This is a genomic window from Oceanobacillus arenosus (assembly GCF_003369575.1).
GTDB lineage: Bacteria > Bacillota > Bacilli > Bacillales > Amphibacillaceae > Oceanobacillus > Oceanobacillus arenosus.
Genome location: NZ_PIOC01000014.1, coordinates 183,500 through 241,170 on the forward strand (window position 1 = coordinate 183,500; position 57,671 = coordinate 241,170).

At 36.2% G+C, this 57,671-nt stretch carries 57 protein-coding genes, 6 tRNA genes, 2 pseudogenes, 1 riboswitch and 1 other annotated feature (2 of these 67 running past the window's edge); of the genes and pseudogenes, 16 read left to right on the top strand and 49 right to left on the bottom strand.

All coding sequences use genetic code 11. From position 1 onward, the window contains the following. The 5 genes and pseudogenes from CWR48_RS09040 to CWR48_RS09060 form a co-directional block, all read right to left on the bottom strand. A protein-coding gene (locus CWR48_RS09040) for a Mu transposase C-terminal domain-containing protein (protein ID WP_115772912.1) crosses the window boundary here: on the bottom strand, window positions 1-1,857 show its 5' portion. It extends 300 nt beyond the left edge of the window; the window shows 1,857 of its 2,157 coding nt (coding positions 1-1,857); its start codon is at window positions 1,855-1,857; its stop codon lies beyond the left edge, outside the window. Next, complete coding sequence (locus CWR48_RS09045) at window positions 1,854-2,693, bottom strand: TnsA endonuclease N-terminal domain-containing protein (RefSeq protein WP_115772913.1); 840 nt, start codon at window positions 2,691-2,693, stop codon at window positions 1,854-1,856. Before CWR48_RS09045 ends, CWR48_RS09040 begins: the two co-directional genes overlap by 4 nt. Before the next feature lie 149 nt (window positions 2,694-2,842). Continuing rightward, window positions 2,843-4,609 (bottom strand): annotated as a pseudogene (locus CWR48_RS09050) (vitamin B12-dependent ribonucleotide reductase); the annotation flags it as partial. Window positions 4,610-5,129: 520 nt separating this feature from the next. Then, a complete protein-coding gene (locus tag CWR48_RS20215; protein ID WP_147294880.1) occupies window positions 5,130-5,327 on the bottom strand; it encodes a hypothetical protein in 198 nt (65 codons plus the stop codon). A 465-nt stretch (window positions 5,328-5,792) separates the two neighbouring features. Next, a pseudogene (locus CWR48_RS09060) lies at window positions 5,793-6,587 on the bottom strand (ribonucleotide reductase N-terminal alpha domain-containing protein); the annotation flags it as partial. Between the two features lie 350 nt (window positions 6,588-6,937). On the opposite strand from CWR48_RS09060, the gene CWR48_RS09065 reads away from it, so the two are divergent. Beyond that, the gene (locus tag CWR48_RS09065; RefSeq protein WP_115772916.1) at window positions 6,938-7,309 is read left to right on the top strand and encodes a rhodanese-like domain-containing protein; all 372 of its coding nucleotides are present in this window, start codon (window positions 6,938-6,940) and stop codon (window positions 7,307-7,309) included. Between the two features lie 89 nt (window positions 7,310-7,398). Here CWR48_RS09065 and gcvPB read toward each other — a convergent pair whose 3' ends face one another. Genes gcvPB through gcvT form a run of 3 tightly spaced genes read right to left on the bottom strand, consistent with a single transcriptional unit; the run spans window position 7,399 to window position 11,330 of the window. Next, complete coding sequence (gcvPB, locus tag CWR48_RS09070) at window positions 7,399-8,859, bottom strand: aminomethyl-transferring glycine dehydrogenase subunit GcvPB (protein WP_115772917.1); 1,461 nt, start codon at window positions 8,857-8,859, stop codon at window positions 7,399-7,401. After that, entirely contained in the window at window positions 8,852-10,201 is a 1,350-nt protein-coding gene (gcvPA, locus tag CWR48_RS09075; protein ID WP_115772918.1) for an aminomethyl-transferring glycine dehydrogenase subunit GcvPA, read from the bottom strand. The genes gcvPB and gcvPA overlap by 8 nt, the downstream gene beginning before the upstream one ends. Window positions 10,202-10,214: 13 nt before the next feature. Continuing rightward, the gene (gene gcvT, locus CWR48_RS09080) at window positions 10,215-11,330 is read right to left on the bottom strand and encodes a glycine cleavage system aminomethyltransferase GcvT (RefSeq protein WP_115772919.1); all 1,116 of its coding nucleotides are present in this window, start codon (window positions 11,328-11,330) and stop codon (window positions 10,215-10,217) included. A gap of 178 nt (window positions 11,331-11,508) precedes the next feature. Continuing rightward, a riboswitch (glycine riboswitch) is annotated at window positions 11,509-11,598 on the bottom strand. Window positions 11,599-11,735: 137 nt separating this feature from the next. Here gcvT and CWR48_RS09085 point away from each other — a divergent pair. Together CWR48_RS09085 and CWR48_RS09090 are read left to right on the top strand one after the other, a co-directional pair. Further along, window positions 11,736-13,394: a DEAD/DEAH box helicase gene (locus CWR48_RS09085; RefSeq protein ID WP_115772920.1), complete on the top strand. Its 1,659-nt coding sequence runs from the start codon at window positions 11,736-11,738 to the stop codon at window positions 13,392-13,394. Beyond that, window positions 13,381-14,151, top strand: a complete 771-nt coding sequence (locus CWR48_RS09090) for a YqhG family protein (RefSeq protein WP_115772921.1) — start codon at window positions 13,381-13,383, stop codon at window positions 14,149-14,151. Before CWR48_RS09085 ends, CWR48_RS09090 begins: the two co-directional genes overlap by 14 nt. 30 nt (window positions 14,152-14,181) lie before the next feature. Here CWR48_RS09090 and CWR48_RS09095 read toward each other — a convergent pair whose 3' ends face one another. Next, on the bottom strand, window positions 14,182-14,358 hold the full coding sequence (locus CWR48_RS09095; protein ID WP_115772922.1) for a YqzE family protein: 177 nt from the start codon (window positions 14,356-14,358) through the stop codon (window positions 14,182-14,184). Window positions 14,359-14,530: 172 nt separating this feature from the next. Here CWR48_RS09095 and comGA point away from each other — a divergent pair, with 172 nt between their 5' ends. From comGA to CWR48_RS09140, 9 genes are all read left to right on the top strand, one after another. After that, a complete protein-coding gene (comGA, locus tag CWR48_RS09100; RefSeq protein WP_115772923.1) occupies window positions 14,531-15,538 on the top strand; it encodes a competence type IV pilus ATPase ComGA in 1,008 nt (335 codons plus the stop codon). Further along, window positions 15,501-16,553 (top strand): competence type IV pilus assembly protein ComGB, encoded by a 1,053-nt coding sequence (gene comGB / locus CWR48_RS09105; RefSeq protein ID WP_115772924.1) that lies wholly within the window; start codon window positions 15,501-15,503, stop codon window positions 16,551-16,553. Before comGA ends, comGB begins: the two co-directional genes overlap by 38 nt. A gap of 13 nt (window positions 16,554-16,566) precedes the next feature. Next, complete coding sequence (comGC, locus tag CWR48_RS09110; protein ID WP_115772925.1) at window positions 16,567-16,869, top strand: competence type IV pilus major pilin ComGC; 303 nt, start codon at window positions 16,567-16,569, stop codon at window positions 16,867-16,869. Continuing rightward, on the top strand, window positions 16,847-17,302 hold the full coding sequence (gene comGD, locus CWR48_RS09115; RefSeq protein WP_115772926.1) for a competence type IV pilus minor pilin ComGD: 456 nt from the start codon (window positions 16,847-16,849) through the stop codon (window positions 17,300-17,302). Before comGC ends, comGD begins: the two co-directional genes overlap by 23 nt. After that, on the top strand, window positions 17,292-17,630 hold the full coding sequence (locus CWR48_RS09120; protein ID WP_115772927.1) for a type II secretion system protein: 339 nt from the start codon (window positions 17,292-17,294) through the stop codon (window positions 17,628-17,630). The genes comGD and CWR48_RS09120 overlap by 11 nt, the downstream gene beginning before the upstream one ends. Next, window positions 17,578-18,036, top strand: coding sequence for a competence type IV pilus minor pilin ComGF (comGF, locus tag CWR48_RS09125; protein ID WP_115773073.1), 459 nt, complete (start codon window positions 17,578-17,580; stop codon window positions 18,034-18,036). The genes CWR48_RS09120 and comGF overlap by 53 nt, the downstream gene beginning before the upstream one ends. Continuing rightward, window positions 18,008-18,403: a hypothetical protein gene (locus tag CWR48_RS09130; RefSeq protein ID WP_115772928.1), complete on the top strand. Its 396-nt coding sequence runs from the start codon at window positions 18,008-18,010 to the stop codon at window positions 18,401-18,403. The genes comGF and CWR48_RS09130 overlap by 29 nt, the downstream gene beginning before the upstream one ends. A gap of 211 nt (window positions 18,404-18,614) precedes the next feature. Continuing rightward, window positions 18,615-18,857, top strand: a complete 243-nt coding sequence (locus CWR48_RS09135; RefSeq protein WP_115772929.1) for a DUF2626 domain-containing protein — start codon at window positions 18,615-18,617, stop codon at window positions 18,855-18,857. Window positions 18,858-19,076: 219 nt separating this feature from the next. Continuing rightward, the gene (locus CWR48_RS09140) at window positions 19,077-19,247 is read left to right on the top strand and encodes a DUF2759 family protein (RefSeq protein ID WP_115772930.1); all 171 of its coding nucleotides are present in this window, start codon (window positions 19,077-19,079) and stop codon (window positions 19,245-19,247) included. A gap of 52 nt (window positions 19,248-19,299) precedes the next feature. Here the strand turns inward: CWR48_RS09140 and CWR48_RS09145 are convergent, their stop codons facing one another. From CWR48_RS09145 to rpmG, 5 genes are all read right to left on the bottom strand, one after another. Continuing rightward, entirely contained in the window at window positions 19,300-21,222 is a 1,923-nt protein-coding gene (locus CWR48_RS09145) for an LTA synthase family protein (protein ID WP_115772931.1), read from the bottom strand. 103 nt (window positions 21,223-21,325) lie between these two features. After that, the gene (locus CWR48_RS09150) at window positions 21,326-22,306 is read right to left on the bottom strand and encodes an ROK family glucokinase (protein ID WP_115772932.1); all 981 of its coding nucleotides are present in this window, start codon (window positions 22,304-22,306) and stop codon (window positions 21,326-21,328) included. Between the two features lie 2 nt (window positions 22,307-22,308). Beyond that, on the bottom strand, window positions 22,309-22,515 hold the full coding sequence (locus CWR48_RS09155) for a YqgQ family protein (protein ID WP_115772933.1): 207 nt from the start codon (window positions 22,513-22,515) through the stop codon (window positions 22,309-22,311). Window positions 22,516-22,616: 101 nt separating this feature from the next. Beyond that, window positions 22,617-24,167: a rhomboid family intramembrane serine protease gene (locus CWR48_RS09160; RefSeq protein ID WP_115772934.1), complete on the bottom strand. Its 1,551-nt coding sequence runs from the start codon at window positions 24,165-24,167 to the stop codon at window positions 22,617-22,619. A 426-nt stretch (window positions 24,168-24,593) separates the two neighbouring features. Further along, the gene (rpmG, locus tag CWR48_RS09165) at window positions 24,594-24,743 is read right to left on the bottom strand and encodes a 50S ribosomal protein L33 (RefSeq protein ID WP_114916753.1); all 150 of its coding nucleotides are present in this window, start codon (window positions 24,741-24,743) and stop codon (window positions 24,594-24,596) included. A gap of 182 nt (window positions 24,744-24,925) precedes the next feature. Here rpmG and CWR48_RS09170 point away from each other — a divergent pair, with 182 nt between their 5' ends. After that, window positions 24,926-25,138 carry a hypothetical protein gene (locus CWR48_RS09170; protein ID WP_115772935.1) on the top strand — a complete coding sequence of 71 codons (213 nt, stop codon included), beginning with the start codon at window positions 24,926-24,928 and terminating at the stop codon, window positions 25,136-25,138. Window positions 25,139-25,205: 67 nt separating this feature from the next. Beyond that, window positions 25,206-25,763 (top strand): hypothetical protein, encoded by a 558-nt coding sequence (locus CWR48_RS20815; RefSeq protein WP_245976773.1) that lies wholly within the window; start codon window positions 25,206-25,208, stop codon window positions 25,761-25,763. A gap of 44 nt (window positions 25,764-25,807) precedes the next feature. On the opposite strand, the gene phoU is transcribed toward CWR48_RS20815, so the two are convergent. From phoU to CWR48_RS09230, 11 genes are all read right to left on the bottom strand, one after another. After that, window positions 25,808-26,461 carry a phosphate signaling complex protein PhoU gene (gene phoU, locus CWR48_RS09180; protein ID WP_115772936.1) on the bottom strand — a complete coding sequence of 218 codons (654 nt, stop codon included), beginning with the start codon at window positions 26,459-26,461 and terminating at the stop codon, window positions 25,808-25,810. A gap of 174 nt (window positions 26,462-26,635) precedes the next feature. After that, entirely contained in the window at window positions 26,636-28,732 is a 2,097-nt protein-coding gene (locus CWR48_RS09185) for a peptidoglycan D,D-transpeptidase FtsI family protein (protein WP_115772937.1), read from the bottom strand. Between the two features lie 59 nt (window positions 28,733-28,791). After that, on the bottom strand, window positions 28,792-30,063 hold the full coding sequence (locus tag CWR48_RS09190) for an MFS transporter (RefSeq protein WP_115772938.1): 1,272 nt from the start codon (window positions 30,061-30,063) through the stop codon (window positions 28,792-28,794). Window positions 30,064-30,164: 101 nt separating this feature from the next. Continuing rightward, a complete protein-coding gene (gene sodA, locus CWR48_RS09195) occupies window positions 30,165-30,776 on the bottom strand; it encodes a superoxide dismutase SodA (protein ID WP_115772939.1) in 612 nt (203 codons plus the stop codon). Window positions 30,777-31,122: 346 nt separating this feature from the next. Further along, window positions 31,123-31,195: transfer RNA gene (locus CWR48_RS09200), tRNA-Phe, on the bottom strand. A 45-nt stretch (window positions 31,196-31,240) separates the two neighbouring features. After that, a tRNA-Ser gene (locus CWR48_RS09205) sits at window positions 31,241-31,333 on the bottom strand. 9 nt (window positions 31,334-31,342) lie between these two features. Continuing rightward, window positions 31,343-31,419 (bottom strand) — tRNA-Ile (locus CWR48_RS09210). 19 nt (window positions 31,420-31,438) lie between these two features. Next, window positions 31,439-31,514, bottom strand: a tRNA-His gene (locus CWR48_RS09215). Window positions 31,515-31,531: 17 nt separating this feature from the next. Continuing rightward, window positions 31,532-31,608: transfer RNA gene (locus tag CWR48_RS09220), tRNA-Met, on the bottom strand. A 4-nt stretch (window positions 31,609-31,612) separates the two neighbouring features. Next, a tRNA-Asn gene (locus tag CWR48_RS09225) sits at window positions 31,613-31,687 on the bottom strand. Between the two features lie 344 nt (window positions 31,688-32,031). Further along, window positions 32,032-32,691 (bottom strand): NfeD family protein, encoded by a 660-nt coding sequence (locus tag CWR48_RS09230; protein WP_115772940.1) that lies wholly within the window; start codon window positions 32,689-32,691, stop codon window positions 32,032-32,034. Window positions 32,692-32,768: 77 nt separating this feature from the next. Here CWR48_RS09230 and CWR48_RS09235 point away from each other — a divergent pair, with 77 nt between their 5' ends. Then, on the top strand, window positions 32,769-33,083 hold the full coding sequence (locus tag CWR48_RS09235) for a hypothetical protein (protein ID WP_115772941.1): 315 nt from the start codon (window positions 32,769-32,771) through the stop codon (window positions 33,081-33,083). A gap of 39 nt (window positions 33,084-33,122) precedes the next feature. Here the strand turns inward: CWR48_RS09235 and CWR48_RS09240 are convergent, their stop codons facing one another. Continuing rightward, window positions 33,123-33,488, bottom strand: coding sequence for a hypothetical protein (locus CWR48_RS09240; RefSeq protein ID WP_115772942.1), 366 nt, complete (start codon window positions 33,486-33,488; stop codon window positions 33,123-33,125). Between the two features lie 185 nt (window positions 33,489-33,673). Here CWR48_RS09240 and CWR48_RS09245 point away from each other — a divergent pair, with 185 nt between their 5' ends. Then, complete coding sequence (locus tag CWR48_RS09245) at window positions 33,674-33,958, top strand: DUF2624 domain-containing protein (protein WP_115772943.1); 285 nt, start codon at window positions 33,674-33,676, stop codon at window positions 33,956-33,958. Window positions 33,959-34,257: 299 nt separating this feature from the next. Here CWR48_RS09245 and CWR48_RS09250 read toward each other — a convergent pair whose 3' ends face one another. The 23 genes from CWR48_RS09250 to floA form a co-directional block, all read right to left on the bottom strand. Next, window positions 34,258-35,151 (bottom strand): deoxyribonuclease IV, encoded by an 894-nt coding sequence (locus tag CWR48_RS09250; RefSeq protein ID WP_115772944.1) that lies wholly within the window; start codon window positions 35,149-35,151, stop codon window positions 34,258-34,260. Window positions 35,152-35,180: 29 nt separating this feature from the next. Continuing rightward, entirely contained in the window at window positions 35,181-36,500 is a 1,320-nt protein-coding gene (locus tag CWR48_RS09255; protein WP_115772945.1) for a DEAD/DEAH box helicase, read from the bottom strand. A gap of 36 nt (window positions 36,501-36,536) precedes the next feature. Continuing rightward, complete coding sequence (locus tag CWR48_RS09260; protein WP_115772946.1) at window positions 36,537-37,652, bottom strand: Nif3-like dinuclear metal center hexameric protein; 1,116 nt, start codon at window positions 37,650-37,652, stop codon at window positions 36,537-36,539. Then, window positions 37,642-38,361, bottom strand: a complete 720-nt coding sequence (locus tag CWR48_RS09265) for a tRNA (adenine(22)-N(1))-methyltransferase (protein WP_115772947.1) — start codon at window positions 38,359-38,361, stop codon at window positions 37,642-37,644. Before CWR48_RS09265 ends, CWR48_RS09260 begins: the two co-directional genes overlap by 11 nt. Window positions 38,362-38,473: 112 nt before the next feature. Beyond that, window positions 38,474-38,851 (bottom strand): cytochrome c550, encoded by a 378-nt coding sequence (gene cccA, locus CWR48_RS09270; protein WP_115772948.1) that lies wholly within the window; start codon window positions 38,849-38,851, stop codon window positions 38,474-38,476. 104 nt (window positions 38,852-38,955) lie between these two features. Beyond that, the gene (locus tag CWR48_RS09275; protein WP_115772949.1) at window positions 38,956-39,504 is read right to left on the bottom strand and encodes a hypothetical protein; all 549 of its coding nucleotides are present in this window, start codon (window positions 39,502-39,504) and stop codon (window positions 38,956-38,958) included. A gap of 98 nt (window positions 39,505-39,602) precedes the next feature. Continuing rightward, window positions 39,603-40,718 carry an RNA polymerase sigma factor RpoD gene (rpoD, locus tag CWR48_RS09280; RefSeq protein ID WP_115772950.1) on the bottom strand — a complete coding sequence of 372 codons (1,116 nt, stop codon included), beginning with the start codon at window positions 40,716-40,718 and terminating at the stop codon, window positions 39,603-39,605. Window positions 40,719-40,749: 31 nt separating this feature from the next. Beyond that, window positions 40,750-42,564, bottom strand: a complete 1,815-nt coding sequence (gene dnaG / locus CWR48_RS09285; RefSeq protein WP_115772951.1) for a DNA primase — start codon at window positions 42,562-42,564, stop codon at window positions 40,750-40,752. Window positions 42,565-42,978: 414 nt separating this feature from the next. Further along, window positions 42,979-43,788 (bottom strand): pyruvate, water dikinase regulatory protein, encoded by an 810-nt coding sequence (locus CWR48_RS09290; protein ID WP_115772952.1) that lies wholly within the window; start codon window positions 43,786-43,788, stop codon window positions 42,979-42,981. Window positions 43,789-43,817: 29 nt separating this feature from the next. Then, a complete protein-coding gene (ccpN, locus tag CWR48_RS09295) occupies window positions 43,818-44,447 on the bottom strand; it encodes a transcriptional regulator CcpN (protein ID WP_115772953.1) in 630 nt (209 codons plus the stop codon). Between the two features lie 198 nt (window positions 44,448-44,645). After that, window positions 44,646-46,730 carry a glycine--tRNA ligase subunit beta gene (glyS, locus tag CWR48_RS09300; protein WP_115772954.1) on the bottom strand — a complete coding sequence of 695 codons (2,085 nt, stop codon included), beginning with the start codon at window positions 46,728-46,730 and terminating at the stop codon, window positions 44,646-44,648. Further along, complete coding sequence (glyQ, locus tag CWR48_RS09305; RefSeq protein WP_115772955.1) at window positions 46,731-47,609, bottom strand: glycine--tRNA ligase subunit alpha; 879 nt, start codon at window positions 47,607-47,609, stop codon at window positions 46,731-46,733. 122 nt (window positions 47,610-47,731) lie between these two features. Further along, window positions 47,732-47,901, bottom strand: a binding site (T-box leader). A 65-nt stretch (window positions 47,902-47,966) separates the two neighbouring features. Beyond that, on the bottom strand, window positions 47,967-48,710 hold the full coding sequence (recO, locus tag CWR48_RS09310; RefSeq protein WP_115772956.1) for a DNA repair protein RecO: 744 nt from the start codon (window positions 48,708-48,710) through the stop codon (window positions 47,967-47,969). A 54-nt stretch (window positions 48,711-48,764) separates the two neighbouring features. Further along, window positions 48,765-48,908 carry a YqzL family protein gene (locus CWR48_RS09315; RefSeq protein WP_115772957.1) on the bottom strand — a complete coding sequence of 48 codons (144 nt, stop codon included), beginning with the start codon at window positions 48,906-48,908 and terminating at the stop codon, window positions 48,765-48,767. Window positions 48,909-49,007: 99 nt separating this feature from the next. Then, on the bottom strand, window positions 49,008-49,913 hold the full coding sequence (era, locus tag CWR48_RS09320) for a GTPase Era (protein ID WP_115772958.1): 906 nt from the start codon (window positions 49,911-49,913) through the stop codon (window positions 49,008-49,010). Window positions 49,914-50,495: 582 nt separating this feature from the next. Next, window positions 50,496-50,858 carry a diacylglycerol kinase family protein gene (locus CWR48_RS09325; protein ID WP_245976774.1) on the bottom strand — a complete coding sequence of 121 codons (363 nt, stop codon included), beginning with the start codon at window positions 50,856-50,858 and terminating at the stop codon, window positions 50,496-50,498. Beyond that, entirely contained in the window at window positions 50,848-51,312 is a 465-nt protein-coding gene (gene ybeY / locus CWR48_RS09330; protein ID WP_115772960.1) for an rRNA maturation RNase YbeY, read from the bottom strand. Before ybeY ends, CWR48_RS09325 begins: the two co-directional genes overlap by 11 nt. After that, window positions 51,313-53,481 carry an HD family phosphohydrolase gene (locus tag CWR48_RS09335; RefSeq protein WP_115772961.1) on the bottom strand — a complete coding sequence of 723 codons (2,169 nt, stop codon included), beginning with the start codon at window positions 53,479-53,481 and terminating at the stop codon, window positions 51,313-51,315. It abuts the gene before it with no gap. A gap of 206 nt (window positions 53,482-53,687) precedes the next feature. After that, a complete protein-coding gene (locus CWR48_RS09340) occupies window positions 53,688-54,647 on the bottom strand; it encodes a PhoH family protein (RefSeq protein WP_115772962.1) in 960 nt (319 codons plus the stop codon). Window positions 54,648-54,649: 2 nt separating this feature from the next. Then, window positions 54,650-55,849: a sporulation protein YqfD gene (yqfD, locus tag CWR48_RS09345; RefSeq protein ID WP_115772963.1), complete on the bottom strand. Its 1,200-nt coding sequence runs from the start codon at window positions 55,847-55,849 to the stop codon at window positions 54,650-54,652. A 15-nt stretch (window positions 55,850-55,864) separates the two neighbouring features. Then, on the bottom strand, window positions 55,865-56,155 hold the full coding sequence (yqfC, locus tag CWR48_RS09350) for a sporulation protein YqfC (protein ID WP_115772964.1): 291 nt from the start codon (window positions 56,153-56,155) through the stop codon (window positions 55,865-55,867). 521 nt (window positions 56,156-56,676) lie between these two features. Then, the gene (locus tag CWR48_RS09355; RefSeq protein ID WP_115772965.1) at window positions 56,677-57,216 is read right to left on the bottom strand and encodes a hypothetical protein; all 540 of its coding nucleotides are present in this window, start codon (window positions 57,214-57,216) and stop codon (window positions 56,677-56,679) included. Between the two features lie 30 nt (window positions 57,217-57,246). Beyond that, on the bottom strand, window positions 57,247-57,671 hold the end of the coding sequence (gene floA / locus CWR48_RS09360; RefSeq protein ID WP_115772966.1) for a flotillin-like protein FloA. The gene runs 571 nt beyond the window's last position; only the last 425 of its 996 coding nucleotides appear in the window; its start codon lies off the right edge, out of view — the gene reads right to left on this strand; the stop codon is at window positions 57,247-57,249.

Below are 57,671 nucleotides of genomic sequence, written 5' to 3' on the forward strand. Positions count from 1 at the left end.
AGTATTAATCGTTAGTTGCACTTGATTAGAGCGTTCAATTTCCTCAAGTTCGTTTCTTAATTGCTGTTGGAAAATAATTTCCTCTAAGAAGTCAGATTTATACTGTTGACTCGGTTCAAGTAACGTACAGGTTTCAAAGTCTATACCGTAGTCATGTGGAATATAAATTTTCTCTACATTGCGTGGATCATAAACTATTTCAATACTTCTATTTTTTAATTTTAAGTACCATTGTTCTTCTATTGCCTGTCTTGAACCGTATAACAAGTTTTTAAACTTAATACCAGCTCTCGAAATTGTTGCTTTTCCTCGTGGTAATACATTCAATCGTAAAATATTACGATCAACCGTCCTTAATCTACCTTTACGATTTTCGATTCCCCAATTCCAAAGATTAATCGGTGTAGGCACAATATTATCAGCAATCATTTCTTTTTCCATTGGATATTTTTCAATGACTTTATGATTGTGATGTAATACTAATGTGATAATAACTGCTGTAAATTCTATAAGATTTAACGTTGCATCTAACCGATAGTCTCGATCACCACGCTCACGATATTCCTTTTGAATAGCTCCCGGAGCTTTTTGTTTCACTTTTCCATTCAGTGTACGGAATTTACGTTCCACAATCCCTTTTAAATCACCACGATAAGCTGTTGTATTTTCAATTATAATGTTTAGGTTATTAATTAAGTTTGCTACAGAATAGCCCTCAAATTCCCCACGGTCAGCAATAATAATTTCAGGCAAGTGATGCGTCGGCCATTGTTCTTCTTCAATATCAATATTATATTGCTTACAAAATTCTACTTTATCAGCTACCATATTATCTAATGCCATCATTGCCCCTAACCATGAAGGTCCTTCTAAACCAACATATAAACCTGTTATAATTCGAGAGTAGACATCCATTACAGCATAAATAACAGGGCGACCAATGATTCTATTTCTATCAAGTGAACTTACCAAATAAATATCTGCAATTGTAGCGTCAATTTGAAAACGAGTACCCGGACCGTTCGTTTCTGATTTTGAATTACTTAAAAGAGGACGATATTTCAACTCATATTCCTTTGCACTTTTGCGGAACTGAATATCCTTTTTGGGATCTTCTAACTTTTTAAACCAATAGTAAAGCTGATTGTATGAGGGTATTCGATTCGCTTCCCATATACGATACTTCATTTCGCCATTTTCTTTATAACGATCTGAATAAAAATCACGCAAAATAAAATGATAAACATCATTTAAAGAATAATTATTCGTTGCTCGATAATACTTGTTAATTGCATGTTCAAACTGCACTTTTACTTCTTCTGTGATATTGATGCCAGTTCGATATTCTCCGTTAACAGTTACTCTTCTTGGTCGTCCAACTTTTTTTATCGCTAAATTTTTGTCTTTTCCTCTACCACCAGAGTTAGCATAGTCCGGTAGAAGTGCATTTTTGTTCATACCACGTTGCCAATAACGGCTAAGTAGTTTTTTCACCTTAGTTTTTCCTAACTCAGTTTGCTCAACAATTTCAGAGATTTTTTTCTCTCTTCCTTTTTTCTGTAATAACTCACTCATGTTTGGTATTATATATTCCTTAATAATATCCCAATCTTCATCACGCTTATTAATTTGAACTTCTGAAAGTTCATCATCTGGAATGGCTTTAGCATATGGATCACTGACAGCTAACAATTCCCCTTGTTTAATATCTGTTTCCAATGATTTATATAATTCTTTAATAGGCATGGCACTTGTAGTATCAATATTGACAACATATACATATGATTCTTGGATCTCTACTAATCGAATTCTTCTAGAATTAGAGACATATTGAAATACCTGATTAATATAAATCATCCGTAACTCACCTGTTTTAACTTCTTATCATTAATTGAATCTATCACTATTGTTTGTTCCATGTTAATTGGCTCAAGTATATTTACTTTAATGATTTTTTGAGCTAACAAATGATAAAATAGTGTCACACCACTTCCTAATGGGAGATATACCTCTTTATCAAAAGTAGATGTAACAGTACGTATGCTTTCTTCTGAATTTAACAGTCGTTGAAGAAGTGCCATCGCTAAATCCTCTAGATGCCTACCATTCATTTCACTAAAAGAATCAAAGTCACGAATATCATAATAATCATGTATGTAACTAAAATTACGGGCCATCGTTTTAGGAATTTCTTCTTCTGTAACAATACACCAATCAATATCTCTACGTTGCCAATATTCTCTTTCTATTTCAAACTTCTCAAGCACTCGCTCTTTTAATAGTTCATCTTTCATTTTGATTGTTCGGGCAACCTCAAACACACCTTGTCCTTTATCCAAAGTTAATAAAAAATCCGTTGTCATCACAATTGGTTCATTCGTTTTAGGATCTGTAGGATGTTTAATACCTAACTCATCTGCAATGACAATTGTGTCTTCCAACGGAAATAAAGGAAATTGTTCTCTTATATCAATAACAAAATCCGAGTATTCAGTTAAATAAAAGTAATTTCGTTCCAAATCGGACAAGAATTCGTGTTGCCTTCCTGTTTTGATTCCTTTCAATCGAGTAGAGCGACCTAACGAAGAGACATCTTGAATATTTAACCACGGTTTATAATCTGCGCCAATTCCAGAGCCACGACCTTCTTTAATCCATTTATCGTTTTTAGATGTTCTTGTTCTTTTAGACATAAAAAAAACACCCCTTTTGATAATAATATCCAAAGAGGTATTTCTTCGCAACTTTTTTATAAACATCGTGACTTTTTTAAAAATATCGCGACTTTTTTATAAACATCGCAACTTTATTTCAAAGCCACATCCAGTTATTTATCTTTATATTATAGTCCACATTTTAATTGTGCACCACAGCTTGTACATGTATTACATCCACCGATATCTTCCACACTTCCAACACGACATACCGGACAAGTATCTCCGACCTCATTACCGATGTTTACATTAGTAGAGCTTAATTCTTGAATTGTGTCCATTAAAACAACTTTCGGCTTTTCATCTTCTGTAAATAATTCCGTCTGTACGCCAAAGGAGTTTTCTTCCGCTTTCAAGGTTAATACTTGTGAATCACGGCTCCCATCAACATACACTGTACCACCTTTTGCACCACCATTATATAATCGTTGATACACGTTCTCAACTTGATCTACCGTAAATCCTTTTGGTGCATTTACCGTTTTCGAAATGGAGCTATCCACCCAACGTTGAATCACACATTGCGTATCTGCATGTGCTTCTGGTGTTAGGTCCATCGAGGCAACAAACCAATTCGGTAAATGATCTGGATCTGCTTCTGGATTGTTGTCTAGGTATTCCTGAACAATATCTGCCTTCACTTCTATAAATTTACCAAGCCGACCACTTCTATAATATGAGAAGGAGAAATATGGTTCCAGTCCAGTAGAAACTCCGACCATTGTTCCCGTACTTCCTGTTGGAGCCACTGTCAATAAATGAGAGTTACGAATACCATATTTAAGAATATCCGTACGAATACCGTTCGGCATTTTCTTCATATAACCTGTATTAATAAATGCCTCACGCAGTGCCGAAGTCTCTTCATCCGATTTTCCAACTAAAAACGGGAAACTTCCTTTCTCCTTTGCAAGCTCAATCGAAGTGCGATATGCGGTTGTTGCAATCGTTTCGAAAATCTTATCTACAAGTTCATTTCCTTCCATTGAACCATAAATTGTTTCACAATATATTAGTAGATCATGAAGTCCCATAACTCCTAAGCCCACTCTACGCTCACCAAGTGCTTGTTGCTTATTTTCTTCCAAGAAATATGGTGTTGCATCGATAACATCGTCTTGCATACGAACACCAGTCTTAACCGTTTGAATAAGCTTTTTATAATCAACTGTTTTCGTTTCCTTATTAGCCATTTCAGCAAGATTCACTGCTGCAAGATTACATACGGAAAATGGCGCGAGTGGCTGTTCGCCACACGGATTGGTAGCAACAACTTGTTGTCCATATGCTTTTGCGTTTGTCATATCGTTTGCATTATCGATAAAGAATATTCCGGGTTCCGCTGAGTATGTCGCACAAATATTGATTAGTTTCCATAATTCTTTTGCTCTAATGCGACGGTATACTCTGACACCATATCCCATTTCCTCCCATTTACGTACATCGCCAACCTCATGCCATTTTTCATTATATGCAATCATTTCTTCCTCAGTGTAATTTTCAACATCTGGAAAACGCAGTTCATATAACTCATCATTTTCAACAGCATCCATAAATTCCTTTGTGATACATACGGAAATATTCGCTCCTGTAAGGAATTCCGGATTGTGAACGGAATAAGTTCCGCCGGTTCTTAATTTATCCTCTGCTTCATATATAGCAACTTCGGGAAATCCACCTAATCCTGGCATCGATTTATAGTTCACAACCCCTTGATATAAGTCTGCTTCCGTATTTGTTAATGGCGTAAATTTCAATTTTTCTTCTGCCATTTTTCTTATTTGACGATCTTCTGTGTTCTCCATTAGATAGCGGAGAATTCTTGGATTTTGCATTTTAGAAATAATAAATTCAATGATGTCCGGATGGGAATCTACGAGCATTATCATTTGTGCCAAATTAGTTACGTTGATTCGTTAAATCAACTCTCTAAGTCGCCTTAGAGTTCAGACCATATCTTACACTTTAGAGTGCCCTCGCGCTTCGGGATCACTTAACCCCTACTCTACTCGCTTCCACTAAGAATCTAGCATGCTTTCGATGGTCGTTGAACCTTCTCCCTTTAAGGAGCTTGGCTGCTGATTGTCTCTATCCACTAGCTGTTTTTAAGCGTTCACGCTTACCGTTTCCAGTTACGTTGTAGCCAGCAAGTCATGTATGATGCTTTTAACACTATCAAGATTATTAATAATGTCATCTGCCGAAAAAGGGACAATCCGATATCCATTTTTACGAGCTATCTCATTTTTTAGTTGGTCAATTTGCAATCTTTATAACTGCCAGTCTAATGGTTCGGGATAAAATTTAGGATTGGCATGCCAGTAATCTCCATCGCATTCAATAATTATGTTGTAATCAGAAAATAGAAAATCGAATTGTCTTTTATCTAAGATGAAAGAATATATATTACATCAATTACTTTTCGATATTCGTCTCTTGAAAGACTCGTTTCTCCATTTGCTTTAACGTCGCACTGCGTATTTTTTCAATAGTTTCTTCACTATAGATACCAGTTTTACCACTATTCCATGAAGGTGTATTGTTCTTTCTTCTTGTTTTTGCGGTCTTTGCGATAATGTTATTAATATGAGTCTTTCTCTCTTTTTTACTCATCGATTCATGCCATGCTGTTGTTTTGGTTGACCTATGTGGCCTTGTTCTTGTATCAAATTTAGACCCACATTCAACACATACGAGAGGCTTTCCTTTGCTTTTGCATGAACGACTACAATACATCTCAGGTTTACCTCTATATAGTCCCACAGTTCTTTCACAAAGTTCGTATACACATTCTAAGTCTTCAAGTAGATAATAATGAGTTAAAAGGTATTTTTCTAGTGTTAAACCATGATAATTTATTAAATGCGATGTAAATCGACCTTGTTTGTTATGAGATATTTTGAATCCACAAATTTTACATTCATGAGATTATTTTGCATCATATGATTTCAAAGTCACTCACCTCAAATTTATTATAAAAACACTATACCAAACTTGGATGTTATTGACCCTGTATTATCATAAAGATTTCCCAGCAATTCACGAGGTTTATTTATAGACGAAGCACTATGCTAATTTACCACGTCTTGAACCACCTTGTTCCACTAAATGAGTCAGTTTAGCAATATCATCTAGCCATGAAACAGATCCAGATGATTTTCCATTTACACCTCTTGCCAATGTATTTCTAGGTCGTAGTGTAGAACCATTCGTCCCTACTCCGCCACCTCGACTCATAATTTCCATTACCTGTTTGCGATGATCGGAAATTCCTTCCCGTGAGTCTTTCACATATGGCATTACATAACAATTAAAATAAGTTACATCGGTTTTTGCCCCAGCACCGTAAAGTACTCGTCCTGCTGGGATGAAATTTAAATCAGCAAGCTCTTTATTAAATATCTTGAACCACTTTTCCTGGTTTTCCTTCGTTTCTTCCACACTGGCAAGTCCCGTTGCATTACGCTTGGCAATTTGTTCATAATAAACTTCTAATGGTTTATCAATAACATCTAACGATCGTTTAATAATTCCAGAAGAGGCCTCCGCTTCATCATCTAATACAGGAATAAACTCTGGGTCAACAGCGATATCTGCCATATTGTTTTCCCAATCAATTGCTTTAACAAGCCCAAATCCCCTAGCTGGAAACTTAGGATCGGCTTTAACCGTTATAACAACAAAATCACCCGTTTTTAAGGTCTTCTTTGCTGTATCTTTAAAAGCATATCGATCTAACATTACTAAGCGTGAAACCCCTTTGTGTGTAATGCTCATGTCATCCGTAATTGGATGTACAGCTTCAAATTGTTTAATGTCGTCATTTAAGGAAGCAATATTTATCTTATTGCTTGGTTCGACAATTGTTGTCATGCAATCGCTCCTTTGTTGGATTGATAAGTATAATTTCTAATATAACAATACCACACTCGATAGAAAATAAACGATATATTGTGTTGTCTTTATCTACTATACACTATATATTGTTTTAATTGGTAGAATTATTCATTTTTCAATGCCAAATAACGAATAATCCATTTAGGAATTCAAGCATATCATAGCAAAGGAATGGATTGATGGTTTGCAATTATTTTGATACCTAAAATCCACAATCAATGTCGTACTTATTACATATAGCATTGTACGATTGAAATAAACTTTGAAAAAAGTAGCATTACAACATATAATAGAATAGAACATATGTGAAAGACGGGGGAAATAAAATGGAAGTTGTAATTATTCTCGTAGTTGTACTTCTTGCGGTTGGTCTGTTTAGATATTACAGACAACGCTCATTTTTAAAAGTATTAACGGAGGAACAATTCGTTGAAGGATATCGTAAAGCACAACTTATTGATGTTAGAGAGCCACAAGAATTTGATGGCGGTCACATACTAGGTGCTAGAAACATTCCTGTTACACAAATGCGCCAACGTTTAGTTGAATTGCGTAAGGACAAGCCTGTTTATCTTTATTGTCAGGGTAGTTCGAGATCTGCTCGTGCAGCACAATTGCTTCACAAAAAAGGGTTTCAAGACCTTTACCAGTTAAAAGGCGGATTTAAACAATGGACAGGGAAAATTAAGAAAAAGTAAGTAAATAGGCTTCAAGATTCTAAACCGATCTTGAAGCCTTTTTGCAGTGTTAAATATTTTTTTTAGCCAATATGGTAGTAATCGCCTGCTTAATTTTTATGATATCTTAAGACAGGTTTTCTTGCAGCGGTTGCTTCATCCATACGCTTCACAATCGTATGATATGGTGCTTGTTGTACGGTTTCTGGATTACTCTTTGCTTCTTCAGCAATTGTAAGCATTGCATCAATAAATCCATCCAGTGTTTCTTTTGATTCGGTTTCCGTAGGCTCAATCATAATTGCCTCTTCAACATTCAATGGAAAGTACACTGTTGGTGGATGATACTTAAAGTCTAATAATCGTTTTGCAATATCTTTTGTCCGTACACCTAGCTTTTTCTGTTTTCTGCCAGATAGAACAAATTCATGCTTGCAATGCTGTGTATATGGAAGATCGTATTCTTTCTCTAATTTACGCATCATATAGTTTGCATTCAGTACTGCATATTCACTTACTTTTTTAAGTCCTTCTGCACCCATCGTGCGAATATACGTATATGCACGCAGATTAATACCAAAGTTACCATAATACATTTTCACTCTACCGATGGATTGTGGTCGATTGTAATCAAATTCATATAATCCATTATTTTTTACAATTACTGGTTTTGGTAAAAAAGGTGCCAATTCTTTAGTAACTCCGACCGGACCTGATCCGGGACCACCACCACCATGCGGACCTGTAAAGGTTTTATGCAGATTCAAGTGAACCGCATCAAATCCCATATCACCTGGACGGGTATATCCCATAATTGCATTTAGGTTTGCCCCATCGTAGTATAGCTTTCCACCTACACCATGAACGATTTCTGCCATTTTAAGAATTTCGGTTTCAAATAATCCTAATGTATTCGGATTCGTTAACATCAATGCCGCCGTATCTTCACCAACAACACGCTTCAAATCTTCAATATCTACTAAACCATTTTCATTAGTTTTAACCGTAACTGCTTCAAATCCAGCGACAGCTGCTGAAGCAGGATTCGTACCATGTGCAGAGTCGGGAACAATAACTTTCGTACGGTGAAAATCGCCATTTGCTTCATGAAATGCCTTGATCATCATTAGTGAAGCCCATTCACCCTGTGCGCCTGCCGCTGGTTGTAGTGAAACCTCATGCATTCCAGTAATTTCTTGCAATGAAATTTGTAAATCATAAAGCATCTCCATTGCACCTTGTATGGTTCTTGTATCCTGGTACGGATGAATATGACTAAATCCATCAAGTCTTGCCACGTCTTCATTAATTTTTGGATTATATTTCATCGTACATGAACCTAATGGATAAAATCCTGAATCCACACCATAATTTCGGTTAGATAGACCTATATAATGACGCATGATGTCTAATTCACTTACTTCTGGTAATTCCGGTGCTGTTTTACGAACATAGACATCGGCAAATTCTTCTTCTAAATGAAATGCTGGAATATCTAGTTCTGGTAAATTATAGCTTACTCTGCCTTCTTTGCTACGTTCAAAAATGATTGGAAAGTTTTGATTAGCCATTGATATCCCCCACTTCTTTCACAAAAACATCAATTTCTTCTTTTGTTCGAATTTCTGTCGTTGCAATTAACATATGGTTTTCCAGTTCCGGGTAATTACGCCCTAGATCATACCCACCAATGATCCCCTTCTCAAATAGTTGTTCGTTCACTTCAGCAACTGGTTTCGAAAGTTTTACGACAATTTCATTGAAGAACGAACCTGTAAATGTAACTGGTAATTGAATCGCTTCTAATTGTTGCTTCGTGTATCTTGCCTTCTGCATATTTAACACAGCCATCTTTTTCACGCCATGTTTGCCAATTGAGCTCATTGCAACAGAACTTGCTAACGCATTTAATGCTTGGTTTGACGTAATATTAGAAGTCGCCTTCTCACGCTTGATATGCTGTTCTCTCGTTTGTAATGTAAGTACAAATCCACGAACCCCATTTTCATCCTTCGTTTGACCAACTAACCGTCCTGGTACTTTGCGCATTAGCTTTTCTGTCGTTGCAAAGTAACCACAATGCGGTCCACCAAATTGTGCTGGAATTCCGAATACCTGTGTATCACCGACAACGATATCTGCACCAAATTCACCTGGTGGTGTTAAGTATCCTAGTGATAACGGATTACTTGATACGATAAACATTGTTTTCTTTTGTTCTTTAATTAATTCATTCACTATATCAAGTGGTTCAATTTGTCCAAAGAAGTTCGGATACTGGATAATGACACTTGCCGTATTATCGTCCAATTCTTTTTCTAAATGTTCCAAATCGGTTACACCATCATGATGCTTGATTTCTACTATTTCTAAGTTTTTCCCTTTTGCCGCTGTTTCCACTAATGCACGGTATTCAGGATGGACTGCATTCGAAATTAGTACTTTCTTTCTTTTTGTATGTGTCGTACTTAAATGAACTGCTTCTACTAGTGCTGTCCCTGCATCATAAAGGGATGAATTCACAACAGGCATTGCTGTTAATTCGGATATCATCGTTTGAAATTCGAAAATAGCCTGTAGCTCCCCTTGCGAAATCTCCGGTTGATAGGGTGTATAAGCAGTGTAAAACTCAGATCTTGAAATTACATGATCAACAACGGACGGGATAAAGTGATCATATACCCCAGCACCGAGAAATGAACGGTAGTCTTTTAAATTGGCATTTTTGTTCGCCATTTCTGTCAGTTCTCTCATTAATTGATATTCGCTCGTTGGCTTCTTAAGTTTTAAGTCTCCTTTAAATCGTACATCACTCGGAATATCAGAAAATAACACTTCAGTCGATTGGACACCGATACTTTCTAACATTACCTGTTTATCTGTCTCTGTCATTGGCAAATAACGAAAATCCATAGCATTTATCCCCCTATTTTTGACGCTTATAAAATGGTGTTTTCACTACAACTGCTTTTAATTCACGCTTACGAACTTGAATCGAAAGTTCTGTACCTTCTTTCGCAAATTCATTGTTAACTAAAGCAAGCCCAAGGTTTTTATGTAATGTCGGTGACTGTGTACCAGAAGTAATCGAGCCAATTTCTTCTCCGTCTTTTAGCACTGCATAACCATGTCTTGGTATACCTTTATCCAGCATCTCAATGCCGACTAACGTTCTTTCCGTTCCATTTTCTTTCTGATTCTTTAAAACGGATTTTCCAATAAAGTCTGTTTCCTTATCAACTTTCACAGCAAACCCGAGGCCAGCTTCAATTGGTGAAATATCTTTCGTAAGTTCCTGACCATACAAAGCTAAATTCGCCTCAAAACGGAGCGTATCCCTTGCACCAAGGCCAATCGGCTCTAGTCCCTTTTCCTTGCCTTTTTCTAATAGTAAATTCCATAGCGCTGCTCCAGCGGAAGGATTGATGTAAATTTCAAATCCATCCTCACCAGTATAGCCGGTTCGAGACACTAGTGCAGGCTGATCAATTGAAGCAAAATGAACATCTGTTTCAAAACGGAAATATTTCATTTCATGTAAATTTGTATCTGTTAGTTCTTGTAATATTTCTTCTGAAAGTGGACCTTGCAATGCAAGTTGCACATAATCTTTTGTTACATTGTCAATGATTACTTCTGCTTCACTATACCTGTTATTTTTGACCAGCCATTCAAAGTCTTTCGCTGTATTCGCTGCATTCACCACTAATAAATACTCCGACTCATTTATCATGTAAATGACGAAATCATCCACGGTACCGCCATCAGGGTAGCACATAAAAGTGTATTGAATGCGTTTCGGCGAAAGTTTCGCTACATCGTTCGTTGTCATTTCCTGTAAAAATTCAAGACTTTTCGGACCTTTTACTATGATTTCACCCATATGTGATACATCAAATAATCCAGCCTTCGTTCTTGTTGTCTCATGCTCATGTTTAATACCTGAGAATTGTACTGGGAGATCCCAGCCACCAAAATCAATAGTTTTTGCACCATATTTCTCATATTCTGGAAATAATGGTGTTCGTTTTAACTCACTCATTCTTCCACTCCTTTAATTAAAATGATGAAAAAATGCATAAAAACAGAGATTTCTTTTATACTAAAGAAATCTCTGTCCTTCTACCAGAAAGTTGCATATTGAAATCATTCAAAATCAATGGTCCCAATACTTGCTTCGTAGGTGGTTTACGACCCGTCGTAAACTCTCTCCAGAGTTGCGTCCTACAAGAGTCCGTTTGCCTGAGAGATTCGCTCTTCACTTGCTCCGTCGGCGTTACGCTATTCGTAAGCTCTCCCCTTGTAATCATCCGCTAAAATGAATTTGTGATAGTTGGTTATACTATGCATACGTATAAAAAAACACTATCACAATTGCATAATATCATAATTTTTCGGATTGGTATAGCTAAATCCAAATTTTATTTCAAAGTAAAGGATGTATCATATGGATTCTATTCATGTTACGAAAGATTCTGCATTTATCGATAAACTAGAAACAAAACTCAATAAAAATGATCCCTTATCTACGTGGAAGTTGTTTTCAATGGCATATGAAGCAGAATTAACAAGGATATCTCCTTCATTTACTGGTCTTCGTGCACCAGAGCATTTACCACATGTTACCTTCCTAGATCATCAAGTAAAGGCTGCGGAGCAAGTAGTAGAAGAAATGAACGGCAGAGCGATACTAGCTGATGAAGTTGGATTAGGAAAAACAATTGAAGCAGGGTTAATTTTAAAAGAATATATGATTAAAGGAATGGTAAAAAATGCTTTAATTCTAGTCCCCGCTTCCCTTGTTAGTCAGTGGGTTCAAGAACTAAATGAAAAATTCTATATTCCAGCAGTTGCCCATCGAAAAAATTATAATTGGGACCAGAATATCATTATCTCATCAATTGATACTGCAAAACGTTCCCCACATCGTGAGAAAATACTAGAGACTGACTATGATTTCATCTTAATTGATGAAGCACATAAACTTAAAAATCATAAAACCAAGAACTACGAATTCGTTCGTGCCTTAAAGAAAAAATATTGCTTATTACTTACTGCAACACCAGTACAAAATCGATTAATTGAGATCTTTAACTTAATTTCCATCTTAAAGCCAGGACATCTTGGAAACTATAAATCATTTTTAGAGAGGTATGGAAAGGATCGAAATAAAGTAAAAGAAGATCAGTATTTAAAACAACTAATCCAGAAAGTGATGATTCGAAACACACGCATCAATACTGACCTTCAAGAGACGAAGCGAAATATCCAATCGATTTGGATAGATTTCACAAAGGAAGAACGGGATTTTTATGAATATCTCGACTCAAGTATGTCTTCTCATGCAACGTTTTCCAAGATTACGTTTTTAAGAGAAATTTGCTCTTCTCGTGAAGCATGTTATCTGTCATTGAAGAAAATTGGTGAAGAGAATACCAAAGAAAGCCATATTGAAACGTTAATATCAAAAATCGAACATTTACCACATCATGTTAAGGCCCAAAAAGCCGTCGAGCTAATTCAAAAAATCGGCGATGAGAAGGTCATTATTTTTACGGAATATCGGGCAACCCAGCATTATCTTCAGTGGTATTTACAGCAGCACGGCATTACATCGGTCCCATTTCGCGGTGGATTTAAGCGCGGGAAGAAAGACTGGATGCGCCAACTATTTAAGGATCATGCACAAGTACTAATTGCAACCGAGGCTGGTGGTGAGGGAATCAACCTCCAATTCTGTCATCATTTAATCAATTATGATCTACCGTGGAATCCTATGCGGCTGGAGCAACGAATTGGTAGAATTCATCGTTATGGACAAAATCAAGATGTGATGATTTATAATTTTGCAATCAGAAATACGATTGAAGAGCATATTATGACATTATTATATGAGAAGATTAACCTTTTCGAACAAGTAATCGGCAATCTTGATGCGATTTTATCTGAGTTAAACTTAACCAATTTAGAGAAAGAGATTACCAAGATCTATGATGATTCAACATCAACTGGTGAAGCAAAAATTAAATTAGATAACCTCTCCAGTATTCTGAAGCATACAATTGAACACGCCAACAGTGAGGAGCAGCAGTATGGCCATAACTAATTTAAATCAATTTGTGCAAGATTATTTCATTGCCCATGATTGTCCAATTCTTGAAAACACGGACGGTGTCATGACCATTCAATTAACAGAGGAAATGGATCTTGCATTAATGAATCGCCCATTCTACTGGCATTATATTAACAAAATGGGGGTAACTGGAAGGCCCTTTCAACTAACATTGATTACTAATCCTGAGAAACGTGAAGAAAAAGGCGATTGGATTCATTTTGGTAGCCCACGTTTACAACAAATCATCAATCATTTAGAGGAAAAAGAGCGGTACACGAAGTTATTTCAAACCATTGATACGAAAATCAATACACCTCTATATCCATGGCTTGTGACAAATATCAAAATTAGTTATCACGGAAAGCAAAAAAAGGATGAAGTACTTTCAATTGGGCTGCAATTAGTCAATGGTAAAATGAGATTAAATATGATGGAATATCTTGAGACTATCCCCCTCCAATCATCAATTGCCGATTATTGTTTTACGATTTCACCAATGATTCGATTGAAAAGTGGTTTTTTACGAATGGAGTCATTAGTATTGAACTATCTTGACGATCAACCAAAGGAATGGGCAGAAGAATCATTAATCACATTGAAAGAGGAACTTACAACATTACATCATTTCTATGAAGGAATGGAAGAACTGGAACAGATGGAAAAGGAAATCGATGAAATTAACGAACGATATGAGCCGAATATCACAATACACGTAATTAATGGGGGGATTTTTTATTTGATTGAATAATAAAAGGCGGAATTAGCAGTTTGATACCTGCTATTCCGCCTTTTTCCGTATTACTTTTAATGCAAATGGTAAAACACCAAACCATCGATTTGCATAGAGTGTCGGTTGCTTATGCTCTAATTTACGTTTCTTTCTTTCTTCTGCTGGTAATTCCATATAGGATACAATTTGTTGGGTCATAAATTTCACATATTCGTTGCTTTTCATATGTCACACCTCATTTTAATCCATCATCAAAGCTCTACAATCCTAGTATTTACATCATGGTAAAAAATATTCTTGCTTCTTTCTACAAATTTTTTTCAAAAAAAGAAGGAGTTTATAAAATCATGTCGAATAAAGTAATCATAGTGAAATAAAATAAAGGAGGTGACATGAATTGAATCCCGCCTCAACACTATCGAAACGCCTACTACAAGCTGCGATTGAACAACATGCAACAGACCTTCACTTCTATCCATTTCCAAAACAAACCGATATTTACTTCCGAATACATGGTAAACGCAAGTTTTATAAGCAGATAAAAACTGAACAATACCAACTTTTATTAACGTTCTATAAATTTACTTCTGGTATGGATATTGGTGAAAGTCGCAAGCCACAAAACGGTACGATCACACATCATGAAAAAACCAATCTTTATTCACTACGGTTATCAACCCTTCCCGTCAACCACATGGAAAGTCTAGCGGTTCGAATTCTCCCGCAAACAGAAAATGTTGCACTTGAAAATTTATTTCTATTCCCAACCCAATTCAATAAATTAAAGCAATGGATTTCTAAGCGTGCTGGATTAATTCTACTGACTGGGCCGACTGGCAGTGGGAAAACGACCACAATGTATGCCTTATTACAGGATATTTTACAAGAAGAGTCATATCAAACGATTACACTGGAAGACCCAATTGAAAAGGAAATAGAAGATATTTTACAAGTACAAGTAAATGAAAAAGCAGGAATCACATACCAAACAGGCTTAAAGGCTGCGTTACGGCATGATCCAGACATTCTAATGATTGGAGAAATTCGCGATAAGTATACAGCACAATTCGCATTCGAGGCTGCACTGACAGGACACCTCGTACTGAGCACGCTCCATGCCAAGGATGCTTTTGGAACCATTCACCGCTTACAGGAAATGGGAATCGAACAAATATTCTTAGAGCAAACACTGATTGCAATCGCATCGATTAAGCTAGTACCAATAAATATTAACCATCATGTAACACGTGCTGCAGTACTTGAGCTTCTGGACGGAGCACTACTAAAGAATGCGCTGAAAGGAGTTGATATTAGAAAATCTAGATCATTTCAATCATTTGATCATCTAAGAAAGAAGGCTTTTGCGTATGGGTTCATTTCTGAGGAAACCTTTCATAAAACGTAAGAAAAAATTGCCAGGAGAGATTCAGCTTCGCTTTCTCAAACGATTACAACGATTATTAGAAAATGGCTACCCATTACTGGAAGCAATGGAAACGCTGAAATGGGATAAAAACCTGCTCCCGGTTGCAACGCAAATCATCGAATCGCTGAAAGATGGCATGACAATTGATCAAGCGTTTGAAAGAGCAATGTTTCACCAAAGTATTACATCCTATCTATATTTTGTACAAGCAAATGGTGATTTATTAGGAAGCATTGGTAAATGTATTGAAATGTTTGAACAGCGGATGAACTATACGAAGAAATTTCAGCAGATGGCAAGATATCCAATCATCTTGTTTATCATCTTTTCATTGCTACTCTATTTTATCAAACAGTCCGTCCTCCCCTCCTTTATGGAAATGTTTCAAACAAATTCCAATGCATCTTCTATGTTAGTACTTTCGATTTTTCTTATTGACCTTTTCATGACAGGATTTATCGTTATCGGATTAGTCATTATGATTGCAATCCCATCATGGCACCTGATAAAACACCGAATTTCCATTGAACAACAAATAAAAATTTATCAATCCATTCCAATTTATCGTGGCTATATGAAAACACAAACCTCCTACTTCTTTGCTGTTCACTTTAGTTCTCTACTCAAAACCGGTATGTCCTTCAAAGAAATCCTACAACACATGGCAAATCAGAGAAAAATACCAATTATTACCCATTACGCTAACCTCATCAAAGAGGAACTTTCAAGAGGATTGCATATTACCTACCTTCTGACTCAATTCACTCTTTTAGAGGAACAGCTTGTGTCTATTTTTCAAAAAAATGCAGATGTTAACGCCTTGGAAAAGGATTTATCGGTTTATGGAGACCTATTAATGGAGGAGATTGAAGATCGAATAATGAAGTCGATCACGTTTTTACAACCAGTTTTCTTTATCTTACTTGCACTATTCATTGTTTTCATCTATGTAACATTGATGTGGCCAATGTTTGAATTAATAAATACTATTTAAGGGAGAGTATCCAATGTTTACTAATAATCGGGGTTTTACATTGATAGAAATGTTAATCGTTCTCATGATCATTACCGTATTAATTATCTTGATTGTTCCAAACTTGAGTGGACGTAGCGCTGAGGTCACTAATAAAGGCTGTGATGCACTCGTCGCACTTGTCCAGTCCCAAGCGGATGCATATTATATTGAAAAAAGAGAGCTTGCAACAGACATAAAGGTGTTAGTAGACGGTGACTATATTACAGAAGATCAAAAAACATGCCCAAATAAAACAGTATTGAGTGTATCAAATGGAAAAGTTAACCGGCCATAAACGGCATTTGGATAATACTAAAGGTTATACACTTCTGGAGATGTTAATGGTACTTGCGATTATTTCGATTATGCTGCTCTTAATCGTACCGATAAATAAAAGCAGCATTGAGAAAGTACAAACAACGAAATTCATTGAGCTACTAGAATATGATATATTATTGGTCCAAAATTTTACAACGACAAAAGAAGAGTTGATTCGTATTCGATTTTACGATGAGAGATATAACATATTACAAGGTACGAATTCTGTGCTTGCTACAAGGAAGTATCCTCCAGGCTTTCAAATAGATTATCGTGGAGATGATACAATTATGTTTAATAACTACGGTTCCATGATTAATCCGCGTACGATTGCAATGAGAGTGGGAAATAAAAAGTATCTTTTAGTATTCCCTCTTGGAAAAGGGAGGTTTCACATCAATGAAGGCTAACGGTTTCACTTTGATTGAAGTGATTGTTGCTTCTGCTATTCTGATGTCTGTCATTACAACAATTGTACCGATAATTTCCACATTAAATAAAGAGCAGCAACGATTAAGCGACCGGCGAATCATCGTTCATACCTTACATGATGAGATGCAACCATTTTTATGGAGTGCTACTTCAGAAACTTCTAGTAAATTTACGAAAAACGTCAACGACCAGCAAGTAGCATTTCAGTTTGCAAATGAAGATCATTATTTGAAAGGATGTGCCATTTGGCAAAATGTTAAATATGCAGAAGAAACGATTTGTTTATACGGAATACATGCATCATGAACATGGATTTACATTTATTTCGATGCTATTTGCGATTGCTATCCTTTCAATCACATTACCATTTACTGGCTATTTACTAAAAGCGACAGCAAGTCAATCGAATTACGAAGAAATTTCAGTCTATCAATTTTTTCAATTTGTTCGAGATGAGGTTGTAAAATCTACTGGGATGTACATTGCAAATGGCAAGCTTCATTTGCAGCAAAAGATTAATAATCAACAAGCAATTGCAACAATTGAAAAGTATGAATCACTTATTCGAAGGCAAGTGGATGGAACCGGGCATGAAATTTTTCTTCGAGATGTACAAGACCTGACCTTTTTTGAAGATCCATATGGAATCAAAATTAATGTAACTACATTGGAAGGGAACACATATGATAAAAGAATTATCTTTTACGAATAATGAAAACGGGTTTATCCTGCCCTACGTGTTATTTATCACTTCACTCGTTTTTATTATTGTAACGACAAATATCATGATGTATGGCAATGATCTTCAGCTCACAGAGAATCAAATCGAACAAGTGAAAATCGAAACACTATTTCAAATGCAACGCGAGAAGTTTAAACAAGAGATGAAGGAACATGGTTTACCAAAACCAGTAACAACTTACCTTTTTCCCGATGGAACGGTAAAAATCACCATAATTAGAAGCACCGATCAAGTACATGAATTAAATATTGACATTACAACAAATAATAATCAACACTACTCGATAGCAAATACATTGGTCATTAACAACGACCATCTCAAAGCAATAAGCAATTGATCATACCGCTCCGGATATACATGGTCTGGAGTGGTAATCAACATTGCAATCTCATCTTAACTTTTGTGATCTATTATACATAGTAAAACCGGCTAAAATTTGCACTTTTATAGCAAATCTTGCAATTGTTAGTGGGGATTCATTTACAATTGCAAATTCCTCATATATAATTATTGTGATAACGCTATCCAAATATAAAGGGGGGAAAGACATGGATCGTGTGTTTCGTATGCTTGGCTTTTGGACAAGTATTTTTACAGTCATGTTTTACGTAGGTGAGATGATCCCAGCGGCAGTATTATCCCTAGTTCAAACGGTATTTTTCTTTACATTAGGTTATTTGAAATTATCTGAACGAATGTATATGTATTTATTCGGGGCTTACCTTACAGTTTTCATGGTTGGTTTCACATGGTATTCGGAATTTATTCTTGTTCCTGGATTCGGTCACTAAGATCACAAGACTCTGTGTCTGGGCAAAGGCAAATTACAGAGTCTTCCCTGTCTTAGGAATATTTTCAATTGGCATTGTATGTATTAATGGTCATATGTACTGTTAAGTATTATTGCTCGACAAGACCAATGGATTGCTATACAATAAATATAGAATAATTATATACATATGAATAATGAATTAATTTGAAAAGAAAGCGTTTAAGGAGGCATGAGATTCATGCATATTGTCTTAGGGATTATATTTTTACTTGTTGCATTACTTGCCGTTATATCCGTCATTCGTCAGCTGAAATATAAAAATCTTTTCGCACTTGCTTTTTCGACTCTTACTGCATTGGCATTTGGATTTTTCTCCATTGCTACCATTATTTCTGAGATTACCGGCTAATCCTATTGTTTTTTATACTAAAGCCTACGAACAAAAAGCTAACCATCATCGGTTAGCTTTTTGTTATATCAAAATTAATAAAGCGGAATAAATCTCCATAAATCAATTCATCTGAGAGTCGTAATTCTGTTGTTACCTTCTCACTTATTTCATTACACGCATCTAGTCGTTTATTATCCGTTTCTGATATTACGTAATCTTCTACATCACTTGCCCCAATCTGTTCCCCTGTTTCACGTAAATAGCAAGCACCTGTAGTATAAATGAAGTCTTTAGATATAAAGTCGCCATTTCTTAGTGCAACATAGCCCTTCCGATCATTTGCGAAGAGATCATTGCCAAATTGAATATCATCCCCTGCTTCGATACCAATTAAGCTTAGTAAGGTCCGCTTGACATCGATTTGCCCTGATACTTCCGATATAACTCTTCCATTTCCGGTACCAGGAATATGGACGATGAATGGCACACGCTGTAGTTCTACTTGATCAATTGGTGTAATTGCTTCTTTACCTAAATACATACTCAATGCTTCATTATGATTGGCACTAATACCGATATGATCCCCCATGACAACAAAAATCGAATGGTCATATAATCCGGTTTCCTTCATTTCCTCAAAAAAGTCCTCAAGCGCCTCATCCATGTAACGAACTGCAGGGAAATAATTATTTAACGTATCGGAATTTGAGCTATACGCTTCAATCGACATATCTTCCTTATCCATATCAAAAGGAAAATGATTGGTTAACGTAATCAACTTCGCATAAAAAGGTTGTTCCAGCATTTGTAAATATGGAATCGACTGTTCAAAGAATTGCTTATCTTTAAGTCCCCAGCCGATTGAATTATCCTCTGTTACTTCATATGCTTCTTCCCCATAGAAATAATCAATACCTAAACTGTCATACATTTGATCTCGATTCCAAAAGCTCTTATTATTGGAATGAAAGACATAGGATTCATAACCTGCATCATCAATTATTTCTGGAATTGCATGATACGCATTAGCACCATGTGTAAAGAAAACTGCACCACGATCTAAAGGATATAATCCATTTTCCACTAAAAACTCTGAATCTGATGTATTCCCCTGCCCTGTTTGTTCATAGAAGTTATCAAAATAATAGGTGTCTTCATCGCTAATTAATTGATTTAAAAATGGAGTTACCGTTTCCCCATTCACTTTATTATTTATTACGAATTGCTGTAAAGATTCCGCATTAATAAAGATAATATTTTTCCCTTTTGCCACACCGTACAGGTCTGACTGCTCATCTTGTTTAACATTTTTGTCAATATATTTTTGAACCTCAAGTAATTCGTTTTCATCTGCAAACGCACGCTTGCTCTCTGATGTAGAATGAACAATCAGATCGTAAACATGATAATTAAATAAACCGACACTTCGCACCAAGTATTCACGATCAAATCCACGAGTAAATAATTGGGGGCGAGATGACTCCGCAATCAAGAAATTTGTTGCCAGTAATAATAAGGATAACGAAAATGTAGCAGCTTTCTTTCTGTAGTTATAATTTACAGAACGTGTAGCCACATTTCTTTTACTCAGTATCCAAATGATGATAACATCCGTAAATATAAATACGTCATATCCTTTTATTAATGTAAGAATACTAGATCCTAAGTCTGCCATATTACTACCTTGAAATAATAATGGAATCGTAATGAAATCATCAAATTGACGATAGAATACTAGATTTGCAAAAATAATGATGGACGCGAATAACGAACAATACCGTAGATATTTCATCTGTTTTTCATTCGATTGAAACCAGATACTAATTGCAAATAGAAGAAATGCAGTTATAAAAGGATTGATAAATAAAATTATCTCTTGCAAAAAATTATCGAGTTCAATGGTAAACATAAATCGATAAACAAGATACGTTTTTAAACCAAATAGTACCATAGATATTGCATATAATGGTACTTTGGTTCTTTTAAGCTCCATACATAATGCCTCCTAAAACGATTGTCACTGAAGACGTATACTTAGATTTAACGCTTTACTTCTTATCTCTTTCCCTTCTTGCTAATAGGATTCTTCTTGATAATTATTGCTTAGAATCTAAACGTTGGAGTTTTTGCTGTACTAGAAATGCACCACCAATAATTCCAGCGTCATTCCCTAATTTGCCAATTCTAATTTCACAAGCTTCTCGTATTCTTTTCAGTGCATGTTTTTCAAATGATGCAGTAATCTTTGTCAACAACTGATCACCTGCTTTAGAAACACCTCCACCAATTAATACCATCGATGGATTGATTAATGTACACATATTGGCGATTGTCAGTCCGAGGATATCGGTTGTGCTATTCACAATTTCTTCACATCCAGCATCTCCCTGACTTGCTAAATCAAAGATATCTTTTGCTGTTAATTTACCATTCTCCTGATAAAATACCGCTAAGCCACTGTCAGTATGTGACTTTATATAATCCATTGCTTGGCGAACGATACCTGTTGCAGATGCAATGGTTTCTAAGCAGCCCTTACGCCCGCAATTACATTGATAGCCACTCGGGTCAATTGTAATATGACCAATTTCGCCAGACATGCCATTCACACCATTTAATGCTGAACCATTAGCAATTATCCCACCACCTACACCTGTTCCAAGTGTAATCGCAATCATATCTTTCGCTTGTTCACCAGCGCCTATCCAGTTCTCACCTAGTGCAGCAAGGTTTGCATCATTTTCTAAAAAGACAGGCAAACCCGATTTCTCTTTTAACTTTTGTGCTAAATCGAAATCCCTCCAGCCAATATTAACCGCTTCATAAACATAACCTGTTTTCGAATCGATAAAGCCCGGTGCTCCAACACCTAAACCGAGTATCGTACCATTATCCAGGTTTCCTTGCGCTAATTTGTTATTTATAGAATTCCAAATATCATCTAAAATTGCATTACCAGCATTGGTTATGTTCGTTGGGATTTCCCATTTTTCTAATATGTCACCTTGGGCATTAATAAAACCTAATTTTACCGTTGTCCCACCGATATCTATTCCTACAAGTATTTCTTTCTCCATGCTCATCTCGCCCCTTTATTTAATAGCCTTGTTTTTTCTTTTCTTAATATAAGTTTCGATTGAAGATAGCGATCTTTCTCAATAAATTGCATTTGAAATAGATCATCAATCTCCATCTCCATTAATTCAAGATCGCCAATTCGATCACCACTATATATAAAGGCACCGAATTTTTTAAGTATTTGCTGCACATCATAAACATTTTTCATTATACTCACCATACCTATTATACCAACGATTTAAAAAATAAGATATTCTAATCCGCATATACATGAGAAAATAAAAAGGATGAAACAGAATACCTTCTGCCTCATTCTTTAGGTGAGTCTCCCGTTATTAATTCATATATTTCTGCAGATTCTTCATTATCAGGATTCAACTCGTATGCCCGTACAATATTTTCTTTTGCTTTTCCTAGTTCACCAGTATTATAGTAAAGAATTGCTAAATTGTAATAGGATTCTGGCAGTTTTTCATAATTAAGACTCTTCTCGAGGTCAGCTATTGCTAAATTAATCTCATTTAGCTCGATATATGCATAGGACCTATGAAATAATAATATACCTTGTAAATCTCCTGGTAGATTAAGTCCAAGCGTAGTAGAATCCACAACATCTTGATAATTTTCTTGCTGTAGCGAATCCTCAGCAACCATCAATTGATATGCCTGCTTTTGACTATTGTTCTCATATCCCCAAATTACAAGGACTATTAGCATTATTAGATAGACACTCGTTGCAATTAATTGCTTGGAAATGCTGCTTTTCTTCGGTAAATAAATAATTGCAGAGGCGATGAAACCTGCTGCAAGTCCACCTAAATGTGCTGCCATATCAATTTGTTGCACAAATAAACCAAAGATCAAATTAACGGCAAGAATTAATAAGATATTATATCCCATCGTTTGGAAAAAAATACGTTTATAAATCAAACCAAAGAATAATAGAGCACCGAATAATCCAAAAATCGCACCCGATGCACCCGCTGAAACATTAACCGTAAATGCTAGGCTAGCAAGTCCACCACCAATTCCGGCTAAGAAGTAAATGAGGAGGAAACGCCAGCGGCCAAAAATTCTCTCAACAATTGTTCCCAAATAGTACACTGCTAGCATATTCATAATCAGATGAAGAATGCCAATATGTAAAAACGTAGAACTAATGATTCTCCACCACTCATTATTTTCTAAAATGGCCGGATTGTACTTCGCACCAAATTCGATTAACGTAGCAATCCTCGTACTTCCACCATTCATCTCCAGTAAAATAAAGAGAAGCACATTGATAACCATGATACAATAAGTAAAGAACGGCTTACTACGCGAGAAAATATTTTGATATTCATTTTTCTTCTGCTGAATCAATTCAATAAGCTGTTGTTTATTTGCTTTCACAACTTCTTCCATTACTAATTCAGTAGCAGCTTTATCTATATTTATAGGCTGCTCACTCGTACTCGCTTGTAACCGTTGAATCTCCTGATCAAAATTTTCTTCGTCTAAATAGTATACCTTCATCTTAATTGGTCGTTTTTCTTTCAATTGCATCGGTTTTTTTAATCTTTCCCAATCATCCACTGGTGCATTTGCTGCAACATATACATTATGTAATTCAATATTCTTCCCTTTGATTCTCCGCTGCATATTGTGCACCGTTTGAAACACGCGAGCAATATCTTGTCGTAAATGATTTTGCCAGTCAAATCCGTTATGGATAAGTCGAATAATTATCGTTTTTTTATTCTCATGCTTCTCCAACCAGATTTCTTCCGCATTTTCATTTATTGTCAAGATATTAAACTGTTCCTCTTCCAAGAAATGATTTGCAATTTGATATAAGGTATATTGCTCTTTTAAAAACATACGTCACCTTCCTTATAAACCATCATAACAAAATTACATCAATTGTTAAATTTAAGACTAATAAAAAAAGAATACTGCCGTCCCAAATGATACATGTGATATTCGCAATTGATATAAAGTGCGAACTAGTGGCAATTATGATTTTGAATCTGGATATACGGTGCTAATCACACATGAGTCTTCACTATTTGTCTACAATCAACCTCGATATTTAGTGGGTTTGTCATTCTTTTGTCGTTAGATTTTGCAGTATCCCCAGTGAAGTGTATTTCTGGAGCGACAGCCAAGGAAGCAAATATCATCCCGAGTTAGTTCGCACTTTATCTATTTATTGCAACAACCTGTTGAGAGGTACCAATTAATGTTGCAATTTAATATAAAAATAAACCCTTATCCAATAAGAAGATAAGAGTTTATTCATGGTTATTATTTCGTTTCACGATGTAATGTGTGTTTTTTTAGACGTGGGCTATATTTCATAAGCTCAATACGTTCAGGATTATTACGTTTATTCTTTTTCGTAATATAATTACGATCTCCTGTTTCAGTACAAGCAAGAGTAACGTTTACGCGCATGATTTTCCCTCCAAACTATTAAATCTAACGATGTCTTATGTTTAGAAATTATTCTACAGACTTTTATTATAATACCAGAGTTTTTTAAAACAATCAACAATCAGTTAGAAATATTTTAAGGTTTTCTCACACTTGATTATATGGTATAACTAAATATGGGAATAAAAACAGGAGGGAAACAAATGATTTATGCAGTAATTACGATCATTGTAGTAGCTGTTGTTCTATTTATTCTATCATTTTTTATGAATGATAGATTCGAGGAACTTGAACGTCAAGTAGAACAATTATCAATGACAAATATGAAGGATACATACCAATTACAGAAGAAGATCAAAGTTCTTGAAGAAGAGTTATTGCCAAGTGATCTAACGGAAGATATGACTAGGAAATAATGTTTGAGTTTTAAATGATGATAGGTTTTCATGCGGGATAATTAATGAATAAATGAGGGAAATAGTAATGAAAAAAACTGTACGTACTTTTGCAATCGGCCTGCTAACAGCTGGAATTATCATGGCCATTGGCATGTATTTCTTTGATTCTAATTCCAATACACTTGATGAATTAACGTCGGAAGAAATGATTCCAATACTTAAAGAAAAAGGCTATCACGTGTTAACAAGTGATGAGTATATTTCGCTTTCCGTTAAGACCGCTAGTGCAGAAGATAAAACTGTGGATGAAGTGACGGACAAAGCAAATACAGACGATGCAGCAAATACAGACGAAACTGTAAAAGAAGACACAGAAAAGGCACAAACAGAAACAAAAGAAGAAACAACAGCCCCTGAAGTGAATCAAGAAGAAGAGATTATCAATTATACATTGAATATCGAACCAGGAATGCCCTCTTCCATGATCACATCCGTGCTTCAAGAGCAAGGAATTATTGATGATGCAAGTGAGTTCAATAGCTACCTTGAGGAGCATGATTATAGTCTAAAAGTGCGAATGGGAACACACCAAGTAACAAGTGCCATGAGTTTTTATGAATTAGCAGAAACAATAACAAATTAAGCAATAAGGTAGAAAAGGACTAAAACTTTTCTACCTTATTGCTTTTAGTTTAGATTAAAGTTCTCACCTTTCACTAAATACAAGATGCTTTCACCTATATTTGTGATGTGATCTGCAAATCGCTCGATATATCTACCACAGTAAGAGACCTGCATAACAAATTGAATTTTATCAGGATTTGTTGCTGTTTCACCTAATAATTCACTTACAACCTTGCGATATAATTTATCAACTTGATCATCCATCTCCGCAAGCTTGCCTGCACTGATAATATCTTCTTTTTGGAATGCGAGAATGGCTGCTTCTAGCATTTCTATCGTCATTTCCTGCATTTTCTTCAATCCTTGTGGCAAGGTCGAAGCATTTTCTCCTAAATGTATTGCAGACCTAGCAATATTCTTCGCGTTATCCGCCATTCTTTCAATATCTGTTACTATTCGTAAGACGATAATAATTCTTCGAAGATCGGTTGCAACCGGCTGTTGTTTAGCAATAAGTAAAATTGCCTTATTATTAATATCTAATTCTTTCCGATCGATTTTAATATCTTCCGCAATGATGCGTTCTGCTAAGTCTGAATCTTGATTATATAAAGCATTAATTGCTGTTGTTAACGCATTCCCTGCATCTCTAGCCAGTTCAATAATGCTTTTATCAAGTTCTTGTAATTCTTGTTGGAATTGATCACGAGTACCCAATTTTTGTCAGCCCCTCCACTATTCATACATTATAAAATCCATAATATTCAACTAATTAATGTATTTAATTTAAACTAAGTTTATCATATAAATTATAAAAATGGAAATGATAATGCTATATATCAAGAATGAAAGGCCTAAAATGGATTCATTTTAGGCCTTTCATCACTCTTTTTACTCGCTCTGTTCAGCATTGTTATCTCTGTTCAGATTTCCTCCGTTTTCCTTCATTTCGAAATAGGTGTCAAATATTCGTTCGCCAATAATATTATTAATCTGATGCTGAGTATTTACAATCCCCAAACCAGGAACGACAATGGCAACGGCAATTTCTGGATCTTCAAACGGTGCATACCCTACTAATGTTCGGTTTTCAGTGTTTACCTTGCCATTCTCATCATAACGCTCTGTCTCAGCAGTCCCGGTTTTCCCTGCTGAAGTATATGCTTTATCGCTAAAGTAGCTAACTGCTGTCCCGCCTGGAGAATGAAAGACTCTCCGGAAACCTTCTTGAACCCTTTCGATATTTTCCATTTCAATCTTATTTAGTACTGTTGTCCCTTTGCTTTGATATACCGGTCCAACTTCTTCTTGTGAAGCGATAGGCTCGCGAATTTCCTTTAGAAAATGTGGTTGCACACGATATCCACCATTTGCAATTGTCGAAACATATTGTGCCAGCTGCATCGTTGTATACGTATCATACTGACCAATAGCAAAGTCCAATAGGTTCCCTGCACGTGGATCTGGTCCTACATATCCTGTTGCTTCATATGGAAAATCAATACCTGTTTTAACTCCAAGACCAAATTGCCAGAAGTAATTTCGCATTTGTTGAAATGCTTGAACATCCAATGATGTATTACTTCCGTTTGGATATGGGGAACGATAATCTCCACCCATTCTTAAAGCAATATAGAACATGTATACGTTAGATGACATTCTTAATGCATCAAGGTCATCAACAGATCCGAGGTTTTGCCATGACCCTTTCCATGGGCCTCCCGATCCTATTTGAATCGGTCTATCATAAAACCTTTGACCTGGTGTAATAACCCCTGATTCATATCCTGCAAGAATTGTTGCCCCTTTTACAGCCGATCCAGGCTCAGTGGCATTATATAGTGTTCGATAATCATCATTCGTAAATTCTTGTTCCTTGCGATTATAATGCTGTCCAGTAATTGCCAATATTTCACCGTTCTGCGGATTCATTACAACCGCAAGTGCATCCTCTAAGAATCGATTTTGATATGGGAACTTACTGATTGCAGTTTGTAGCTCTTCTCGTACAATCTTCTGTACCTCTTCTTGAAAATCCATATCAATTGTTAAAACTAAATCTTTCCCACGTTGCCCTTCAACAATCGTTTTTGAATCAACAACCACACCATCTTTTGTTGTCGTATATTCAATTTGTTCTTTTCTTCCTCGGAGAATATCCTCGTAATATTGTTCTAATCCGCTTTTTCCAACACGGTCATTCCTGCTGTATCCTCTTGTCAAATAATATTGTTCCTGTTCAGCTGGAATTCCCTCTTTTTGACTTGTAATGGAACCTAAAATGCTGCTGATAGTCCCATCGTATGCATACTTACGATTCCAGTCGGTTGTTGCATTTATTCCGGGTAATGTACTAAGATGCTCGGAAACTTGTGCATATTCTTCCGCGGTTACATCTTTATTTTTGACAATTTGCGGTGTTAACGAATATGCTTTATCCAATTCTTTCTTTATCGCCATTACTTCCAATTCTTGTTTAGCGTAATTCGCTATTTCCGCATCGGTTATTAGATCAAGGGTAGCATTATATACTTCCGCATTGTCCATTTCAGCTTTTGCTTCCTCAGTTAAACGTTCATCCGCTTTGGTTTTATTTTCTAAATACCAATATTCTCGTTTATCTCGGTCTGTAACTTTATCTATATATTCTTCGCTGTCCATTGTAATGTATTCGGCTAATTTCTTTGCCACATCAAGTCTTTCCTTTGCCTGTATTCCTTTTGCAGGGGTATATGTGATGGAGTATACTGGCTCATTATCAACAACAACATTATAGTTGCGATCGAAAATTTTCCCTCTTGGTACAGGTATTTTTGTTGTATCTTGTATGGTACGATCTATCTCATCCTGATATGCTTCCCCATTTAAAATTTGCACGACCCCTAACTGTAAAATTAATACAGAAAAGAGGAGAAATATAGCAAAAAATAGTAAATTAATACGGAATGGGAGTTGTTTTTTCTTCTTTTTTTTCTTCTTGTCAACCAATGGTTCTCCCCCACTTCAAAATTCTGTTCCAATCCCTTACGTATTAGATTTTACCATATTTAGCGATCTTTTTCGTCTGTTATTTGCTCTTTAATTAAAATTTCTCTTTTTTTATTACTTCCTAAGTAAATATTCCTCACAAATAGATAGATGACAAGATGTGCCGTACCAAATACAACAAGTATGATTGGAATCACCTTTACAGCAGTATAAAGATGTGCTACAAGGATAAAAATTGCAATAGAAAGGGTTCTCCCCCCGTTTAAAAATAATTCACGTACAACGATATATTCTATACGTAGTTCTTTAGCATTACGTGCATTTCCGATTACATCGTAGGTCATTGATACATACGGGACATTAATAATTGGATATGCAATACCAATAATAATCGCATATAGGATTAGAAACTTGAAATCAATTGGAAATAGAAAAATGAAGCTAGAGATACAAAGGAGAATTGAACCAATCAGAATTGCCTTTTTTCTTGAAGCTGGTTTGATATATTTCGTCGCAATAAAATAGAGGATAATGGATATCCCTGAAAGATATAAATTAAATATCCCTAAAGCAAATTCGCTTTGTGTTAATACAAACACCCAAATCGAAATAATAAATGCAAATACTCCCTCGCGCAATCCTTGAAAAAAATGGGCATTTAAAATGCGTTGCCAATTTTTATTATGTTTTCTTTCTTTTAATACTTGAACAAATTGGTAACTCCCTGCTGCGCTTCTTCTTTTAAGCAGAAAACTAATTGCCACGGAGCAAATGAATAAGAACAAGGAAATCGTAAAAATGGTTGTATACCCAACATTTGCTTTCATATTGGAAATAATGATTCCCGCTAATAATGGTCCTACCATTCCACCAAACGATTGCATAATCCCAAAGAATCCATTGAAGAAATCTCTTGTTTCAGGCTCGGTAATTTCAAATGTCAATACATTAAACGCCAGCCAGTAAAAACCATAACCAATTCCCAGTAAGCTACCAAGTAAGAAGTTGTATGTCGATGCATGCGTCCCTATTATTAATACAGTTAAAAAGAATAAAGCTAAAAAAATAACTCCTAAGCGAAGAACGATGATCCGGTCCACTTTTTTCGCAAGCCTTCCAGCAAAAATAAAGGAAAATGCTTGAAAAATATAAGTTGCTAAATTATATACTGCAATCGTTACATAATCTCCTGATTGTTTCCATATATAAATATTAACGAATGTATTTGAAAGAAAAATACCTAATGAATATAGACCACCAATCACTAATAATAATAGTAATTCCCGATTCATATCCATTTTCCTATTAATGAATTCTCGAATTGCCCGCATAACTAAACTACTCCTTTTAAATATTTCTTAGTGTAAGCAGTTCAGTGTCAGATATGCAAAAAAACACGCGAAAGATTCGCGTGTTTTCTCATTAACTTATATTATTTAGCTTCGTTATAGTTATTCGCAACTTCATCCCAATTTACAACATTCCAGAATGCTGAAATGTAGTCTGGACGTTTGTTTTGATAGTTAAGGTAGTATGCATGCTCCCATACATCAAGGCCTAATAAAGGTGTTTTACCTTCCATTAGTGGTGAATCTTGGTTTGGTGTGCTTGTTACTTCAAGTTCTCCATTATTAAGAACTAACCATGCCCAACCTGAACCAAATCGAGTTGTAGCAGCTTTTGCAAATTCTTCTTTAAATGAAGCAAAGCTACCGAATTTTGCATTAATCTTATCAGCTAATTCGCCAGTTGGTTCGCCGCCACCGTTTGGAGATAGAACTTTCCAGAAAAGACTGTGGTTAGCATGTCCCCCACCATTATTACGTACAGCAGTACGAGCGCTTTCAGGTACAGCATCTAAATCACTAATAAGCTCAACTAGAGATTTGTCTTGAAGATCTGTCAATCCTTCTAGTGCACCATTTAAGTTAGTAACATACGTGTTATGATGTTTCGTATGATGGATGTTCATTGTTTCTTTGTCGATTGTTGGTTCTAATGCGTCATATGCATATGGTAATTCTGGTAATTCAAATTTTGCCATGAATATCTTCCTCCTCAAATGATAATGTAAGGGATTTATAACCCTTTAATAAGTAGATTATCACTGCTTGCTGTTAGTTGCAATTTATTTGCTCAATATCCAAGTAATTTGCAGAACTTTGTTGGATTATTGGTAGTTGAATGATTCAGCAGTATCTAATTGTAAATAAAAGAACAAAAGCGCAAGCGCCCGTTTAGCAACGTACGGAGGTGAGGGAAGTCTCGCTACAGCTTTAGCGCTGGAGCTGGACGTGGCTATTCTCATTAATTAAGTTATCCATAGCCACAATTTTATAGTTTTCTATACAGCAAAAAAAACAAGCATTTCGCTTGTTTTTTAAAAGTGATGGCGCGAGACGGAATCGAACCGCCGACACAAGGATTTTCAGTCCTTTGCTCTACCGACTGAGCTACCGAGCCATAAGAAAAAGTAATTATTGAAGCTTGATTATCCTTAATAAAAGATGGAGGAGGTAGAGGGATTCGAACCCCCGCGCGGTTTGACCCGCCTGTCGGTTTTCAAGACCGATCCCTTCAGCCGGACTTGGGTATACCTCCGAGTTTTTATGGTGGACCCTGCAGGACTCGAACCTGCGACCGATCGGTTATGAGCCGATAGCTCTAACCAACTGAGCTAAGGGTCCTTTTAAAAAAGTTATATTATGGGGCGATCGATGGGAATCGAACCCACGAGTGCCGGAGCCACAATCCGGTGCGTTAACCCCTTCGCCACGACCGCCATAATCATAATTAAATTGGTAGCGGCGGAGGGGATCGAACCCACGACCTCACGGGTATGAACCGTACGCTCTAGCCAGCTGAGCTACGCCGCCAATTTGGCTCCACAGGTAGGATTCGAACCTACGACCGATCGGTTAACAGCCGATTGCTCTACCACTGAGCTACTGTGGAATAATAAATATGATTTATAACTTAATTCATGTACTACATAGATAAATATTTCAATTATTACTTGTTAATTAGGAAACACATGTTTGCATTTATTAATTAACAACGATATTAAATTTATCATGTTCTTCAAAATCTGTCAACACTTTTTTTATTTCTTTCAAAAATGCAAATTATGTATGAAGCTCTGAAGCGACAATAATTATATTATCATCTTCAAAAACGAAAATCAACATAAATTTTACATTTTCGCTAATTTTTTTCAAAAACAGCCTTTTGCCCTCTTATTTATGTATAACCGAGAACATTATCATAAGCGCGAATGTTCTCGGTTAAATGCTTACTTTTTAGTCCATTCCAACCGTTTCTTTGTTTTGATTTTGTACTAATTCAACCAATATTCTCGTGCCATCAACTTCGACAACGCGAACCTCGCTATTTCTTTCAATCCACTGTCCATCAGATACGGCACTGAAATCTTTATTATTAATTCGAATGGTACCCACCGGTCGCATATCATTTAAAGTAATACCTACTTGCCCGATTAGCAACTCATAATCCATGTTCATCGAATTATATCCTGCTTCTTTTGTTAATTGGTCCTTCAAGGCAAGCTTCGTCCACATTTTTCTTTTCTTGAATACTTTTAAGAATAGAAATGAACCTGCCCCACCGATTAATACACCCAGAACTGAATATAATCCTGCCGTTAAATTCGGTGCAGCAAGTGCAACAGCAATTAACATAATGACCATACCAATCGTTGCTAACGTTCCATCATTCACAACTTTACCGTCAATAATTATGAGTAATAATCCGACGAAATATAAAATAAGCATAGTAATAAAGGAGCCTGATTCAAGATATGCACCAAAATAAACCGTAATAAAGCCAATACCTAATATGCCAAATATACCACGCGCATTTACCAAAACTTCACCAATTAAAAATAAGGTACCAAGTCCAGTAATGACAAAACCAATCCATACTAAATCAAAGATTTCCAAATGAATTCCTCCCCCCTATATCATTAGTACGTAATCATTTCATTTTTAGTTTCAAAAAAGGAGAATTATAAAATTTTATGAAACGATTAATGATCTATATTCTATTTTTCTTATTATGTGTAAGTATTTATAAAGACTTATCGCTAGAACGTACACCAAATCATGAAATATCAAGAACATTCGAGCAATCTCTTCAATTCAATTATACTATAATGCAAATGAAAATCACAATTGGTGATACTGTCTTATCTGTAACTGAAAAAATAAATATTGACCACATAAATAATTTAGATATTTCAACAATCATGGCGGATTTCGAACAATTAAACCCGACCGCAGATCCATATCATCTTGAACCAAACACATTTTATTACTTTCCACTGTATAAATAAAAAAGAGGCTGATGAATGGAATCAGCCTCCCGTATGACACTAGAAAAAAGGTCTAAAGAATAGTGTGATGATAATGGAAATGACACCAGCAGCAATCGCGATATTTCCTAGTGCATCTGCTCCTTTACTTCTCGAAACAAACCCTAGAATTATTCCTGCTGCCCCAAGCACAAACGGCCACATGAAAAAGGAAAGAGCAGATAACGCAATCCCAATCCAACCATACGAGCTAATGACGTCATGAGTGTCTTCACCGATATCTGATCTAGCGTAGTCATCTGCAGTGAATTCTGAAGCAAATTCCTCATTTCGAGCACTATCCGTTTCAACGTCAATAAGATTATAGTCTCTATCCCTCGACGAATCATCTAAATCTGAACTTGATCTGAATCTTTTTTCGTCCAATAAGAAGACCTCCTTTTAAATTGTTGAGGTGCAGTTATAGTGTATGGAATTTTCTTCTGTCTAATGATGTTAGTTTTTGGCAACCTAGCCAATTTCCTTCACCTAAATAACTTTATTAATCAGGTTAATTTTTCAGAATGCATGCATATAGTACAGTAGAATCCTTTTAAAGGAGTTATGCGATTATGTCAATCTTTATCAAAGAAATGGTAAAAGTTCGATTAAAAAACCTTAGCACAAATGATATTCTATTTTACGGCAAACAATATGGATTTTCTTTATCTCCTTCACAAGCGAAAGGCATCATCGACTTTTTAAAGCAAAATACACTCGATCCATTTATTAAACAGGATCGAGTGAAAATGTTTGAACAGCTCGCTCATATTACGGATTTGAACACATCTCAAAAAGCCGAGAAGCTATTTCACGGCTTAATAAAATCTTATGGATTAGATCATTTGTTTCAATAGGAAATGACGCAAGCCATCCGTTTATCATGCTGCGGGTTATGATTAAATTGGAGAACAGCACTGATATTCGCAGAGAACAAAAGCTTAAAGCTAGTTTGAGCTGTGTACGGACTGCGCCTCATGGACGTGAGGTGGTTCGATGTTGACTTATCGTACGAAGGTGAGGGAGGTATCGCTGGGCGCTGGAGCTGGACGTAGCTGTTCTCGGTAATTAAGTTATCCACAGCGTCCAATTTTATAGTTTCCTAAGCTAAAATAAAGGGATAACCATTATAAGTTATCCCTCAATAAGTATTTCTTTATGCGTTCATAATTTGCTCTTTCAACGCTTCAATAAATACGCCATTTTTAAGCATTTCAATTTCAAATTTATATGGGGCCTTTTTGTTTTTCTTATCTTCCCCAACATATGGCGTTTCTAAAATTTTCGGTATTTCTAATAGCTGTGGATGATGGACAACATAGTGTAATGTATTAAATCCAATATGACCGAAGCCGATATTCTCATGACGGTCCTTGTGTGCCCCACGCTCATTTTTACTATCGTTCACATGGACAACCTTAATACGATCAACACCGATAATCCTATCAAATTCGTTTAATACACCATCAAAATCATTGACAACATCATATCCAGCATCATGAATATGACAAGTATCAAGGCAAATCGACAGCTTCTCATTATGTGTTACCCCTTCGATAATTTTTGCGATTTCTTCAAAAGAACGGCCAATTTCTGTACCCTTTCCAGCCATTGTTTCCAGAGCAATTTGCACGTCTATATCCTTCTCAACTACTTCATTGAGACCTTCGATGATTTTCTTAATTCCTTCATCTGCACCGGCTCCAACATGTGCCCCAGGGTGTAAGACTATTTGTTTCGCACCAATTGCTGCAGTACGATCGATCTCACTACGCAAAAAGTTAACACCGAGTTCAAAGGTCTCTGGTTTCGTTGTATTGCCAATATTAATAATATATGGTGCGTGAACGATAATATCTGACAATCCGTTTTGTTCCATATGCACTCTACCTGCATCGATATTTAATTCTTCAATTGGTTTTCTTCTCGTGTTTTGCGGTGCACCAGTATAAATCATAAACGTATTTGCACCATAGGATGCTGCTTCTTCACTGGAACCAAGCAACATTTTTTTGCCATTCATTGACACATGTGATCCTATTTTTAACATGATTAAACCTCTCCTAACTGATTTAGATGTTATTTCCCGCGATTAAATTTTGCTTTCCTACCCAATTGTTTCTTAATGGATTCTTGTTGGCGCTTCATTTTCTTCTTGTATCCTGGTTTAACCGTTTTTACTTTTCTTACTTGTTTCCATGCTTCCTTTTCAATATTCGTTGTTGTCTTCGTTCGTAAATGACGCTCATTCCATGGCTTTGCATCCACCCAATCGCCATCTTTAACATCAACATAAGTGAAAGTAAGGCCTTTCTCTTCTAATTTCCCGATTAGCTTTAAATCAGATTCATTATATAGACTGATTGCTGTTCCTTCCATGCCTGCTCTCGCGGTTCTTCCAACTCGATGGATATAGAATTCCTCTTCTTTCGGAATTTGCGCGTTAATGACATGGCTAACCCCTTTTATATCAATCCCTCTGGCTGCTAGATCGGTTGCAACAATATATTGATACCTAAGGTTTTGAATTTCTTTCAACACTCTCTTTCGTTCTCTCGGTGTTAATCCACCATGAATTAAGCCAACATCCATGCCTTTTTCTTGTAGGGATGCAGCTAATTCATTTGCAAGCTGTTTACCATTGGTAAAAATGATTGCTAGATATGGTTGAATTGCTTTCGATATCTCGACAATTACATCTGCTTCTTTCCGATGTTTCAAGGCAATGAGTCGATGTTCCATTGTTTCTGGCGAGAAATGATCCGATACTTTTACATGTAATGGATTTTCTAAATATTTCTTGAAGAAATGCTGCAACCGCTCTGGGATGGTTGCTGAGAATACTAATAATTGAATATCTTTCTTCGAACGAATTAATAATTGGTCAACATCATTAATGAATCCTAAATCAAGCATTAAGTCTGCTTCATCAATTACAAAGGATTCCGCCGAATAAATTGATAATGCCTCTTCCTTTACTAAATCTAAAATCCTTCCAGGTGTTCCGACAATAATATGTGGTGGTTCCTTGAGCTTCTCAATCATCTTCTGCTTATCGGTACCACCGACAAGTAATTTAGATAGCCATATCCCCTCTTTACCAGCATACTGGATGATTTTCTTTACTTCATCATGTAATTGTGTTGCAAGTTCCCTAGTAGGTGCTGTAATCACCATTTGCACGGTACGCTTGCTCACATCAAGCCGATCAAATAACGGCAGTAAAAATGCATGGGTTTTACCTGAACCTGTTCGTGATTGTCCAACCACACTTTGTCCTTTTAATACCGCAGGAATTACCTTCTTCTGTACTTCGGTTGGCTCGGTAAAATTTAGTTTACGAACGACATCCATCGTTGATTCCTGAAACGAAAATTGATTAAACTCACTATTATTCATAAATAATATTGCTCCTTTTGGGATTTTACCCAGTAATTAAATAAATTGAAATGGTTCTGTACTTGTTTCCGAAGTAATAATTTCGATCAAATCGTTATCAAGCTCTTTTTCCAAAAACAGTTTTGTCGCTTGTTTCATTACTTTTTCAATATAATGCCCTGCATCTATCACCTGCAAGCCCATTTGCCATGCATCTTGGGCAACATGGAAACTCATATCCCCTGTTATATATACATCTGCTCCATTTTGACGTGCCAAATGAATATATTTTTCACCGCTTCCACCTAAGATTGCGATTTTCCGAACTTGTTTATCCAAATCGCCAATCACTCTCATGTTCGGGACTTCTAATGTTGTTTTCACATGTTCACATAAATCTCGGAGTTTCATTGTAGCGGATAGTGTGCCAATCCGTCCAATCCCAAACGCTTCTCCTTCATTTTTCAAATGAAAAATATCATAGGCTACTTCTTCATATGGATGCGCTGCAATCAATTGATTTACTATAGTTGTAAGGCGTTCTTCTTGCGCGATTGTTTCTATTTTAACTTCATCAACAAACTCTAATTCGCCTTTTGTGCCAATATATGGATTTGTCCCCTCCAGAGGTTTAAATGTCCCTTTACCTTTCGCTTGGAACGTACAATGACTATAATCACCAATATGTCCTGCACCTGCCTCTGACATAGCATTTCTAACGTCATCAGCATGTGATATTGGCACATATACAGCAATTTTATACAGGTTTCCACTTTTCACTTCAATCAAATTCTTTCTTGATTGAATTCCCAGTAAATCACAAAGCATATCATTTACACCACCATTTGCCGCATCTAGATTCGTATGGGCTGCGTAAACTGTAATTTGATGGCTTAATAATTTGTGGATGGTTCTACCTTGAGGGGTATCCAAATTAATCCGCTTTACCGGGTTAAACAACAGTGGGTGGTGAGCAATAATTAAATCAGCTTTTTTCTCAATTGCCTCATCAACAACAGATTCTAATACATCGAGGGTAATCATCACTTTTTTTACTGCTTTATTATATGATCCAATTTGCAGGCCAACATTATCCCAATCATATGCTAAATGTTTTGGGGCCCAGTCTTCAATCACATGAAAAATATCATTATTCTTGTATTCACGCTTCATTTTCTAGTGCCTCCTTTATCCACAGTAGTTCTTCCTCAAATTGGTTGAGCTTCTGCTTGTCCATGACTGTTGCTTTCTTTATTTGCTCAATAATCCGTTTAGTCTTTTCATATTCACTCTTCCATTTATCATAAAATGCTTTTGTTTTATTTTCCATTAACATTGGTCCAAATAGCAATTGCTGCTTCGTAAAATCCTGACGAATTAAAGTGCCATTCTCTTTCTTATCGGCAACAATAATTTCATAAATATGTTGATTTTCTTCCACAATCGTTTCACTTGTAATGATAAAGTTATTATCAACAAACCATTTTCTAACATTACGAGCATCAATATTTGGTTGGGCAATAATACGCGTAACATTATCTAATTTGGTTTGACCTTCCTCCAAAATGGATTTTATTAATGCTCCCCCCATACCGGCAATCACAATCTGATCCACTTTATCTTGTTCATTTAATACTTGTAGACCATTACCTAATCGCACATCAATTGCTTCATTTAAATGATAATGACTAACCGTTTTTAATGCACTTTGATATGGTCCTTCATTCACTTCACCTGCTATCGCTCTAGCTGTTTGGTCCTTTAAACAAACATAGCAAGGTAAATAGGCGTGGTCGGAACCAATATCAGCAAAAGCCGCACCTTTCGGCAAAAAGGAAGTTACCATTGTTAATCGTTTCGATAAATTTAGTGTTTGCGTCATTTCGTTCTCCTTCTTGAAAAAGAAAAGCTTTCTGTTTATTCCAGAAAGCTTACAAAATATATTTTTCTTAATAAGCCATGGGAACATAATCCCACAGCATTGAAATTACTTGTTATTTCTTTTCACTTAACCAGTCGGCAAGTAAGGTTGCTTCCTCATCTGCAACCTGTTTTTGTGCTGGCATTTGCCCTGTACCATTGTGAATAATTGTAATAATCTCTTCAGCTGAATGTTTCGAACCAACTGCAGTTAAATCTGGTCCCATGCCACCAGATAAATCAGCCCCATGACAAGCAGAACAGTTTTTTTGGAAAATCTCTTCTGGGTCTGTTAATACTTCTCCACCAGTGCCTTCTGTCTGGTCTGTCCGACCCTCTTCTGCAGCCTGTCTATCCGATCGCTGGTCTATACCAACGAATGAGAAGATAACTACCGCAAGTACCCCAATAATCGCAATGATACCAAATGGTATAAATGGATTTCTTTTCATTACGTTTCCTCCTTATGTACTCCCCATGATTATGTATCTAAAAATAACATTACCTATAGTTTACTCGAAAATCCATTTAGTTTAAAGGTTTATCCTATGATAATTTATAGTGTAAAGTAAATAATTGAAAAAAACAAAAGAAAAACGCTTGTTATTGTTAAGTATTGTATCCTTAACTTACGGCCGATCATGAACCATCCAACAAAATTTAATGGGATTACATATTGCAATATAGGCTGATTGGAAAAAAATAAATCACTTAAAAATACCGCCAGCAATAATACAATGAACAAACCAATCACTATTGCGAGCTGTTGTATGAATCCCTTCGTTTTTCGACGAGATCCAAATGCCCAAGCTGCAAAACTTAGAAAAAGAATTAGAATGCCGAGTTGCAATCCAGGTTGAAATTTCGTAAAATAAAGAACAAGGAAAGAAGACGGTAACAGTAAAATTAATAAAATTCCTTGTATAATCAAGTTAAGATTGACTCGCTTCTTATTGTCCGTGAAGATTTCTTGTTCTTCCGTAATGTTAGCACCATTCGTATATAATGCGAGAAGAAAATCACATTGCGCTGCTGGTAATAATTTATGTGCTTTCCAGTATTTAACTTCATTGACAATGATAGCAATTCGTTCATTATCTGCCATCGCTTTCACCCCAATACGAGTAGCATCGCACGTTACTTTCTTAACTACTGAAAAAAGCCACTGAGCATAGAAATACTCAAGTGACTATGCTCAGGATTTTATTCCAAAAAGTCTTTCAAACGTTTACTACGACTCGGATGTCTTAATTTCCGAAGTGCTTTCGCTTCAATCTGACGGATACGTTCTCTTGTAACACCGAATACTTTCCCTACTTCTTCTAATGTTCTAGTACGTCCATCATCAAGTCCAAAGCGGAGACGTAAGACGTTTTCCTCACGATCTGTTAAGGTGTCCAGCACATCTTCTAATTGCTCTTTTAGGAGTTCATATGCTGCATGATCAGATGGCGATATAGCCTCGTGGTCTTCAATAAAGTCACCCAAATGAGAATCATCTTCTTCACCAATTGGGGTCTCTAAAGAAACAGGCTCTTGCGCAATCTTAAGAATATCGCGAACCTTCTCTGGACTAAGCTCCATCTCTTCCCCAATTTCTTCAGGCGTCGGTTCTCTACCTAAATCCTGTAATAGTGAACGTTGAACACGGATCAATTTATTAATCGTTTCCACCATATGAACAGGAATACGAATCGTTCTTGCTTGGTCGGCGATTGCACGTGTGATTGCCTGGCGAATCCACCAAGTTGCATACGTACTAAACTTAAAGCCTTTTTGATAATCAAATTTCTCAACTGCTTTAATTAATCCCATGTTTCCTTCTTGAATTAAATCTAGAAATAGCATTCCACGACCAACATAGCGTTTTGCAATACTTACAACAAGTCGTAAATTTGCTTCCGCAAGTCGTCGTTTTGCTTCCTCATCTCCAGCTTCAATTCGAGTAGCAAGTTCAATTTCTTCTGCTGCAGATAGTAGGTTTACTCTTCCTATTTCCTTTAAATACATCCGAACTGGATCGTTAATCTTAATCCCGTGGGGAACACTTAAATCGTTAACGTCCACTTCTTCTTCTTTTGAGATTTGTTGCATATTCGGATCTTCTTCAGATTCACCAATTACCTCTACACCCTGTTCTCCCAGGTACTCATAGAATTCGTCCATTTGATCAGGTTCGATTTCAAAGTTGGACAAGCGGTCAGCTATTTCTTCATATGCAAGTGTTCCACGTTTTTTACCCATCTCAAGTAATTGTTCTTTAGCTTGCTCTAATGTTTGGGCAGTCTCTTTTGTTTGTGAAGGCTTTTTATCAGCCATGAGTCCCCCTCCTTCCAGACTAAGTAAAAATTTAATTTATGTTCTTCAATTGTTTGCGAATTTCAATAATCTGCATTGCAATTTGCGCTGCTTTAAGTGGATCTTTCTGCTGTTCAGCCAGCTTCTGTTGCTCTTTTAATGACTGAATACTAACGATATCACTATTTTGTGAATGGATAATTCGAATGTAATCATTGATTTCTTTATCGCTTATTTCATCTTCAACAGGAGCCATCGCAATTTCTGTTACAAGCTGCTTTAATTCCTGCTCCCTTAGATTTTCAATAAATACACTAACGTCTGGCGAATGTCCAGATTCATAAAAAGCATATAAATGAGTAGCAATAATTTTATGTGCATCAACATTGAACCCAGCGCCGATTTCATCTTGCACTTTTTCTGTAATATATCCGTCCTGCAACATATAAGCTAATAATTTTCTTTCTGCATTATGATACGCTGGAAGCATTTTTTTATGATGACGATTGTTAATTGCCCTTTTAGTATATCTGTTCTTCTCGCTCTTATCCTGTTGTACACCTTTATGTTGCCGATGTCTTTCTATTTCACTTGCAAGCGTTTCAATGGAAATGTTATATTCTTTACTAAGCTGTTGTAAATAATATTCCCTCTCTACCGAGCTCTCAATCATTGCAAGTTCTTTTACAATGGCTTCAATATAGTTTATGCGATCTCCTTCAAGACTTAAGTTATAATCTTTCATTAAATATCGCATATAAAAGCTAATATACGTGTCACTTGCCTGGATTATTTCATTATTAAATGCTTCTCCACCATGCATTTTAATGAAATTATCGGGATCCATATTATCCTCTAAATTTGCAACTTTTATTTGACAGCCAACTTTACGTAACAGATTAGCGGCTTTGTAGGTGGCCTCAAGTCCTGCCTTGTCGCCATCATAGCAAATAATCACCGTGTCGACGTAGCGTTTCAATAGCTTAGCCTGTCCTTCTGTTAATGAAGTACCAAGTGTGGCAATGACATTTTTAATATCTGCCTGGTATGCTGAAATAACATCCATATATCCTTCAAATAGGATAACTTCATTTTCTTTACGGATATGCTTCTTAGCTAAATCAAAATTATAAAGTAATTTACTTTTTTGAAATAGTTCACTTTCCGCACTATTCAAGTATTTAGGTTCTCCACCAGAAATGGTTCTACCACCAAAACCAATCGTTTTTCCTACATTATTGCGGATAGGAAATATCACTCTTCCTCTAAATCGGTCAGTTACACTATTGTCATCTTGTAAAGAAAGTAAACCTGCTTTTACAAGGATTGCTTGGTTGAATCCCTTCTTATTTAAAAATTCGGCAGTAAAGTCCTTCAAATTAGGTGCATAGCCTAATTGAAATATATCAATTGCCTCGTCACTTATCCCTCGATCATTAAAGTATTGATACCCTTCCTTTCCATCTTTTGCATAGCGTAGTAAATGATGATAAAGTTTAGTAAGCCATTCATAAGCAGATAAAACACTCTGATTATCATTGGAAATTGTTGGTTCGTTTTGAATGCTTGTTACTGGAAGCGTTATACCACTTTTACTTGCTAATACCTTTATTGTTTCTTGAAAGGAGTAGTTTTCCATTTCCATCAGAAAGGTTATAACATTGCCGCCTTTTCCACAGCCAAAGCAATGAAAAATCTGCTTCTCTTGTGTAACGGAAAATGATGGCGTCTTTTCTCCATGAAATGGGCAAAGTCCAACGTAATTTTTACCTTGTTTCTTTAATTGCACGTACTCACCAATCACGTCAACAATATCATTCGATTTACGTACTTCTTCAATTACTTGCTCAGGTATTTGATTCGCCATCGCTAATCACCATACTATTATTTATATTCGTGATAGATTTAAAAACTCCTTCACGTTTCGACATTTTTTTCCTAAAAAGAGAAAAATAGTCTACTTTCCTGTAAAATACCCTCTATTGATGGACATATTTATTCCTACTTTAGCTCTTAAAAAATAATCGTCTACTTAAAAAGTATTGATAAACAGTGATAATATCGCTTTCTTGTATAATTCTACACAATACGGTTCAATTCCTGCTTTATCTTGAATGTTTTACTTTTCAGAATATCAACTAATAAATAAATTAGGAATACCTATATCTTTACACAAATGATTATTATAATACAATTTAAGAAATATTTCTATATAAATGCTTTAATTTCTAAAACAGAATAAAAAACATTCTACTTAGAATGTAGTAGAATGTTTTTTTCTTTATCTTTCATCCTTTATTAACTGTAAAATACTATTCGCTGTTTCTTCAACTGCTTTATTTGATACATCAATCACTCTACAACCTATTCTTTCCACAATTTTATCGAAGTAATCAATTTCTTGATTGATTCGTTCTAAATTTGCATAGGTCGCTTGACCACCAAGTCCTAGTACTTTCAGCCGTTCTTTTCTAATTTCATTTAATTGTTCTGGTCTAATTTTTAATCCGAAGCATTTCGCTGGATCAACCTCAAATAACTCTTCCGGAGGATTAACTTCAGGAACAATTGGGACATTCGCAACCTTAATGCTATTATTCGCTAAGTATTGTGATAGCGGTGTTTTCGATGTTCTAGAAACACCAATCAAAATGATATCTGCTCGCGATATTCCCCGTGGATCTTTGCCATCATCGTACTTCACCGCAAATTCGATTGCTTCAATTCGCTTAAAGTAATCCTCATCTAGTTTGTGGACAAGTCCTGCTTCAAGTCTTGGTTTAACTTTAAATGCCCGTTCCATCGAAGCAATCATTGGCCCCATAATATCAATTGCTTCAATTCCCATTTGTTTTGCCCTATCATTCAAATAATTTCGAAGCACTGGATCAACTAATGTAAAGCCAATGATTCCATAATTTTCATTTGCCAGCTGTAAAGCCTCATCAATCGTGCCTTTATCATTAACATATGGAAATCGACTTATTCTATATTCATGGCTATTAAATTGACTCAAACCTGCTTTAATTACTAACTCTGCGGTTTCACCAACAGAATCAGAAATGACATAGACAATAGGACTCGTATGCATGAATAAACTCCTTTCATCCTCAGATAAATTTATAACTCTTTTTCATTGGTTAGTTCAACAAATGCACGTGTTATCGTTGTTTTTGTGACGCGACCAATTACAACCAAGCCATTCTCTGTATCTTTGACAACAGGTAGACAGTCAATTTGTTTGTTGATTAATTTATTTGCAACGTCAAGCAATAAATCATCCTTGCGACAGACCGTTATGTTTGGCATTCTTGTCATGATAATATGCACGGAAATTGCATTCAAATCCTTTTGACCGATGCTTGCTCGGAGTAAATCCTTCCGTGAAAGAATTCCAGTTAAACATGACTTCTCATTTACTACAAACAATGTGCCAACATCTTCCAAAAACATCATAGAAATTGCATCATACACCGATGTGTTTTCTTTTACGATAATTGGAATTCGTTGAAATTCATGGACCTTGTATTTCTTTATTTTGTCTGTTATTAATTCAAATCCAGTTTTTCCCGTATAGAAGTAGCCAACACGTGGCCTTGCATCGAGAAATCCGGACATCGTGAGGATAGCCAAATCCGGACGCAATGTTGCCCTTGTCAAATTTAACTTTTCCGCTATTCGCTCCCCAGTTATTGGTCCGTTCCCCTTTACGATCTCCACTATCTTTTCTTGTCTATTCGATAATTCCACTTCCACACCACCCAGGCTATTCTGCCATACTATTCTTAATTATTATAGTCTATAAATGGAAAAAAGGGAAATTATGTCATACTCATTGAATATTAAAGGCTTTTTATAATAATTATTGTTTTACAAATACTAGGAAATAATAACAACTGAGATCTGACCTATCGCTGCAATAATCTACTAAACCTTCTGAGCGATATATTAAAAATGTTGTTTCCACTCAATGAGGGATAAATCAGCGAAATCATAAATCAATGCTGCAATTCGGTTGATTAATGCTAATCGATTATCTCTTACTTCGATATTATCAGCCATTACCATGTTATTATCAAAGAACGCATGGATTGGTCCACTTAATCCACTTAGAACGCTAAGTGCCTGTTGTGCATCCTTGTTCGCATTTGCCTCATCATATGCTGTGATACTATTTTCATACTGCTCAAATAGTGCCCGCTCTGAATCGGTTTCGAATATGTTTGGATCAACAAACATTTTATCAATCTTATTCGCTAAATTCAGCAAACGAACGAGTGCTTCTTGAACCGATTTAAATGCTTCATCATTCCGCTTAACAGAAAGTAATTTTGCCTTTTCCTCTGTGTAGTCGAACATACCAATTTCTTTACTAACGACAGCCTGGATAACATCTTGTTCAACAGCTAATTCTTTTAATAGGAATGTGGCACGAAGCTGGAAAAATTCATGGAGTTCTCTTGTTACTTCATCTGCTTCTGCTTGTTCAATCGATAATGTTTGATACAAGGATTGGGTAATCTCTATGATTTTTTCTAGTGAAATATTCCATTTCCTTGCTGAAAGAATTCGTAATATACCTGTAGCTTGACGTCTTAAACCATACGGATCTTGAGAGCCCGTTGGTTTCAGACCAACAGAGATACAACCAACAATCGTATCGATTTTATCAGCAATGCTGACAATTGCACCAACAATACTCTCAGGCAAAGCACCATTTGCCTGTCTTGGTAAATAATGTTCATTAATTGCTTTTGCCACCACAGGATCTTCACCGAAGCTATTCGCATATTTCTCGCCAATGACGCCTTGCAATTCTGTAAATTCATTTACCATGTTTGTCATAAGGTCAAACTTAGAGATTTCCGCTGCCCTTGCTGCGTGTTTCTTCACTGTCTCATCAAGTTCTAATAAGCTCGTTAGTTGTTTCGTAATGTGAACGACACGTTCGACCTTTTCACTAATGGTTCCTAATTTCACCTGGAATACCACACGATTTAATTTTTCCAAATAGAAATCGATGGATTGCTCCTGATCTTCTTCATAAAAGAACTTCGCATCCGCTAGACGTGCACGGAGTACTTTCTCATTTCCACGAATAACCGTATCAATCCACTCTTTATCGCCATTTCGAACACCAATGAAATGTGGTAATAATTCTCCCGTTTTTGAAATAACAGGGAAATAACGTTGATGCTCTTTCATTGAAGTAATCAATACTTCAGAAGGAAGCACTAGATATTCTTCTTCAAAGGATCCAAGGAAAACGGTTGGATATTCTACTAAATTCTTCACTTCATTTAAAAGTTTTGGATCAACTGGAATTGTAAAGCCTTCTTTTTCTTCTAATTGATGAATTCCCTCTAAAATCAACCGTTCTCGTTCTTTAGAATCAACGATGACATAACTTTCTAGTAATGCCGATTGATATTGTAAAGGATTGTCAAGGATAATTTCTTTACCTAAAAAGCGATGACCAAATGTCTTATTCCCTGTTTGAACATGAGCGATTTCAAATGGAATTACTTCATTACCGAATAGTGCTACCAACCAACGAATTGGTCTTGCATATCGAAGTGTTTCTGTTGACCAACGCATGTTCTTGCCAAATTGGATACCTTCAATAATTTCTTTAAACACTGGTAATAATTCCATTGTCGGCTTACCTTCAATATGCTTCTTAATGAAGATATAATTTATCCCTTTTATTTCTTTAAGATAGATATCCTCAGGTGTTTTGCCTTGCCCCTTCGTAAAGCCAATTGCAGCCTTCGTCCAATTACCGTCAGCATCCTTTGCAATGCTTTCAGCGGGTCCTTTCGCTTCTTCTTCAATCGTTGTTTGAAACGCTGCAACCCCTTGAATTTGCACTGCTAGACGTCTTGGCGTAGAAAAGGAGGTAATGGAATCATAAGGAATTCGTAATTCTGTTAATGTATTTGCAGCCTTTTCAAGAAACTGCTTTTCAGCATCATCGATAAAGCGTGCGGGTAACTCCTCTAAACCAATTTCAATTATGACATCTTTAGCCATTTATTTCTCCTCCTTTTTTAACATTGGGAATCCGAGACGTTCTCTTTCAGCAACATATGTTTTTGCAATACTCTTTGCCAAATTTCTAATTCTTGATATATAGCCAGTTCGCTCTGTTACAGAGATAACACCTTTTGCATCAAGTAGATTAAAGGTATGTGAACATTTCAGAACATAATCATATGCGGGGAAAACGAGTCCCTTTTCCATCGTTGTCTTTGCTTCTTCTTCGTACATGGAAAATAATTGGAAGAGCATCTTTGTATTTGATTCCTTAAACGTATATGTTGAATGCTCATACTCTGGTTGAAAGAAGATATCCCTAACCGTTACACCTGTCGTCCATTCTAAATCGAAGACATTTTCCTTGTCTTGAATGTAAGAAGCAAGTCGTTCAACCCCATATGTTAATTCAACAGTAACTGGGCTTGCTTCAAGTCCACCGATTTGCTGGAAATAAGTGAATTGCGTTACTTCCATGCCATCCAGCCATACTTCCCATCCTAGACCTGCTGCACCTAATGTTGGATTCTCCCAGTTGTCCTCAACAAAACGAATATCATGTTTCAATGGATCAATTCCTAATTTCTTCAGTGAATCTAAATAAAGCTCTTGAATATTATCTGGTGAAGGCTTCATGATTACTTGGAACTGGTGATGCTGATACAAGCGATTCGGATTTTCACCATAACGACCATCCGCAGGTCTACGTGATGGTTCCACGTATGCGACTTTCCACGGCTCCGGTCCTAGGCTGCGTAGCAATGTCATTGGTGACATTGTTCCAGCACCCTTTTCGACATCATATGCTTGCACGAGAATACAATTTTGACCTGACCAATGTTTCTGTAATGTTAAAATCATTTCCTGGATATTCATCCACGCTAACCTCCATTAACTATATTTTTAGTAACAATCTTCATTGCACAATTTTAGTGAAAAAGGTTTTCATAACTTTTAAAAAAGAAAACCGTCCCTATGCCTATATAAAATTATATAGGCATAGGGACGGTTTTTACCGCGGTTCCACCCTAGTTGCTCAAATTTTGAGCCACTTTATTTAGCTTGCTCCAGAGTGCCTTTCCCAAAAAACACTATTACCTAGCTCCCACTATCCCAGGCTCGCTTCAATAGAAAATATTTTGGTACTCTTCTCCATCATTGCAAAACAATTATATGTTATTAAAATATGTACAAATCATACTTCATCGCTACCATTCTGTCAATAAAAGCAATTTATCGGAGCAAATCAAGTTGCTTTAAAAACTTTCTCGATTTCAAATAATACCCACCATATTGGTCATAGTACGTGTCGAGCACATGCCGTAATAATTTGAGGCTGTCAGGCTTTATTGTGATATTTCCCACCCTTTCCAGCCCCAAATTCAAGAAGATATACAGCATTTTTGAGAGTGAATCTGATAGCGGAATAGCATATTCATCAAGATGCACACATCGCTTGCAAAGGAACCCACCTTCCGCAATGGAAAACGAATATGGCAATTCTTTGCTCCCGCAATTACTACACGCATTAACCGTTGGTGCAAATCCACCCTTTTTAAATAATTTCAATTCATACATCATCATTGGCACTTCCGCCAATTCATTTTCTGCAATCCAGGTAATCGTCCTAAATAATTGATCAAAAAGGTAGGCATCTGGTGCTTGTGAATCGAGTAATTTATCGGTTAACTCCATAATATAGGCAGCATAAGCTGTCTTAACAATATCCTCCCGAATTGGACGGAAGGAATCGATTATTTCTCCCTGTTGAATCGTACTTAACCCTTTATTTACATAGACGAAAAACTGTGCATAGATAAATGGCTGTGTCACAGCAGCCATTCTACTCTTTGGTTTCTTTGCTCCTTTAGCAAGGGCGGTAAACTTTCCAAGCCTTTTACTAAAAACAGTAATTATTTTATGTGACTCGCCATAATCCTGTGTCTTTATAACGATTCCTTCTATTTTTTCAAGCACAATATTCACCTTTCTTATTGCAGCAGAAAAGAACAAACATTTAACGCGTGAAATTTACCTATTCGTATCAATGGATAATATATTATCAATTACAGTCCCAAGCTCTGGTTGGTTTAACCCATTTTCTAATTCTTTTAATAATAAATAGGTTTCAATGTTTCCTGTCTGACTAAATAGCTTCCAAGTTAGTTCTTCCACAAGAAACCCCACCTTTCTATTTTATTAAAGCTGAAAAATTTGCCTACTATTAGCTTTACCCCGCTTGTACAAATCATAAGTATAAAATATTACCATATCTTAATATTCATCGTTTTTAAATCCAAATTCATTTAGCTGACTTTGCTTATTTCTCCAATCCTTCTTCACCTTGACCCATAACTCTAGATACACTTTTGAGCCAAGTAACGCTTCGATATCTTTTCTGGCATTTTTCCCAATATTTTTCAACATACTTCCTTGCTTTCCAATTAAAATTCCTTTTTGAGTGCTTCTTTCCGTAATAATCATTGCTTGAATGAAAATCGTATTATTATCCCTTTTTTCAAGGTTCTCCATTACAACAGCAATCGAGTGTGGAACTTCTTCTCTCGTCAGCTCTAAAACCTTTTCCCTAATTAATTCTGTAATGATGAATCTCTCTGGATGGTCCGTTACTTGATCACTTGGATAATATTGTGGTCCCTCTGGAATATGATTCTTAATTACATCTAGTAGATGGTCGACATTATTTCCTTCCAGTGCTGAAATCGGAATAATTTCCTCAAACTTCCCTTTTTTGCTATATTGTTCTATTAAAGGCAATATATCGTTTGGATGGATCAAATCTATTTTATTGATAATAAGAAATACAGGACTATTAACGGACTGTAATTTATCTAAAATATATTGATCACCCTTGCCATATCCTTCTTTCGCATTAATCATAAAAATAATGGCGTCTACTTCATTTAGCGTATTCTCTGCAATCCGCATCATAAAATCACCTAGACGATGTTTTGGCTTATGAATACCCGGTGTATCAATAAAAACGATTTGTGCATCATCTGTTGTTAATACACCTTGAATTTTATTTCTAGTTGTTTGTGGCTTATCACTCATAATTGCGATTTTTTGACCGATTACGCGATTCAAGAAAGTCGACTTTCCTACGTTTGGTCTGCCAATAATAGCGATAAATCCTGATTTAAATGTATTAGTTTCCATGTTGTATCCTCCGAGGCGATTTACTTTATAGTTATAGAAAGTATAAATAATTTAGCGGAATTTCTTTTCGCTAAATGTGAGCAAACACTTTTGTTATACTTCATCATACTACAATTAGAACTTCGTTTCATCTTTCCGACAAAAGCTTTTAATAATTTCTTGATTTAATTAAAATAATACAAAAGCTGCGTTATACTGCAAACCATATAAAAACCCCACAAGCTTGTGGGGTAGACATGACACAGTTTCATTATGTGTCGTTAGTTGGTCCTGATGTAAACTGCGAATTAATGACAATTGTGATTGCAGATTTGGCAAGCAGTTTCTTTTCACATATGAGTCTTCAGTGTTTTACTATAATAAACGTCATAGTACGTGGGTTTGCCATTCTTTTATTCTAAATTTTACACAATCCCCAGTAGAAGAAATACACTGATACTCCTGTGGGAAGCGAAGTGTATTTCTGTAGCGACGGCCAAAGAAGCAAAATATCATCCTAATTTATTCCGTACATTATATTTACTGCTAATTATTTTCCTTCACTTGAAAAGCAACATTATTTTAGAAAGCTGCCTCAAATGATTACATCCACCCGATTAGTCTCGGTATGAAAATGATACAACCGATGATAACCGAGATTATTGCAGCTATAAGGACCGATCCTGCAGCAACATCTTTGATTACTTTTGCAGCAGGATGTATTTCCGGTCGAAGATAATCGATTATTTTTTCGATTGCACTATTTGTGAGCTCGGTTACAAGTACGAGCCCTATCGTGAGCAGAATAATCGCCCATTCGATACGCGTGATTTCAAAGATAAAGCAGCAAATCACCACAAGGATTGCTACAACTAAATGAAGTCGAAAATTCGCTTCGGTCTTTATGGTAGCAAGGATTCCATTCCATGCATATGAAAAGCCAATCTTTTTGCGCTTATCTTTCAATGCCGAATTCACCCAAGATTTCATCCTGGCGTTTAAACATTTTTTCTTCATCGGGTTTATTCATATGATCATAACCGAGTAAATGAAGGAATCCATGTACAGCTAGAAATGCTAGTTCTCTTTCAAAGGAATGATTATAATCAACCGCTTGCTCCTTTGCTCTATCAATCGAAATAACAATATCGCCTAATGTTAACGGCAGCTCCTCACCAATAATTTCTATTTCATCATCCAACATTTCTTGCATTGCAAACGAAATAACATCTGTTGGTGCATCCTTTTGGCGATAATTCCGGTTGAGCTCCTGTATTTCTTTGTTATCAACAAAATTTATCGATATTTCCGCCTCACTTGAAATCCCTTCTTGCTCAGCAGCAAAGGTAATCAAACGGTGTAATAAATCAATGTAATCTGATGGTACGGATTTGGTTTTATCAATAAAATCAATGTACATTTATTTTGCCTCCTTCATTGGATACTGAATACGAGAATGAAAAATCCCCTTCAATGTTCCACAAATGGTTCGATTAATTATTTTTAGTTCTTTTAATGTTAATGGACTTTCATCCAACTGGCCATCCGTCATCCGATCATTAATAATCGATGCAACAATTTCTTCAATTTTATCCTCTGTCGGCTCATTCAATGATCGAACCGCCGCCTCGACAGAATCACAAATGCAAATGATTCCCGCTTCTTTTGTTTGTGGTTTCGGTCCCGGATAACGGAAGATTGTCTCGTCAACTTTCCCATTCTTTTCCTTTTCTTTATAATAAAAGAATTTTAATAGGGATGTTCCATGATGCTGCTCGGCAATATCAATAATCTCCTTTGGTAGCTTATATTTTCTTAATTGTTTTGCACCATCATATGGATGACTGATAATTATTTTAGCACTTTCTTGCGGATCAATGAAATCATGTGGATTACGATTTGACATTTGGTTTTCAATGAAGTATTGTGGTCGAACCGTTTTACCAATATCATGGTAATATGCCCCAACTCTTGCTAATAACCCATTCGCCCCTACTGCCTCACAGGCTGTTTCACTAATATTTGCGACCATGACCGAATGATGATAGGTTCCAGGTGTTTCCGTTAATAGTTTTTTAAGTAATGGCTGGTTCGGATTTGATAGTTGTAATAATTTCATATCTGTTAATACGCCAAGCACCGATTCGAAAAATGGAATCAATCCGATGGTTAAGACAATCGATAAAAATGCTGAAACAATTCCGAAAATGGATTGAATTAATAAATCAATTAAATCATATTTTTCGAAAGATAGAAATACAAATAATAATATAGTAATTAGATTGACAATGATTACACCGATTCCCGATTTTAAAATGGATGTCCTGTCTTTTACATTCGTTAGGAACGTAATTGCAGCTAACTGGGAGAAGAAGAAATAAATTGTAGCTTCAACATTTAATGAACCAGGAATTTCTCCATTGAAAATAATCCCACTTAATATAGAAAAAAGTGCTGCAAATATAATCGCAACTCGTTCATTAATCAGTAATTTAAGTAAAAAGGCACCCGTTGCAATTGGGACGATATAAAATATTTGATTCTCCGAGATAGGAAATAAACTTACAAGCTTTAGTAAGGTGATAACCAAGATGCTAATGCCAATAATAGAAATAAGCTTTCCTTTTTCAAGCATATTTTCCCTTGCTAATAGGTATAGCTCATAGCCAATCGTGCTGCTTATTAAAATAATTAATAGAGAAAGTCCAATTGCAGGGAAAAAATTACGCTGTCCGTCAAGTAAACCGACTAAATTTAATTCTTCGTAGATTTCATTTGTAATGGTTTGTCCTTCTTGCACAATGACTTCACCAGCTCGAATGACCACTGGGTCTACATTACTTGCAGCTTCTTTTCTTGCTTCTTGTGTTTTCTCAACATCAAAAAATGAATTTTCAACGATAGCAAATTTGCCAAGCTCCATTAGTGGCTCTTTCAGATCCTCATTAAGCGATGCATACTTGATACTTTGCTCTATTTCCGAAATTGCCGATTGGATATTCTCAGTGCGAACGCCATTATTTAGCACTATCTCTAAGTTCTCAACAATTAACCCTTTTCCGGCCTCCCGCTCATTTTTAGGTGTCATAATAAGCTGTATGAGCGTTTCATTATCCAATGACTTGATGATTGGTTCGGATAATATTTGGGTAAGCCGATTGACCTTTTCCTGATTCGACAAAGGTGCAATCTTATCTGTATTTGATCCCTCATTTGTTTTCTCGTCTTCATTAGATTCCGATATTTCTTCTGTTTCTAGTGTGGCAATGGCATCGAAGACTTCCTCCACATAATTGATCCGTTCTTCTGATATTTCTGTTGAAATATTATAGCGATCCGGTACTGCTTGGACCGTCTCCCTTACCTTCTTTTCCGTCTCCTGCTCATTTTCAATCGTTACTGGTGAACGAATCGTTTCATTTGCCATACTAAATCGTTCCATATCATATGTATCCGTATGTACATTATTTAATGTTATGAAAAAGAAAAAAACACCAAGTAAAACAGCGGATAAACTAATAGAAATAACATATTTTTTTTTCTTTATAAATTCTTCTAACTTATTGTTCCTTCTTACTTTCTTCTTCATCTCAACACCCCATTTAAATTAAGCTAAGAACGAAAGCACAAGCGCCCGTTCAGCGACGACTGGACTGCGAAGTTTCACTAGGCGCTGGCGCGGGGGCTAGACGTGGTCTGGCTTGTCAAGAGAATGATAAAAGGATAATTTTTATAATTTCCTATTATAAAATAAACCCATCTACATTTCGAGGTTCTCAATTACATTAATCAAACCTAATTATCATTCTCATATGCTGCAATGATTTTTTGTACTAACGGATGCCGAACAACATCGGTTTGGTCTAAGTGTACAAATTTTATTCCATCTACACGTTTTAATAATTGTTCTGCAACTTGCAGCCCAGATGTGACTCCTTTTGGCAAATCAATTTGCGTAATATCACCTGTAATGACCATTTTCGAACCAAAACCGAGACGAGTTAAGAACATCTTCATTTGTGCAGGTGTCGTATTTTGCGCCTCGTCCAATATAACAAAAGCATCGTCCAACGTTCGTCCACGCATATATGCAAGTGGTGCAATTTCGATGGTCTCTCTCTCTATTAGACGTAATGTATGCTCCGCACCAAGTACATCATGTAAAGCGTCGTATAATGGTCTTAGGTATGGATCTACTTTCTCCTTGAGGTCTCCAGGCAAGAAGCCCAAACTTTCCCCAGCCTCGACGGCAGGACGTGTTAAAATAATCCTCTTGATCTTACCATCCTTTAATGCTTTAACAGCCATTACGACGGCTAAATATGTTTTTCCAGTTCCGGCAGGTCCAATTCCAAAAACAAGATCACTTGATTTTATCGACGTAATATAACCCTTCTGACCTAAGGTTTTAACTCGAATTGGTTTTCCCTTAACATTCTTCGTAATTTCATCCTCAAAAAGGGTTTCAAATTGGTTGATATTTCCTTTTACTGCTAAATCAATTGCGTAAACGACATCCCTTTCAGAAATCGTAAGTCCTCTTCTGATAACCGCTAATAGTGCATTGAAAATCGCTTGTACATATGCGATTGCTTGCTTCTCACCGGATACACGAACTTGTTCTCCTCTCGAAACGATGGAAACTTTAAGTTGCGATTCTAATAACTTTAAATATTTATCATTGGTTCCAAATAAAGCCAACACTTCATTCGGATCATTTAGTTGTAAATCAATTTCGGTTAAGTTTTCTGACATAATCAGTCTCCTTGATTTAGAAGTTGTGTCTGACCAATATTTTCCTCAACTGTAATATACAAGTTTAATTTAACTTTACCATGGTCCATGGTTTCATGCAAAACTTTCTCTGTCATAATTTTTGCATCTGGACCTAATTCCAATTGTAAATCAGCCTTTGCTTGCTCAATGCCAATTTTTATTGCCTCTTCTTTTGTTCTCTCCCGTTCATTATACGTCTTTTCACTTAATACATTTTCCACTACGGCTAATGGCGATTCCCACTTAAAAATCCGTACTGGTGTTTCCATTGTTTCTCGGTGGATATCCGTATAATCCGGAGGTCTAAATCCCCAAATCGGCAATTGAAAGTTCCCTATTTTAAGAAAAAATTTACTTTCATTATTACCGGTCACTTGCTCATCACGATAACGAAGTGGAATCGTTACAGCAACCTCATACCATGTATTTGCAGTAATCTCTCCATCCGCTGCAACGAGTTCTGTTGTCCTATTCTCACCCGTTTCTTCGCCAATCACACCTGACACTAGCAGATCTCCCTTTTCAACATAGTCATTTACCTTTACTCGGGGAATTCCCTTTGAAACATAAAGATCTTTAATGACACCATTCTTTTTGGCTACTAAATTTCTTGGCTCGCCCGCTGGTACCTTTTTTACAATGATTTTTTCTACGCCTTCAAGATAAAAGGTTGTCCCCTTTTGGTCGACACCAACCCATAAGAGCTCTGGTACATCCTTCACCAATTGCTGCTGAATTGCATTTGGTGACTGCAAAGAAAAAATCCACGCACCAGGATGTACACCATACTGATTTAATTGTTTGCTAATCTTCTCCTCAATATCTTTCGGAACGCCGGTTATCTTAACATCCCAAATAATATTCGATAAAAAGATAATAAGAAGAAAACTAAGTAATAGTCCGATAATGAGTGGTCGTTTTCTTGTAAATCGCTTAAGTAAGAATGGGTAGCCCTTTTTTTGAACAAACGATACTTTAAAACCTGTTCCTCGCCTGACTTTCTTAACAAGTTTTACATCTCCTAATTTAATTTTCCCTTCACATACATCTGGCCCATGTTTCTTTATATCCCATACCGTTACACCATGATTTGAACAGACTTGAAAAAATAATTCAGGTTGATCGCCTCTAATTAAAATGGATACATATCCTGTAATAAATGATCCTTGGATTGGTTTCATGTTCTCCCCCACTTGTTAATCCGTATTATCTGGTAAAAACGTAACATCTGTAATATTTCCTTCTAATAGTATTTCTTCAGGTAGCATCATTTTGATAACAAATGACGAACCCTTGATTTGGACGAATCCTTGTTTCATTTTTAATTTGAGCTCTGTATCGGAATAAGTTGCCAAGCCTAGATGGTTTTCTATATAAACATGGATTTGTCCAATAATTGTAATGCGAGGTAGCTCTAATATGACGTCAGAAGGAAGTGCAAGATAATTTACCATTAAAGTACGAACGCGTTGTTGCCATTTACTCATAGATGCCTCACCCTCTCATATTCATATTTATGAATTAGAAGAAAAGATAAGAACTAAACAAACTAGGGGGATAAAATTAATTCAATAATAAAGTTCAGTTCACAGAGATAGCTGCTGTTTAGATAAAGTGCGGACTAACTTAGGATGATATTTTGCTACCTGATCCACCGCTCCAAAAATACACTTCGCTTTCCGCGGGGAGCTGGCGAGCCTCTTTGTGCTATCGCACTTCAGAGTCTCACCTAGGCTCTTCTTCCCGCAGGAGTCTTCGTGTATTTTTTCCGCTGGGGGTAGTGCAGAATCTAGCGTCAAAAGAATGACAAAACCACTGACTATCGACGTCGATTGTAGCAAAATACTGGAGACCCTCGTACGAATAGTAACTGCTGGCAAAATCTAAAATTACTATTGTCACTAGTCCGCACTTTACATCAACTACGCATCTTGAATAATAATATGTATATAGAAAAAAAGTCATTTGTAGTACGCATTACAGCGCAGCTACAAATGACTTTTTTAGGTTAGGATTTTTTTCTCTGTTCGACTATACTTTGATAAGGTTTTCGTGCTCTTGGTGAGCCTAATACTTCAGACATGATGATGCCATTTACTAATCCTTTTCGCGTTAAGTTCGTACGAATCTGTTTCTTATAATTTGCTTGTACTTTTGATAACTCATTTATCGATGTTGTAATTGGGTCTTCCACAAAAGCATGATGGGATAAATCATCAATTGCATTGTTTTCTCCCGAATTAATTGTACCCTTTAGACGTTCCATTTGAGCTTTTTGTTGCTCTTCAATAGATATTGTTGACACCATTGGTTTTGTAGGTTTTGGTACATTGCCTCTCGTTTGCTTTGATCCAGTTGTGCGACTTGGTTCTGGTCTCGCGTTTTGTTGACCTCTGGACACGGGATTTGGAGCAGGCTTGGGACGATTGTTTTGATGCTTTCTTTTTTCTGCATCCTCTGGTTTTTTCCCAAATAACCCCATGATTGCAGAAATAATAATGATAACGACAAAGATATTATCAAATATTAATTGAAAAAATCCACCCATCAAACCCCTCCTTTATCCATATTTATCTTCTTAATTTTTACCATTTTCATCATTGTTTTCTTTGGTTAATTTCCCAATTGTATCACGCATATCTGTGTCTGCATTAATATTTTCGTAATTCAAGTAATCCATAACACCCATTTTTCCAGAACGTAATGCTTCTGCTAATGCAAGTGGTACGTCTGCCTCTGCTTCTACAACCTTCGCGCGCATTTCTTGTACACGTGCAAGCATTTCTTGTTCTTGGGCAACTGCCATCGCGCGACGTTCTTCCGCTTTAGCTTGTGCAATATTCTTATCTGCCTCTGCTTGGTCAGTTTGTAAAATAGCACCGATATTCTTTCCGATATCAACATCGGCAATATCGATCGAGAGAATTTCGAATGCTGTACCTGCATCTAATCCTTTTGCAAGTACCGTATGTGAAATTGAATCTGGATTTTCTAGTACCTTTT

Coding starts and splice junctions, on each gene's coding strand:
- CWR48_RS09045 (WP_115772913.1), bottom strand. CDS start 2,693: ATGTCTAAAAGAACAAGAACATCTAAAAACGATAAATGGATTAAAGAA.
- CWR48_RS20215 (WP_147294880.1), bottom strand. CDS start 5,327: ATGAGTAAAAAAGAGAGAAAGACTCATATTAATAACATTATCGCAAAG.
- CWR48_RS09065 (WP_115772916.1), top strand. CDS start 6,938: ATGGAAGTTGTAATTATTCTCGTAGTTGTACTTCTTGCGGTTGGTCTG.
- gcvPB (WP_115772917.1), bottom strand. CDS start 8,859: ATGGCTAATCAAAACTTTCCAATCATTTTTGAACGTAGCAAAGAAGGC.
- gcvPA (WP_115772918.1), bottom strand. CDS start 10,201: ATGGATTTTCGTTATTTGCCAATGACAGAGACAGATAAACAGGTAATG.
- gcvT (WP_115772919.1), bottom strand. CDS start 11,330: ATGAGTGAGTTAAAACGAACACCATTATTTCCAGAATATGAGAAATAT.
- CWR48_RS09085 (WP_115772920.1), top strand. CDS start 11,736: ATGGATTCTATTCATGTTACGAAAGATTCTGCATTTATCGATAAACTA.
- CWR48_RS09090 (WP_115772921.1), top strand. CDS start 13,381: ATGGCCATAACTAATTTAAATCAATTTGTGCAAGATTATTTCATTGCC.
- CWR48_RS09095 (WP_115772922.1), bottom strand. CDS start 14,358: ATGAAAAGCAACGAATATGTGAAATTTATGACCCAACAAATTGTATCC.
- comGB (WP_115772924.1), top strand. CDS start 15,501: ATGGGTTCATTTCTGAGGAAACCTTTCATAAAACGTAAGAAAAAATTG.
- comGC (WP_115772925.1), top strand. CDS start 16,567: ATGTTTACTAATAATCGGGGTTTTACATTGATAGAAATGTTAATCGTT.
- comGD (WP_115772926.1), top strand. CDS start 16,847: ATGGAAAAGTTAACCGGCCATAAACGGCATTTGGATAATACTAAAGGT.
- CWR48_RS09120 (WP_115772927.1), top strand. CDS start 17,292: ATGAAGGCTAACGGTTTCACTTTGATTGAAGTGATTGTTGCTTCTGCT.
- comGF (WP_115773073.1), top strand. CDS start 17,578: ATGTTAAATATGCAGAAGAAACGATTTGTTTATACGGAATACATGCAT.
- CWR48_RS09130 (WP_115772928.1), top strand. CDS start 18,008: ATGATAAAAGAATTATCTTTTACGAATAATGAAAACGGGTTTATCCTG.
- CWR48_RS09135 (WP_115772929.1), top strand. CDS start 18,615: ATGGATCGTGTGTTTCGTATGCTTGGCTTTTGGACAAGTATTTTTACA.
- CWR48_RS09140 (WP_115772930.1), top strand. CDS start 19,077: ATGCATATTGTCTTAGGGATTATATTTTTACTTGTTGCATTACTTGCC.
- CWR48_RS09145 (WP_115772931.1), bottom strand. CDS start 21,222: ATGGAGCTTAAAAGAACCAAAGTACCATTATATGCAATATCTATGGTA.
- CWR48_RS09150 (WP_115772932.1), bottom strand. CDS start 22,306: ATGGAGAAAGAAATACTTGTAGGAATAGATATCGGTGGGACAACGGTA.
- CWR48_RS09155 (WP_115772933.1), bottom strand. CDS start 22,515: ATGAAAAATGTTTATGATGTGCAGCAAATACTTAAAAAATTCGGTGCC.
- CWR48_RS09160 (WP_115772934.1), bottom strand. CDS start 24,167: ATGTTTTTAAAAGAGCAATATACCTTATATCAAATTGCAAATCATTTC.
- rpmG (WP_114916753.1), bottom strand. CDS start 24,743: ATGCGCGTAAACGTTACTCTTGCTTGTACTGAAACAGGAGATCGTAAT.
- CWR48_RS09170 (WP_115772935.1), top strand. CDS start 24,926: ATGATTTATGCAGTAATTACGATCATTGTAGTAGCTGTTGTTCTATTT.
- CWR48_RS20815 (WP_245976773.1), top strand. CDS start 25,206: ATGAAAAAAACTGTACGTACTTTTGCAATCGGCCTGCTAACAGCTGGA.
- CWR48_RS09190 (WP_115772938.1), bottom strand. CDS start 30,063: ATGCGGGCAATTCGAGAATTCATTAATAGGAAAATGGATATGAATCGG.
- sodA (WP_115772939.1), bottom strand. CDS start 30,776: ATGGCAAAATTTGAATTACCAGAATTACCATATGCATATGACGCATTA.
- CWR48_RS09235 (WP_115772941.1), top strand. CDS start 32,769: ATGAAACGATTAATGATCTATATTCTATTTTTCTTATTATGTGTAAGT.
- CWR48_RS09245 (WP_115772943.1), top strand. CDS start 33,674: ATGTCAATCTTTATCAAAGAAATGGTAAAAGTTCGATTAAAAAACCTT.
- CWR48_RS09250 (WP_115772944.1), bottom strand. CDS start 35,151: ATGTTAAAAATAGGATCACATGTGTCAATGAATGGCAAAAAAATGTTG.
- CWR48_RS09255 (WP_115772945.1), bottom strand. CDS start 36,500: ATGAATAATAGTGAGTTTAATCAATTTTCGTTTCAGGAATCAACGATG.
- CWR48_RS09260 (WP_115772946.1), bottom strand. CDS start 37,652: ATGAAGCGTGAATACAAGAATAATGATATTTTTCATGTGATTGAAGAC.
- CWR48_RS09265 (WP_115772947.1), bottom strand. CDS start 38,361: ATGACGCAAACACTAAATTTATCGAAACGATTAACAATGGTAACTTCC.
- cccA (WP_115772948.1), bottom strand. CDS start 38,851: ATGAAAAGAAATCCATTTATACCATTTGGTATCATTGCGATTATTGGG.
- CWR48_RS09275 (WP_115772949.1), bottom strand. CDS start 39,504: ATGGCAGATAATGAACGAATTGCTATCATTGTCAATGAAGTTAAATAC.
- rpoD (WP_115772950.1), bottom strand. CDS start 40,718: ATGGCTGATAAAAAGCCTTCACAAACAAAAGAGACTGCCCAAACATTA.
- dnaG (WP_115772951.1), bottom strand. CDS start 42,564: ATGGCGAATCAAATACCTGAGCAAGTAATTGAAGAAGTACGTAAATCG.
- CWR48_RS09290 (WP_115772952.1), bottom strand. CDS start 43,788: ATGCATACGAGTCCTATTGTCTATGTCATTTCTGATTCTGTTGGTGAA.
- glyS (WP_115772954.1), bottom strand. CDS start 46,730: ATGGCTAAAGATGTCATAATTGAAATTGGTTTAGAGGAGTTACCCGCA.
- glyQ (WP_115772955.1), bottom strand. CDS start 47,609: ATGAATATCCAGGAAATGATTTTAACATTACAGAAACATTGGTCAGGT.
- era (WP_115772958.1), bottom strand. CDS start 49,913: ATGGAAACTAATACATTTAAATCAGGATTTATCGCTATTATTGGCAGA.
- ybeY (WP_115772960.1), bottom strand. CDS start 51,312: ATGTACATTGATTTTATTGATAAAACCAAATCCGTACCATCAGATTAC.
- CWR48_RS09335 (WP_115772961.1), bottom strand. CDS start 53,481: ATGAAGAAGAAAGTAAGAAGGAACAATAAGTTAGAAGAATTTATAAAG.
- CWR48_RS09340 (WP_115772962.1), bottom strand. CDS start 54,647: ATGTCAGAAAACTTAACCGAAATTGATTTACAACTAAATGATCCGAAT.
- yqfD (WP_115772963.1), bottom strand. CDS start 55,849: ATGAAACCAATCCAAGGATCATTTATTACAGGATATGTATCCATTTTA.
- yqfC (WP_115772964.1), bottom strand. CDS start 56,155: ATGAGTAAATGGCAACAACGCGTTCGTACTTTAATGGTAAATTATCTT.
- CWR48_RS09355 (WP_115772965.1), bottom strand. CDS start 57,216: ATGGGTGGATTTTTTCAATTAATATTTGATAATATCTTTGTCGTTATC.